This window comes from Catenibacillus scindens (genome assembly GCF_014202115.1).
Lineage (GTDB): Bacteria > Bacillota > Clostridia > Lachnospirales > Lachnospiraceae > Catenibacillus > Catenibacillus scindens.
This window is the reverse complement of sequence record NZ_JACHFW010000007.1, coordinates 1-57671: the sequence shown is the minus strand read 5'-3', so window position 1 is coordinate 57671 and position 57671 is coordinate 1. Positions and strand designations below refer to the sequence as shown.

Sequence of the window (57671 nt, the reverse complement as noted above, 5' to 3'; positions counted from 1 at the left end):
TTGAAAAAGATCCGGTGATCACAGGACTGTTTGAAGGGCTTGGAAAAACTTTGGTGTCCGCTGCCGCGGCGAAAAATATTGTGCGCCGCTGCGCTAACGGTATCCGCAAAGAGCGGGACGTAAAAATTCCTGTGGCTGACGGCGGGTATGTGCTGGCAGATGTTTACCGCCCATTGAAAGATGGAAAATATCCGGTAGTGATGTGTATGGGCGTGTTCGGCAAGGAGTTTATTAACGGTTTCGTGGAAAATGAGGCAGAGGAGGTATATCGTCAGGAAGTAGAAGACCGTTTTTATGATGACTATGCTAATGTGGAAACAAAACATATGCTTCAGGAAGTTTTCTTCGGACGTATGGGGCCGTGTTTCGGCTCCGCCATGCCGGTGCCAAACACTGATCCGGAGGAAAAAGCGGACGCGCCTGCGGGACCGCCGCCATGCCTTGTTCCGGTGTCCGAAGCTTTTGAGCAGCCCTGCGCCATGGACTGGGTACCCTACGGCTATGTGGTCATCAATATTGAAGAGCGGGGGACCGGAAAAAATACGAACGTAGATCTGTTCCGCCAGTTCGGGGCTTCCAACGCTAAAGATTACTGTGATGCCATTGAGTGGGCGGCCAACCAGCCGTGGTCTACAGGAAAAATCGGTCTTTTTGGCGCTTCCTACTATGCCATGACTCAGTATCTTGCCGCCCAGAGAAAGCCTGAGGGTCTGACGGCTATGATTCCCATTATGGGGGACTATGATTCTTACAGGGATTATATTTACAGCGGCGGCGGCCTTTTTAACCGGGCTGACAATATGGATCCCTGCCGTGAACCACAGCCCTATAATTTTATGAAGAAAGCCATGGATGAGCCTTTTTGGAATGAGGAAACTTACGGGCCTGAAGGGGAGTATATGTCAAGCTGTGATATCAGCGCTATTGATCTGCCTATTTTCCCCTGTGTGGAGCCGGACGCCAGTCTTCACGCCAAAGGCAGCTCAGAGGCGTATATTAATTCCCCTTCAAAAAATAAAAAGCTGATGATCCTCAATGGCTGCGGCATTCATTTCTGGATGTATCAGCCTCAGTATTTGAATAAATTCCGCGCTTTTTTTGATTACTGGCTGAAAGGGACGGACAATGGCATTATGGACGAGCCGGCGGTGGATCTTCAGATGCGCACCGGAGAAGGCTCTTACTACTGGCGACATGAGTCCGACTGGCCGGTACCCGGAACAAAGTATGTACGCTTTTATCTTAATGCCGCCGGGAATGCCGCCGGACTGTCCCAGACAACTCCGGAAAATGAGTCGTCAGTGACATATAACGGGGATGTTTACCATAAGGTGTCCGGACGTGTACCTGGAGCTACATTTATCAGCGCGCCTCTGGAAGAGGATATGGAGCTGGCCGGATATATTAAAGCCGGACTGTTTGTGGCTTCCACCACCACAGATATGGAGATCCATATGAAAATCCGTGTTCTTGATGAAAATGACCGGGAAGTGATCTATCCGGCCCGGACAAGTATGGAGCGTGGGCTGCCTCTGGGCTTTGGCGCTTTAAAGGTTTCCCACCGTCAGCAGGATGAAAAGCGAACCCGGTATGAACTTCCTGTTTACAAACATACAAAAGAAGCCTGGGCACCGTTGACGCCTGGGGAAGTGGTGTACTGCGAGATCGGCTCATTCCCGACAACGGGAGTGATCCGTAAGGGATGGAAGATCCGCCTGGATATTGACCCGGCGGGAAGCCGCTGGGTGGATTACAATGAAGCGGGCTATCGCCGGGGCGCCCTCAATACGATTTATACCGGCGGTGAAAGGGCCTCTTTTGTACAGCTTCCGGTGCTTCCCTCGGAAAAATGACTTTGCTGACAGATTGCAGGAGGGTGCGGCGGGGAGGCGGGGCTGACGCGGCCAAAAGACAGTGTTCCCGGACGGACATTTCAGATTTTGAAACAACATTACTTTTTTAGAAGTTTTTGCAGAAAATATAGAAAAACTACTATAAAAATTAGTGCGATTGTGCTAAAATAATATCTAACAGCCCCGCAGGGATATTTTTTGTGGAGGCGGTGCGTGCCGGTTTATGGCATATCATAACGGATTGGAAGGAGAAAAAATCATGTTTGCAAGACATATGTTTAATCCGGAAGGATTTAAAAACACTGTAGTGGACGGAAAAACAGTGGGCTTTCAGTTTGACTTTAAAATTCAGTACTATCGCGGTGTAACTTTATCAATTATCCGCAATATCGAAGTTTGGGTTGATGGCGAAGGCTTCAACCGGGAAGATATCCGCTTTACACTGGAAGGGGATACATTCACTCTTGAAGAGATGCGTACAGTTATTGATTACCGCTGGAAATTCGGACAGTGGGCCACAGTTACCGTATTAAAAGACGGCGGCCTCTCCAAAGGACCTCATCATATTAAGTGTACTCAGACTATCGCACCATCATATATGCCGCATATCCTTGTAAACTCCGGCGAATATGATTTTGTCATTGAATAAAGAGTAAGGAGGATTTTATAATGGATTACAAAATTGGACGCAGCGTATCATTATACAGCTATCAGGAAGAATATTATCTTGGAAAGATGAATCTGGAAGATTGCATCCGCGAGGTTTCTAAGACAGGAGCTACAGGTATTGAGCTTCTCGCCGAGCAGATGGTTGATGATTTTCCGGTGATCACTCCGGAATTTAAAGATCAGTGGTTTGGCTGGATGGATAAATACGGTACAGAGCCTACATGCTACGATGCTTTCCTTGAGAACCATATTTATGACAACCGTACGCTCACATTAAAAGAGCAGGTTAAGATGATGGAGCGTGACATTAAGATCGCCGGCGAACTTGGCTTTAAAACACTCCGTACACTGGTTTCCACACCTATGGATGTTATTGAGGGAAGCCTTGGATGTGCTGAAGATAACAATGTTAAGATCTGTATCGAGGTTCACTCTCCTTTCTCTCTCAACTCCGGATGGGCTGACGGCTATATGAATATGATCTTAAAGACTGGCACAAAGTACTTCGGATTTATGCCGGACTGGGGTATTTTTGCCAAGAGAATCCCTGATGTTGCCAGAGATCAGGCCCGCCGTATGGGCGCTCATGAAGAGTGCATCAAACTTGTGGATGATGAGTTTGAAAAACGTTGCCAGAGAGGTTTTGTAAAGATTAAATATGACCTTGACCTTGGGAAAGCCAACATGGAATTTATGAAAGCCAACGGCTTCTTCGATATGATGGACAAGATCGAGAAGATGAACGGCAACGCGGCAGATAAGGCATACGCCGGTGATTCTTTTACATATACATGGAATGATCCTCAGGATATTATTGATAATATTCAGTACATTTATCATACCCATGCCAAATGCTATAATACCCATGAAGATTACACAGAAACTTCCATTCCGATTAAAGAAGTTATTGAAGCCTATAAGAAAGCTGGGTATCATGGCTTTGTCAGCACAGAGTATGAAGGCAACCGTCTCATCAATGATGCTTTTGATGTTGACAGCGTAGAGCAGGTTCGCAGACATCAGGAAGCATTAAGAAGAGCAATCGAAGGCTGATCTTAAACGTAAGGTCAGAGGTATATCAGGTGCGCATATGACGGCCGGTGCCGTTGTGTGCGCGCCTTTTTTTATATCACAGGGAACTGCGTTCCATGTGAATGACAAAGGATGGGGGCAGCCCGCTTTCCCTTCCCGGTCAGTTTCAAAAGGAGTGTAAAGTTATGGAGAAAGATTTTAAAGGGTTAAGCCAGAAAATCTTTGATCAGTTTAAACGTCCGGAGATTCAGGAGCAATATGGTGTTCCCAGCCATGAACCCGGAGATATCCGGACATGTATGGTTCCCATGAAGGACGGTATCAGCCTGAATACAACAGTGATGCTCCCCAAAAACAAGGGGGAGGAAAACCAGTGGCCGGCCATACTGATACGAAATCCTTATATTGCCCTGGCGGATAGCAGTCTGTACCGTTTTTACAATCTGTACGGTTACGCTGTTGTTTATCAGGAGGTGCGGGGAAAAGGAAAGAGTGAAGGGGACTTTATGGCCTGGGACAATGAGCGCAGCGATGGAATCGACACTGTAAGATGGATACAGAGCCAGCCATGGTATAACGGGGAGTTGTATCTTGTGGGCAGCAGCTATACGGCATTTGTCCACATGACCATGCTTGAAGATATTATGCCAGACGTTAAGGCCGCTGTACTTAGGGTATTTACGCCAGATTTTCGGAGCGCCCTTTATGAAAACGGCGTGTGGCATCTGGATATGATCACACCGTGGATCATTAACACAGAATATGATTTTAAAGAAGACCGTCTCTTTGTTGATAAATATTCCCAGGCATTAGATATCCGCCCCTTTGAGCAGGCCATTGACCAGGTGATGGGCAAAAGTTATCCGTGGCATCAGCAGATGATCGCCAGTGATGATCCAGATTCAGGATTCTGGTCCGACAGTCTGTGGGGGCGCCTGCGCTCTCTCCCTGAAAAAATAAATATTCCCGTCCTTCTCATTGATGGATGGTATGATCCTTTCTGTCCCGGACTGTTGGATATGTGGGAAAAAATTCCGGAGAATAGCCGTAAAGACTGTGCCATGATTATCGGACCCTGGGTTCATGACTGTGTGATTCAGGAAGGCTGCGAGTTTTCCATGCCCCACGGGGAGATTCTTGGAGAGGATGGCTCCCTTGGATTTCTGGACTGGTTAAATCATGTGCGTTTCGGACGCAGGCCCAATTTAAGTGTATTGGGAAAGATACGCTACTATATTATGGGAAAGGATGCCTGGGAATCTGTGGAAAGTTTTGAAGTGGATAAAGTTTTTGGATCCCGCCAGTCGGAGTGCAGGCCGCTGAGGTTTTATCTTTCTGAAAACCGGCTGACAGAAACGCCGCCGTCTCCGGGGAAGCTTTCTTATGACTATGATCCGGACCGGCCGGGATCTTTTTGGGGCGGGGAATATTACAACAATTTTATGCCCGGCGGTATTATGCACCAGCCCAAACCCTTTAAGCGTAAAAGCGTGCTGAATTTTATCAGTGAATCTTTTGAGAAAGATACAGAAATCTCAGGCTATATGGAACTTTATCTGAAGGTCGCTTCTGATTGCGAGGACACGGTATTTATTGCTCGCATTGATAAGGTGGATGAGGACGGCAAAGCCTGGAATATACGGGAGTGCGCCTCATTAATGAGCCGCGGACAAGCCCAAAAAGCGTCCTCTGCTGAAGAAAAAAATATGTGGCGTCTCCATCTGCGCTTCTGGCCTGGACCGTGGATAATCCGGGCGGGAGAGCGGCTTCGGCTGGATATTACATCGTCCAATTATCCTGCCTATCTGCCTTTCGGAAACACAAAGGAGACCTGGTCAAAGCAGGCCGATCTAAAAAAAGCTCATAATACTGTTTTTGTGGGGCCGGACACTTACCTGGTAATTCAGAGCCTTTCATGAGCGTCAGCTTTGCTTGATTGTTCATCTTCCGGGCCTGGCGGTTTATTCCTGCGGGCAACGAGCCAAGCGGACATGCTTGCATGTCCATTTGGCGACTGCCGCGAGGGTCAAATACCCCGCAGCTCTGCTGCGCTGCAAGTTTGATGCCCCGTAGCTTGCTGCGGGGTATTTGACTTTCTGATGCCAGGTTTATCAGGAATAAAACAGGCCCGGTTGTGACAAAAATATTTGGAGGAAGGTGAGTGGATGTTTGGACATAAGAGTGTTTATGAAGAACATTTTAAGGATCTTGAGAACCAGCTTGTGATTAATCTTGAGAATAATTATAAAGATCTGGCCTGGGACGCGGTGAAAAATCTAAGAAAGTATGTGGATAGCTTGAAAAATTATCAGGTGTCCGGTGGAAAAAGTATTCAGGATTTTATATCCGAGCCGGTGAAAAAAGCGCCGAAAGCGGGAGAGATCGAAAAGATGGAAAGTAAACTCAATGCCTATGAAAAGAGTATGGAAGGGTATCATCATTAAAAATAATCAGGAACCCCGGCGTGTCAGCATCGGGACTCCTTCTTCTTTGGACGCTAACTCCTTCCATGCTCTGTCAGCTTGCTGTGTGGCAGTTTACTGTGCATATGCATATATACAGATTGTTATTTGCATATATAGATGATATAATAAATGTAACAATACTGTAAGGGAGAGTTACATAATGAAACACCATATTTTATGCGGATTCATTGCTGCGGCAGTTCTTGTGACAGGTATACCGGCCTACGCCTCGCAGACGGCAGATGAAACAGTAGTCCAGACAGAGGCTCAGGAAGAGATTAAAGAGAATACCCAGGAAGGGATGGTGCGAGGCTTTGTCCGGCGTCTTTATGAGATTGTCCTTGGAAGGCCGGCAGATGAAAAAGGATTAGAGGAATGGACGGCCAACCTTTTAAACGGAACAGAGCAGGGAGCCAAAGTCGCTCAGGGATTTATTGACAGCCCGGAGTTTAAAGCAAAAAATTTAAGTGATACAGAGTATCTGCAGGTGCTTTACCGAACATGCCTTAACCGTGAGGGTGACGTCCCAGGTATGGCCCAATGGCAGGCAGTTCTTGACAGTGGCATGTCCAGACTGTGGGTGTTTAAAGGATTTGTAGAATCCGATGAGTTTACTCAGATCTGTCAGTCTTATGGTATTGAGAGGGGTAATGCCCAGTTGACTGCACCTATGGATATGAATGAGAATGTCACAAAATTTGTGGTGCGCTGTTATCGCCTCTGCCTTGGCCGTGACGCGGATACCGACGGCCTGAACGCCTGGTGCAGCCAGCTTCTTGGCGGTGCAAATACGGCCAAAGAAGCGGCCTATGGTTTTGTATTTTCCACAGAATTTCAACATTCCGGTATTTCCGATGAAGAGTTTGTCAAAGTGATGTACGAGCTGTTCTTAGATCGCCAGTGGGATGACGAGGGGTTAGATAACTGGGTTAATATTTTGCAGAATAATTCCAGATATTATGTGTTTAATGGCTTTGCTGATTCTGCGGAATTTGATCAGCTTTGCCAAAGCTATGGCCTTCAGGCCCGGACTTTTGCAGAAAAAGAACTGGACAGCTATGTGATGCAGGTCCTTGGACAGATCACCAATGAATCCATGACCCAGGAGCAAAAACTGAGAGCCTGCTATGACTGGCTTATGCAGCAGTGTTCCTACAAAGCGGTATTTGGAAGTGTTCCCGACGGCTACACATTTGAGCAGTGGTATGCCATTAATATGTTTAAGGAGCGCAGAGGGAATTGTTATTCCTATGCCAGCGCCCTTCTTGCCATGGCAAAGCGGATCGGATATGAAGACGCGGTCATGATCAAAGGGTATTTCCAAGGTCCTACAGGCAAAGTGACTAATACCTGGTCGCCTCACGCATGGGTGGAGATCGGCGGATTAAAATATGATCCCCAACAGGCAGCCGAGCATGGCTATGATTGCTTTGGCAATCCTAATTCTCCGGTTCCGTACAAGTATCCGGATGCGTAAATCAGTTTGCGCGTTTTGCGGTTTGCAGGAAATTATTGATTATTCATTTCTTGAAAACCCGTGTCGCAAATTTACAACAAAGGTAAAAAATGGGGGTATTCTATGCCGAAACATCGTAACTATTCACTTGCAAATACAACGTGGATAGCTTATAATCAGTGTAGAAGGTAACGGAAATATTGGTCTATCCCCGATTACCCCAGACGAAAACACAGGGCAAGATGATTTGCAAGTTACACGGCTATCCCCTATTTGCGGTAGAGGATAGCCCTTTTTCTATCTATATACCTATATACGGTCTTTGCGATTATCTATGTAGCTCAGGGCGGCAAATATCACCAAGAGCAGTGTCAAAACTTCTGACAAGTCCATAGCGACCTCCTTTCCGGTGACGAAAAGGAAAACGAGGATATCCCTATACTGTCTACACTGATTATGAGAATTATAGTATAATGTGATTAACCGCGTCATGATTGCTTGTGAAAACAGTGGTTATATTATTGCGGACGATTTTCCTGAGGGTTAGGAAAATCGTAAGTGCCGGTGTAACGAGTAAGCCGGTTAAGGATTTTAGGAAATACATATAAGGAGAGATAGGAACATGATTAAAATACTATTCGTCTGCCTGGGCAATATATGCCGTTCACCCATGGCTGAATTTGTAATGAAAGATCTGGTTCACAAGAAAGGGCTGGACGACTGTTTTTATATTGCATCTGCGGCGACAAGCACGGAGGAATACGGCAATCCGGTTCATCCTGGAACCCGAAATAAGCTGCGCCGGTATGGCATTTCTACAGAGGGAAAGTATGCGGTGACTATGAGGCGGGGAGATTATGACAAATATGACTATATCATCGCCATGGAGCAGTATAATATCCGTGGTATTATGCGCATTATCGGCAGCGATCCGGATCACAAAGTCCATCTCCTCCTGGATTACACAGATCGGCCGGGAGACATTGCCGATCCATGGTATACCGGAAATTTTGATAAGACTTACGATGATATTCTGGAAGGCTGCCAGGGGCTTCTTCAGGTATTGTGCCGGGATGTTTTGGGATAGAATCACTGAAGTTCCTCAAAAATTTTGAGAAAATTACGGGCAATCCGGGAGAGGGGGCGGTTTGTGTTTGGGCAGACCGCAGCCATCCGCGTCACCATCTCCTCACATAATATCGGATGAACTTCCAGTTTCGCGCTGTCCGCCAGGCGGCTGATATTTTCAGGGACAAGAGCAATGCCAAGACCTGCGCCGGCCCACTGGAGGGAAGTCCTGGCGTCATCATTTCGGCAAAGGATGGATGGCCTCATGCCGATATTGGCAAAAGCCTGCATAATAATATTTTCAAATCTGCGATAGTAGATCAGAGGTTTCCCTAGGAGTGAAGTCAGCCCAACACCCCAGTCGGACCCCATAGATGGAGACGAAGGTTCGGCGGATCTCTGAGACGTCCTGGGGCGGGTGGGGATATCTTTAAAAAACTCAGAGTACCCTGCGGCCATGAGCGGTTCTTCCGGGCCATAAATGCAGGTAAGACCGTCTGTATTAAAGGGGGTGCGGATAATGGCGCACTCCACAAGGCCATTCTTTAATTTTTCTATAACTTCGTATGTATTTCCCTCGTATAAATCAATGGAAATCAAAGGATACTGTCTGGTAAAGGCGTCCATAAGCCGGGTCATTAATATGCCGCTGGAAGAGATACAGCCGATCTTTAAAGTGCCCGACTGGCCGCCGTGAAAAGAGCGGACTTCCTCCGTGGTGTTGTCAATCATAGATAAAATATCTTTGGCGCGGTAATACAAGACCTGTCCGGCGCCGGTAAGCTCTATGCCGTGAGCAGTCCGGGCAAAAAGGGGGATGCCAAGATATTCTTCAAGCTGAGCGAGCTGTCTGCTTAAAGGGGGCTGGGAAAGGCCCAGTTTGTGGGCCGCGGAGGATATACTTCCGGTTTCCGCGATCACTGTGAAATAATAAAGCTGTTTAAAATTCATAATTTCTTCCTCCCGGTTGAACTGGATATGTTGACTATCTTATATAAAAATGGTATAATTCAACGTAAAGTTATTTAAAAAATATATAGCCATGTCTATTGTACATGAAAACGAGGAGAATTGCAAATGGGAAAATTACTGCATTATTTAAAGGGATATGCCAAGGAAAGTATTCTAGGTCCGCTGTTTAAGCTTCTTGAAGCCTCCTTTGAGCTTCTGATCCCCATTGTTATGGCCCACATTATTGATGAGGGCATCCGAAATAGGGACATGACCTATATTTTGCAGATGGGAGCAATTATTATCGCTCTGGGAGTTATAGGTCTTGTCTGCTCTATCACAGCTCAGTATTTTGCGGCGAAGGCGGCTGTTGGTTTTGCTACAGCCCTGCGGTACGATCTGTTCCGCCATATTCAGTCTTTGTCCTACTCAGAGATGGATACTATCGGGACGTCCACGCTGATCACCCGCATGACCAGTGACATTAACCAGGTTCAGTCCGGGCTTAATCTTGTCCTCCGGCTGTTTTTGCGTTCTCCTTTTATTGTCTTTGGGTCTATGATCATGGCCTTTACCATTAATGTCCGGGCGGCCCTTGTCTTTGTTGTCACTATCCCCCTTCTGTCTGTTGTTGTCTTCGGCGTTATGATCATCAGTATGCCCCTGTACCGCAATGTGCAGAACCGTCTGGACAAGGTTCTCCTCCACACCAGGGAAAATCTGGCGGGAGCCAGGGTGATCCGGGCTTTTAACAAAGAGGTGGAGGAGAAAAAAGATTTTGAGCAGGCCAATGATTTCCTTGTCAAAGGCCAGATTTTTGTGGGAAAGATTTCTGCTCTGATGAACCCGCTGACCTATGTGATCATTAACGGCGCCCTCGCCGTTCTGATATGGACCGGGGCGTGGCAGGTGGAGGACGGAATCATCAGCCAGGGGCAGGTGGTGGCATTAGTCAGCTATATGTCACAGATTCTCGTGGAATTGGTGAAGCTGGCAAATCTGATCATTAATATTACCCGTTCCCTCGCCTGCGCCAATCGTATCCAGGCTGTCTTTGAGACAAAACCGGGGATGGCGCCCGGCGCCGGGGCTGCGGAAGACGCCCATACCGACGATATGGTTGTTTTTGACGACGTCTCTTTTACCTATGATAAAGCCTCAGAGCCTTCACTGAGCCATGTGAGTTTTACAGTGAAGCGCGGACAGACCATCGGCATTATCGGTGGCACCGGCAGCGGAAAGACATCCCTTGTGAATCTTATCCCGCGTTTTTACGACGCCACACAGGGAAAGATCTTTGTGGAGGGAAATGACATTTCCAGCTATACGTTCCGACAGCTTAGAGATGAGATCGGCGTTGTTCCCCAAAAGGCGGTGCTGTTTAAGGGAACTATTGCCGAGAATCTCCGATGGGGGCGGAAAGAGGCTACCAGAGAGGAGATGCTTGAAGCACTTGAAGCGGCTCAGGCCCTGGAATTTGTTGAGAAGAAGGACAAGGGGCTGGACAGCGTGATCCTTCAGGATGGCTCAAACCTTTCGGGAGGTCAGCGGCAGCGTCTCACCATTGCCAGAGCCTTGATCCGAAAGCCTAAGATCCTTATTTTAGATGACAGCGCGTCGGCTCTGGATTACGCCACAGACGCGAAGCTGCGCAAAGCCATAAAGAATTTGGACAAAAAGATGACCGTATTTATCGTGTCCCAGAGGACAGCCAGTATATGGCACGCGGATCAGATCATTGTCCTTGATGACGGTCAGGTGGCCGGCATTGGCACCCATGATGAACTTCTCAAACACTGTGACGTTTATCAGGAGATTTATTATTCTCAGTTTCCTAAGGAAGAAAATCCGGTAAAGGGGGAAGTCGCTCATGCATAAGAGGTTCAGACATAAAGGTACGATTATAAAAGTCCTTCAGTTTTTAAAAAAATATTGGATACTGGAACTTCTCTCTTTGCTATTTGCCCTCATCTCTGTCATCCTCACTTTGTATCTGCCTATTCTCACAGGAGACGCGGTGGATCTTATTGTGGATAAGGGACTTGTGGATTTTCAGGGCATCTTAAGGATCCTTATAAAGATGGGTATTGTTATAGTCCTGACAGCTCTGGCTCAATGGCTGATGAATACATGCAACAACCGGATCACTTACAGCGTTGTGCGGGATATCCGCCGTCAAGCTTTTGATAAACTGACCACCCTACCTCTGAAATATGTGGATTCCCACCCTCACGGCGATATTATCAGTCGTATTGTGGCCGACGTGGATCAGTTTTCCGATGGCCTTCTCATGGGCTTTACCCAGTTTTTTTCTGGTATAATGACCATTCTTGGCACACTGGTTTTTATGGTGAGCATTAATTATAAAATTGCCTTAGTAGTTCTTCTTATCACGCCGGTTAGCCTGTTTGTAGCCGCCTTTATTTCAAAGCGCAGCTATGCCATGTTTAAGCTCCAGTCAGAGACCCGGGGAGAACTGACGGCCCACATTGACGAGATGATCGGCAATCAGAAAGTTGTCCAAGCCTTTGGACATGAGGAGGAAGCGGCAGACAAGTTTCAGGAGATCAATAAGCGTCTCCAGAGCAGCAGCCTTAAAGCGACTTTCTTTTCCTCCATTACCAACCCGGCAACCCGGTTTGTCAACGGACTTGTCTATGCCGGCGTGGGTATTACCGGGGCTCTCTCAGCCATCAATGGCGGCATTAGCGTAGGGCAGCTTTCCGCTTTTTTGAATTATGCCAATCAGTACACAAAGCCGTTCAATGAGATTTCGGGAGTGATCACAGAACTGCAAAATGCCCTGACCTGTGCGGCGCGGGTTTTTGCACTCATCGAGGAGGAGACTCAGACGCCAGATAAGGACGATGCGGCTGTTCTTGAAAAGGCAAAGGGAAAGGTAACTTTAGATCATGTATATTTTTCCTATCGCCCGGATGTAAAGCTTATCGAAAATCTCAACCTGAATGTAAAACCGGGACAAAGGATTGCTATTGTAGGGCCTACCGGCTGCGGAAAGAGTACAGTGATCAATCTGCTTATGCGTTTTTATGATGTGGATCAGGGAAGTATCTCTGTGGATGATATTGACCTTAGGGACATGACCCGCAGAAGCCTTCGGGAAAATTATGGTATGGTGCTTCAGGAGACATGGCTGAAAAATGGCACGATCCGGGAAAATATTCTCTATGGCAGACCTGAGGCCACAGAGGAGGAGATGCTGAGAGCCTCGAAAGAATCCTACGCCCACAGTTTTATTAAACGTCTGCCTGAAGGGTATGACACTGTGATTACTGAGGATGGAGGCAACCTTTCCCAGGGACAGAAGCAGCTTTTATGTATTGCCAGGGTAATGTTGTGTATGCCGCCTATGCTTATATTAGACGAGGCAACATCCTCCATTGATACCCGCACCGAGATTCGTATTCAGAAAGCTTTTGCCAAGATGATGGAAGGGCGCACCAGCTTTATTGTAGCCCACCGTCTATCAACAATTAAAGAAGCGGACTTGATTTTAGTGATGAAAGATGGCAAAATTATAGAACAGGGAACACATCAGTCCCTTCTGGAAAAAGACGGTTTTTATGCTCAGTTGTATAACAGCCAGTTTGCGGTTATGTAACTTTTTGGAACGCTTTTATGAAAAGCAGCAGTTCGTATTTAACGCGGATGATACGAGTGTACTGTTTGCGGCGCGGATCGTGAGCAGTGATGTCAGGAGGAGTAATGGAGAGGACTTTTTTTAGAAAATCCAAAGAATCCCTGCCTGTTCTTGCCATTTGTTATGATTTTGATAAAACATTATCTCCGGATGACATGCAGGCCCAGGGATATATTCAGGACGTCGGCTATGATGTGGAGCATTTCTGGGAAGAAGCCAATGAGCTGGCTTTTGAAAATGGAATGGATCAGAATCTGGCCTATATGTACAAAATGGTAGAAGAAGCCGAAGGTAATATTATTGTCAAGAGGGAAGCGCTGGAAGCTTACGGCGCCAAGGTAGCCCTGTTCCCTGGGGTGGACACATGGTTTGACCGGATTCGCCAGTACGGCGAAGAGAAAAAAGTGATCGTCGAGCATTATATTATTTCTTCTGGTCTGAAAGAAATGATTGAAGGAACAGAAATTGCCAGAAAAGGTGTGTTTGAGAAAATATACGCCAGTTCCTTTTATTTTAATCAGAAGGGTGTGGCGAAATGGCCGGCCCAGGCGGTCAACTACACAAATAAGACTCAGTTTTTATTCCGCATTGAAAAAGGGGTGCTGGATGTCAACGATCCGGGGGTGAACGAATATTTTCCGCCGGATAAGATCCGGGTGCCTTTTAGAAATATTGTATATATTGGGGACAGCGACACAGATATCCCCTGTATGAAGCTGGTCAATACATATGGCGGCCATTCTATCGGCGTCTATAACCCGGCCCACATGAATAAGGAGAAAGTGTACCGTATGCTTAGGGAGAAGCGGATTAAATATTTTGCCCCCGCGGATTATACGCCGGGATCTCCCATAGAGACATTGATTTTTTCTATTATTGATAAGACAGCGGCTTACGAGGCGCTGGAGGGCTGGCATGTGAGCAATCAGAAGGAAGCTAATGACAATAATAAAAACGAAGACTGCCGGAGCATAAATTAAGCTCCGGCAGTGGATTCAGCCAAAGATTTTTATCCAGAAAGATTTCTTTTCGGTGACAATAAGCCGTTCTTTAAACTTTTCGTCAAGATTTTTTTTCTTTTCTTTATCGGGAAGGGCGTTAAGCTTGTCTACATAGTCTGAATAATGGTCGCACACATCCCTGATAGGGCCTGTTTCCATTAAATGTCCGCCCTCGATCCACAAACCTGTTTTGCAAAACTCCCGAACCTGGGGCAGAGAGTGAGAAATAAAAAGGATCGTTTTATCTTTCTCGTCCCTGAGCTTTTTCATCCGGTTAAGGCATTTTTTTGCAAAGCCTTTATCACCTACAGAAAGGGCCTCGTCGATAATAAAAATGTCCGGGTCAAGAGCCAGAGATATAGAAAAACCAAGGCGGGATTTCATACCGCTGGAGTATTTTTTTACCGGTTGATAGAGAAAGTCCCCAAGTTCCGCAAACTCAACAACACCGTCAATGATCTCCCTGATTTTTTTCGGCTTAAAGCCCATGAGAGCCCCTTTGAGATGAATATTTTCAAGGCCGGTAAGCTGATTGTTCAGCCCCGTGTTAATGGAGATCAGCTCCTGCTCACCATGGATGGCAAGCTGTCCGCTGTCAATATCGGAGATCCCGGCCAGGATCACGGACAGCGTAGATTTACCTGAGCCGTTAGTGCCAAGTATTCCCACCACATCGCCTTTGGCAATTTTCAGCGTGATATCTTTCAGGGCGTAGAAACTTTCGCTGCTTTTGGAATCCCCATCCTTTTTCTTTAGTTTGTATATTTTGGAAACATGTTCCATTTCAACAGCGTATGGACTGGAATCATATAATGTTTTTTCCATAAAATACCTTTCTTCTGCAAAATACAAAGCATGGCTGAGTATCGTAACAGTTCAGCCCGCGCCATTCGCAATCCCGCCTATTCCTGATGGCTGAACTGTTATATCATATCAATAAATTTGCGCTTGAATTTATACATGAGGGCACAGCCCACAATAAAAAGGAGTGCGACACAGCACCAGAAATACAGTGTCAGGGCCGGGTGCTGCCAGAAGGGCCGGCTGTAAAAAATACTGTCCCGGTAGCCGGTGATGATATAATATACCGGATTGAGCTTCATGCATACATTGAGAAATCCATGAAGGGGAAAGGTATCGGGAAACTGGCACTCCCAGATGACCGGCGAAAAGTACATCAGCATACGCATGAGGGAAGTGACAAGTTTGCGCACGTCCCGCCATAGCATGGTCAGCACCGATAAGATCAGGGATACGGACTCCACAAAAGCAAAGGCGCAGAGGGCGTAGTAGATCAGGCCCAGCCAGTACAGGTTTGGGAAAAATCCGCAGATCATAATGGTGACAAAGGCAATAAGAAGCATACACAGATGGTTAAAAAATTCTTTGGCGCAAATGGTCGCCGGAAGGATGCTGACGGGAAATTTCATTTTTGTGATCACACTGGTCTTGGAAAATATGGCGCTGCATCCGCTCTGGATGCAGGGTTGGATAAACCACCAGGCAGCGTAGCCGACGACAAGCCAGGGAAGGTAGTTGATATTGCCGATGGGTTTCCGATTCCAGGCAATGCCGAAGATGAGCCAGTAAGTCAGCACCTGTATGGCCGGTGAGGCAAAGTTCCAGAACAGACCAAATTTGGAATCCCGCATATCCGCCAGCAGCTCATATTTGGCGATGGAGTAAATCCGGTAGAGATTGTGTATATTTTCGCCAAATACATACTTTAAACTGGTAAACATGGTCAACCTCCCAGAGCGGCGTTCTCGCTTTCGAGATAATCTACAGTGCGCATAAGCCCTTCTTTCAGAGTATAGATCGGCTTCCAGCCCAGCGCTTTCAGCTTATCACTGTTAAGGATACCTAAAGTGAAAGGGGCACAGCCGGTATTTTTCTGATCTTTTGGAATATCAAAAACAAGCTTTAATCCCCGATCGGGGTAAGCGTCGGCCAGAGTCTGGGCGAGCTGGCGGATAGAAACCGTGGCGTCCTCGCTGGATATATTGTATACTACGTCCTCGCTGTTCAGCAGAATATAAAAGAGGGCGCAGACGGCGTCAGCTACATAAGTGTAAGTCCGGATGGGAAGCCCTTCGCTTTTTAAAACAATGTCTTCACTGCGGACAACATTGCGGAGAAAGTCTGCCTGAACCCGGCCATCGTTAATGGACATCCCCGGACCGAAAGTGTGGGCCAGGCGGGCGATCTTCACATTAAGGCCGTACTGTTGCTTAAAGCACATACACATAGTTTCTGCGGCTTTTTTGCCTTCCGGGTAGCAGGAGCGTGGGTTTAAGGGATCCACAAAGCCGTAGGTATCTTCTGTAAAAAGCTCCTGATGATCATAGGGCTGACCGTAAATCTCCCGGGAGGAAATAAAAAGATAACCTTTGGCACCGCTTTTTTGAGCCGCTTCCAATGTATAAAAAGTGCCAAGGGTATTGGCGGCCACAGTACCTACCGGGTCATCCCTCATGATCAGAGGACTTGCCGGGCTGGCGGTGTGGATGACGAAGTCAAAAGTCTCCTGGGAGGCAATGGGCCTGGTGACACTCTGGCATAAAATCTGGACTTTATCACGGATTTCGCTGGAAAGCTTTTCGGGATGGCGCACCAGGGCGGTGATCTTTATATGATAGTCCCTCTCTTCGTTGAGCGCCAGCAAAACGTTGGTCATATAACTTCCAAGCATACCGCTGGCGCCTGTGATAAGGACGTGGGCGTCTTTAAATTTTTCCCAGTGAAGATTTTCTTTGAGGATATTGGCAAAATCTTCCTTTAAAATAGCGTTCATTGTATCCCTCCTACTTTTTTCATATTACTGTTTTTTCAGGGTGGCGGCGATTTCTTTGCTGCTTAAACCGAAAGCATCCCGGGTTTCCTGGTACTGGATCATGGCCCGGAAAATGTACAGATCTTCCGGTGTTGTCACCTTGATATTGCCCCTGGGGCCTGGAACAATGGCAATCTTATAGCCCATGCTTTGCATCAGTGTGCAGCTATCAATGATCCCTGTGTATTCCGGATCCCTGGCCCGGATTTTTTCGTGGGCGTCAAGAATATCGCCAAGATAGAAAGCCTGAGGCGCCTGGGCGGTATAGACTGCTTCCCTCTGTAAGACTTTGCCTACATAGTCGCCGCCACGGCTGAGTATAGGTGTCTCGATCATAGGCGTACAGGTGATAGCTGTTCCATTTTCTTTCACACAGGTGATCACGTCATCAATGAGGCCGCCGTTAATACATGGACGTACTCCATCGTGGATCAGTACCACGGCGTCTCTTTCATTATTTTCAGAAGCCGCTTTTAAGGCATGATAGATAGACTCTTGGCCGCATCGTCCTCCGGGGACGATGTCCTTTACCTTTTTGATCCAGAATTTATTCAGCATCCGTTTCAGTTTGCGGATATATTCTTCTTTACATGCAATATAGATTTCGTCAATCTGGGGATGTTCCTCAAAATTTTCAAGAGTATGGATAATAATAGGCATGCCATTGACTTCCAGAAATTGTTTTGGAACTCCAGCCCCCATGCGGGCGCCGCTGCCTCCGGCAAATATAATTGCTATATTTTTACTCATGAGTTTCACTCCCATCTAATAAAATTTGGTTAATAATTCTGTCTGAGGCGTGTCCGTCATAGTTTCCAAAATGTTCCCGGGCAAATGTGAGAGTTTTGTCTATTTCATAATCTTTTGTTTCCAGAGCTGTCATAAGCTGGTCAAAAGTATCGCATACTTTTCCGGGAGCGTTATCTTTTACAGACCGGTGTACACCGCGGGTTAGCTCATAAAATGCTCTGTCATAAGTGTAAAACAGAACAGGGCGTTTTAAAAGGGCAAATTCATAATAATTGGATGAATAATCGGTGATCAGCAGATCTGTTATATAAAATAATTCGTTAATGTCCGGGTAATCTGAAAAATCGCAGATTCTTGTCCGGAAGATTTTGGGGATATCCGGGCGTTCAGTGATAAAGGGGTGCATTTTTATAAGGAAAATATACTCATCTCCGCAAAAATCATAAATTCGGGAAAAATCCAGCCGGCTGTAATCATACCAGGCATCTTTTTGTCCGGCACCCCGGAACGTGGGGGCAAAAAGAATGATTTTTTTCCCTCTCAGATCCGGCCATTTTTTATAAAATTCCGACGTAAAAGCGTCAATTTTCTCCTGGTCAAGAAAATGGTCCAGGCGTGCCATACCTAAGGGAAGGATGGCATCTTTTTCAATGCCGAAAACTTCTTCATAGACTGGTACAAGTTCTGGGGCTCCGGTGAGGGCAAAAGTGTAGGCTTTGTGGCAGGAGCCGGAGGGAAAAGGGGAGCCTTCCCGGCCAAAACGGCTGTAACCCACAGATTTGAATCCTTCGCCGGCGTGCCATACCTGGATCAGTTTTGTCTTTTTATACAGTTTAAAAAAGCCAAAAACCGGAGCGTAGTCATCAATAAATATAAAGTCGCTGGCGGCGATGGAGCCGACGGTTTTGATCCAGCTTAAAGCGCTCTTTTGATGTCCTACAGATTTGCGGCAGGCGCAGGAAATCTTAAAGCGTCTTTTCAGACCGCGTTCAATCATCCGGTCGTGGATATATTTTAAATTTCCCCAAAGATAGTCTTTCGTCTCAGTCATAAACAGAACTCTGTCTCCGTGTTTTGGGATAAGCCGTGAAAAGGCGAAGTAATAGCAGCGGATCATTACAATGACCAGCCACAGATAAAACCGCCGAAACTTTCCCTTTAATGTCACGGCCTCCTGGACATACTTCCGTTTCCGCCACTTGGGGTTGACGCGGACAAAAAAGCTGGACAGAACAAGTTCCAGCCGGTTAGGACAGACTTCCTGGACGCTGAAAGACACATTGTAGGCATATTTGTTTTTTCCATATTTAAAGATCCTAGCCCACTCGTCCTGGCAGCGGGCCTCTTCACAGTCGATGGACACTGGGAAGATCTGTCCGCCATTTAGGGCGCACAGACGCCACTGGCCATTGTCGAGAAAACTGCGGCCGTTTGCGGCCGCCATATTCAGACAAAAGCTCCACTCCCGGAGCTTTTGTTCCTGTGGAGAAAGGGGAATCTGTCCTTTCTCCACGGAAACTCTTTTTGGATTTTCAGGATCCAGAGACATTAAAACAAAGGCGGTTTCTGATGGGATATCTGTCTCTGAATGGATCTTAAATTTCAGAAAGATTCTTTCCCACGTAATGCCGCTGACAGTAAAAGGACATGAATTCGTCCATTTCATGGCTATTCTCCTTTGGGGGACATACTGGGCCGCAGCTTGTCCCTGTCGATCATTTTCTGATAATTGTAAATTTCCTTGTAAATGCGCTCACAGTTATGATGATCATTGTGGGCAAAAAAGTCATCAGCTCTGAGGCGGTACATTTCTTTCATCTCGCAGCCGGAAGCCATGTATTCACATAAAGTATCCACAAGCTGATCTAAGCGGCGACATATTTCTCCAAAACCCATAGTGTCATAGAAAAATACGCCGTCCTCATAGTGGGGAGGCAGATCTTCCGGATGAAAGTAAACGACAGGTTTGCGCATATAGGCAAAGTCAAACTGGACACCGGAGTAATCAGTGACCATAAGGCTGGATTGGGTCAGTATCTCCTCATAGCTTAAATCCCCTACAGAGGGGATGACCTCCAGCTCCGGATTCGGTGTAAAATCTTCCACCTGGGAACTGATAATGGGGTGGAGGAGATACTTGATTTTGTAGCCATACTTTCGTGCCGTCTCGATCAGCTTTTCGTTGTTAATCAGTGTATTGTATATATGAAAATAAGTGGTGTGTTTAAATTCCGGATTATATCCCCGCTGCTCTCCTTCGCTGGTAGTCACCGGCAGGGCGTTGTACATACGCCAGGTAGGGGAGATGAGGATCTGCTTCTTATCTTGGTTCACCAGGCCGTCGTAGCGGCCGATGCCTGTCAGCTTCAGCATATCAAAGCCCTGATAGCCGTAGGCGTGGCGGGAAAGATTTTCGTATTCGTATTTACTGCCTAGAAAATACATCATCGTATTGTCAATGATCCGCCTCTGGGCGATGGCGCATTTCTGGACAGACAGGCCGTGCTGGAGGCACATAGAGCCAAAATTGCACAGGCCGCGGATATATTTGGAAGTCTCCTTTGTGTACCCGTTAAATGGGAACAGATGGGAGTTGGTGATGAGTAAAATATCCGCGTTGACAAATACAAGTTTATGAAAAAGGGATCCGTTGACCAGCGGCCGGAAGCCGTCCCGGCGAAGTTTCTTATAATCGCTTGTATTTTTATTAATAAGATAATATTTTGTGATGCCGTCATCTTGCTTCCCACTGTAACGGTATAAATATTCAGCACTGTCGCCGCCTTTGTAGAGCTTGTCCAGCATAAGCCAGATCCGCTTTTTACGAAAATAAGGCCGGGTCAGCCAGTAAAGCATACGGAACTTCCAGGGGGACTTATCTTTTTTATGAAAAAGCTGGAGCTGAAGCTGGAGTTCCCTCTTTAAGACATTAAAGGTGGTGGCCCGCTTTATGGAGATTCCATTATTGGCGTGATGGCATAGATATTTGTTAAAACGCCAGTAGGAATATCTTGGAGATTTACTCAGCTTTGCCCAGTGATTGGCAAAAGTCATTTTCATAGGGAACTTTTCACCCTTAAATTTGGCATAAAAAGTAATTCTTTGAAGCTTTTTCCCCGAATCGAGATGAAATTTCAGGAAAAAAGGCAGCCGGCGGTATCCGGGAACTCCAAAATACTTAGTTTGGGAATAGGCGGTGGTATCAGTGATGGGATAGTCCTGGCCATTAAAAGTGGCAAAAAAACGGATATCTCCATATTGGAAAATGCTGATAAGAGAACCGTCAATCCACAGATCGCCGTCAATATAGTTCATAATATTTATGGAAATCCGGTGGGCGCTTAACTGGGAGATCAGATGATCACCAAAACGCATCTCAAGATCCCGGCCTCCGATCTCCATGACTTTAGGATCGTCGCTGTTTACAGGAATGTAATCATAGCGGACATTTTCAACGCCATATTTAATCCTAAGATACATGCATCGGATCTCCGGGTTAGTGGTCACATAGGGCAGCCGGCTCTGGTTGAGAAGCTGCTCATCATCAATGTTTTGAAAAAGCCGGGTCACAAGGGACAGATATGTATCCAGACGATCACTAAGGAGAATTTTCTTATCCCGGTTATCCTGATTGGACATAAAACGGCAATTCATATAGAACATACAGTAATTTTGCAGGAAAATCGGAATAGATCCGTACATTTTCCGGGCGTCATCAAGGAGAGGAAAAATAAACTGCTCCATGGAAGTCTCATACCAGGCGTCAAAATGGGCGTTTTGATGATACAAAACCTCATTGGCTCTGGGGGCGTAATAATAATATTTTGCTCCCGGAACGGCATAGTAAGATTTATATTTCAGCAGAAAGCGGAGGATGAAATCCGCCTCCTCTTCCATAGTAAGGCTGTCTTTAAAACCAACACTTTTCGCGGCTTCTGTTTTTATAATACACCCATCCATGGTGATCAAAATTCCGTCCGGCCTGGAAAATACGTCCCGCACATAAGTATAGCGAACCGGAAGGAGGTTTGCGGAATCTGGCTCAGGCTGCGGCTCATCCCCGGAAGATGGGGTGAAATCCTGGTCCAACGGTTCTATTTTCATTTTTCGGATATACTTTTTGCTGAGGATATGTTCGACACTTTTGGGGGAGACGACAGGATTGCGGCAGTAAGCCTTGCCGACACAGATGGATATATCGGCGGCGGGAGATGTTTCATCATCGGTAAAATGCGGGGCTTCAAAACCGGCGATGGCTTTTTCTATAAAGGCCGGAGCGAGTGTATCCCTTTCTTCCATAAACAGCACATAGGGGGTGTGTATTTTAGACAGAGCATAATTGTATAGCTGTGACCGGGTCACAGAGCCTTCCGGTGAGAGGATTTCATAAGGCGGAAGTTTCTCACTGTCTGTTCCGATACATAGATCTTTTGAATGGGTCAGGTAATAAATTTTATAGCTGCTGTACGTCTGGGCCAGGATACTCCTCAGTGTATCCTCCAGTCCGGTATGCTCTGTGTTTTCCAGTATAATAATTGTTAAAACTGTTTCTTCCATATAAATAGAAATACCTCACTTGTTATGCCTCATAAAGATGTATCGCTGCTGGTCACCATGTGACCGGCAGCGATCTATCCGCAAATGGGAATCAGGCGTTTTTATAAAAAAGAAAGAATATAACGGGCAATGTCTTGCCCAGCATGACCGCTGTAACATATGTATTTGTCTGAAAAGGCTTTCAGACGGTCCCAGTCATATATGCCGCTGTGGATGGCATCCATAAGAACCTGGGGATCGCTGCTGGATGGTCCGGGGATTTCTTTGTAATAGTCAATGGCCAGTCCCCGCTCTTGCAAGTAGCGGCTCATGTCGAAATTATAAAAATAAACCGGAAGGCCGATAAAGGCAGCTTCATAAACAATGCAGGAATAATCGCTGATCACTGCGTCCGCTACAAAAAGCATATCAAAGGATGAAAAATTCGGCGCACATAAAATTCCCGGACCGCTTATGGAAATCTTTGAAAGCGGATGGGGCATGAATACAAGAATATCTTTGGTTTCGTCGAGAAACAGGGTCAGATTTTCAATGGCAGCCCGCATCTTTTCCTCATCTTTCCGGAATGTTGGACAGTATAAAATGACGCGGCGCCCTTCCAGTTCCGGAAATTTTTTATAAATTTCACTGCGCTTTTTCTTTTTGTATTTTGCGCTGCGCAGCAGGTCTGTCCGCGGAAGAGGCATGATTCTCACAATACTGTCATCACAGTTAAAACCTCTGGCAAGGTCATGGCTGTAAGCCGGGGAGCTGGCCAGGACACAGGTGTAATTTTCGTGCATATGGAGCAGGCGGGCAGTCTTTGAGGGAACGCCCTCAGGCGTGTCAAGAGCAGTGTAGCCAAACTTTTTCATGCTGCCCATGGAGTGCCATATCTGTATGATCTGCAGATTTTTCCGGTGCTTTAATAAGGAAACAACGATACAATAGGTGTCCAGCACAACCACTTTGCTTGTGGCAATATGATACATCTGCTTCAACATATGAAAACCATATTTGATCAGATCAATATATTTGGCGTTGAGCCTTTTTTCCAATGTATGACAGAGGGTGACGATCTTTATCTGTGGCGCCTGTTTTAAAAGATGGCGCCGGATCAGAGTAAAATCCAGGGATGGCCGGTTGGCCTGGCGGGAAATCATCACCACTTTGTCTTCTACCGGACATAATTTCATAAAAAAATAGATGATGCCCAGAAAAACCTGAGCGCACGCAACAAGTATTTTCATAGTTTTTACCAATGGCGAGCTTCACCATACATCCCGATAAAGCCCGGCCCATAAAGGAAGGCAGAGAATGCCGTCTTTGTTTACTGCAACAAAAAAGCAGCAGGAACCTGATAAAACCAGCCCTGTGGCTGAATATAAAAATCGTAACAGTTCAGCCACGCCTACGCTGCGCTGACCTGCGGCTTATGCCGCTCCTTTGCTCATTATCGGGCGGTCACTTCATCAGGAATGGGCGGCTGATCCTTATGCAAGCATAAATCATCCTGCCCATCCCTGATGGCTGAACTGTTACAAAAAATTCCGCGTGCCCCTACTACTATGAGGCTTATTTTATCACGTAATCGAAAACTATACAATCCTATATCTTAAAAAAATTTTACAAAAACATGATGAAAATTTTGTGAAATTTAAGTGATAAAAATCTGGAATTTTCCGGAAAAACCCATAAATAACAGGTTTTCTGGAAAAAAATCCCGGTATATATAAGAATGGAATTGTTACAATTTATGTAATATTTTTATGGTAATTTACAGAAAATCAGTTATAATAGTACTGTATGCGATTTGAACACTACTAAATGCCTTGAAAAAAGGCATATTTGGAAAGGGGAAAGTAATGTTAGGCTCAGATATCGGAATTGATTTGGGAACTGCCAGCATTCTTGTATATATACGTGGAAAAGGAGTTGTTTTAAGCGAACCGTCGGTGGTCGCTTATGATAAAGATACTAATCAGATCAAAGCCATCGGCGAGGAGGCACGGCTGATGATCGGAAGGACGCCGGGCAATATCGCGGCAGTCCGGCCGCTGCGCCAGGGCGTGATCTCTGATTACACAGTTACGGAAAAAATGTTAAAATATTTTATTCATAAAGCCATGGGCCGGAAAAATCTCCGGCGGCCCAGAGTGAGCGTGTGTATCCCCAGCGGGGCCACGGAGGTTGAAAAGCGCGCCGTTATCGACGCGACTATGGAAGCCGGGGCGAGAGACGTTATTATTATTGAGGAACCTATTGCCGCCGCTCTCGGCGCGGGAATTGACATTTCAAAGCCCAGCGGCAACATGATCATAGACATTGGCGGCGGGACGACAGACATCGCCGTGATTTCTCTGGGCGATACAGTAGTAAGTACATCTATTAAAGTCGCCGGCGACGATTTTGACGACGCCCTGATCCGCTATATGCGCAGAAAGCACAATATGCTCATCGGTGAGCGGACTGCGGAAGATATCAAAATGTCCATCGGCTCTGTCTATGAGCGGCCGGAACCGGTGATGGCCCAGGTTCGGGGGCGGAATCTCCTCACCGGGATGCCGAAAGTGATTCAGCTTTCTTCCGAGGAAACCCAGGAAGCCTTCACCGAGGCAGCTTCGGCCATTGTTGCCGGTGTTCACCAGGTACTGGAACAGACCCCGCCGGAATTATCGGCGGATATTGCCCAGAGAGGCATCTTGCTCACCGGCGGCGGCAGTCAGATTTACGGCATGGAAGAACTTCTGGAAGAGTCCACCGGCATCCGCACCACCACAGTGGATGACCCGCTCTCGGTTGTAGCCATCGGTACCGGGCGATACGCGGAGTTTATTGAGGGCATGGGCGAGTTGGCCGCAGCTCACAGCGCTGTGCGTATGTGAAGATAAGCTTCGGTGCCCATGCATGGTATAAGGAGGTGACTGCATGGAGGAGCTTCAGGGACTGGTGGAACATATAGTATATCACAACGACGGCAACGGATATACTGTGCTGAATTTAATGTGTCAAGGCAGTGAAGTTGTGTGCGTTGGTACCATGCCAGTCATCAGTGAAGGTGAATATATTAAAGCCCAGGGCAGCTATGTGGAGCATATGACTTACGGTCAGCAGTTTAAGATCGACACGTTTTCCGTGGAAATACCGGAGGACGCTTATTCTGTGGAGCGCTATCTGGCGTCCGGGGCGATTAAAGGTGTGGGGCCTAAAATGGCCCACAAAATAGTCTCTAAGTTTAAAGAGGACACATTCCGCATTATCGAGGAGGAGCCGGAGCGCCTGGCCGAAATCAAAGGAATCAGCGAGCGCAAGGCTCAGGAGATTTTTGAACAGTTTCATGATAAGCAGGATATGCGCCAGGCGACAATGTTTCTTGCGAAATTCGGCATTTCTTCCACTTACGCCATAAAAATATATAATGAATACGGCAGCCGTCTCTATGATATTATCCGGGAAAATCCCTATCGGCTGGCAGAAGACATTACCGGTATCGGATTTAAACTGGCCGACGAGATCGCTCACAGGGCGGGAATCGGGCAAAATTCCGACTACCGTATCCGCAGCGGCATTATTTACGCTCTGGCCCAGGGGACTCTGTCCGGCCATACTTACCTGCCTAAAGATATTCTTGTTGCCAGGACGTCGGAGCTTCTGGACATTGATCCGTCTCTCATCGACAAGCATCTCATGGATCTGAGTATTGACAAAAAGATCATGGTCCGGGAAATGGACGGGGAAGTGGTGGTCTACGCTTCCTCCTATTATTATCTGGAGCTGAATGTGGCCCGGATGCTGAAAAATCTTAATATGACCTATGACGTGGAGGATCTCTCTCTGCCGGAAGTGATTCGCCGTATTGAGATGCAAGAGGGGATTGCCCTTGATGATATGCAGAGAATGGCGGTTATGGAGGCGGTGCGCCATGGCGTTCTTGTCATTACCGGAGGACCGGGAACGGGAAAAACAACCACCATCAACGCCATGATCAAATATTTTGAATATGAAAATCTTGAGATCCGCCTGGCGGCCCCTACCGGCCGGGCGGCAAAACGAATGACCGAAGCCACCGGCTATGAGGCGTCCACGATCCACCGGCTTCTTGAATTGTCCGGAGCGCCGGAAGACCAGGCGTTGGCCCGGTTTGAGCGCAACGAGCAAAATCCTTTGGAGGCCGATGTGATCATTATCGACGAAATGTCTATGGTTGACATAAACCTTATGAACTCCCTGCTCAAAGCTGTCATGCCGGGAACCCGGCTGATCCTTGTGGGGGACGTGAATCAGCTCCCTTCTGTTGGGCCGGGAAACGTGTTGAAAGATATTATCAATTCCCACTGCTTTAACGTTGTGCGGCTGACAAAGATTTTCCGCCAGGCACTGGAGAGCGCCATCGTCACCAATGCCCATAAGATCAACGACGGCATTCCCATTGACCTGGCGCATAAAACAAGAGATTTTTTTTGTATGAAACGTTATGACACTCCGTCCATTATCGGCGTGATGATTGCCCTGATCCGGGATAAGCTGCCTCCCAATGTGGGTGCGGCGCCCTATGAGATTCAGGTGCTGACCCCTATGCGCAAGGGAGAGCTTGGCGTCGAGCGTCTCAATGTGATCCTGCAGCAGTATCTCAATCCTCCTTCCTCGGACAAGAGGGAGAGGGAACATCGCCAGGGCCTTTTCAGAGAAGGGGACAAGGTGATGCAGATAAAAAATAATTATCAGATTGAGTGGGAAGTTACAGATAAATACAATATCCCTGTAGATAAAGGGGTGGGCGTTTTTAACGGTGACACCGGTATTATAAAAGAAATCAATACTTTTGCGGAATTACTTACTGTAGAGTTTGATGAGGGCCGCAAAGTCAGCTATCCTTTCAGCCAGTTAGATGAGCTGGAGTTAGCCTATGCGGTTACCATACATAAATCTCAGGGCAGTGAGTACCCGGCAGTGATCCTGCCGCTGCTTTCCGGACCGAGAATGCTTTTTAACAGAAATCTTCTCTATACTGCGGTGACCCGCGCCAAAAGGTGTGTGGTCATTGTGGGAAGCGAAGAGACGGTGGAAAGGATGATCGGCAACGTCAGTGAACAAAAACGTTATACCGGACTGTGTCAGAGAATTGGGGAAGTTATGGGAATGAAACAACCGGCACAGCCATCTTAGCCGGAGTATCTGTAAAACCTGTGCCGCTTTGGCTTGTCCCGGCGGTACACACAGGAAATGGAGGAAATGACATGAGAACACGAAAAACCTTGAGCAAAAAGACTGCGGCGGCAATGCTGGCAATGCTGTTGACTGCGGGGATGGTTACGCCTTCTTATGCCCAGGAAATACCATTAGAGCAAAATAGCGCCCAGACACAGGAAACCATAGAAAACCAGACTCAGATCCAGAGTGAGACACAGACTGAAAGTCAGACTATAGTTGAGAGCGAGACTTCGGGCGAGAGCGAAACGCAAATTGAGAGCGAGACTTTAGTTGAGAACGAGACACAGATTGAAAGCGAAACTCAGACTGAAAGCGAAACTCAGACTGAAAGCGAGACACAAATTGAGAGCGAAACACAGTCTGAGAGTGAGACTTCAGTTGAGAACGAGACACAGATTGAAAGCGAAACTCAGCTTCAGTCCGGGAGTGAAACCCAGAATGAGGTGGCTGAAAATCAGATTGTCAACGATGACCCGGAAGCGGACCGCAGTTATCGTCAGAACGCCGTATATGATTCTATGATTATGCCGTTTTCTGCGGTACAGGATCAGGAGGTCACAGCCTACGGCATTGATGTATCACAGTGGAATGGAGATATTGACTGGGAAAAAGTAGCCGCTGACGGCGTAGACTTTGCCATAATCCGTGTGGCGTACAGAGGCTATGGCACCGGAAAGATTGTTATGGATGAAAAAGCTATTGAGAATCTTGAGGGGGCCACAGAGGCGGGCATAGGCGTTGGCGCTTATTTCTTCTCCACAGCTCTCACAGAGGAGGAGGCTGTTGAGGAAGCTCAGTACCTTATTAATGTCCTTAAAGATTATAATATTACATATCCGGTGGCCTACGACTGTGAAGGCTATGAGGATGAGGATTACCGCAACCATGAATTAACTAAAACCCAGCGTACCGATAATGCCATTGCCTTTTTAAAAACTATCAGTGACGCCGGATATAATGCTACAATGTATGGCAGCCAGTTCTATCTCCAGGACGATTGGGATGAGGATTATGACAGCGAGTGGACATGGGAAACCAGCCGGATTAACAGCCTGTATAATACGTGGGTAGCCCAGTATTTTTATTATCAGGAGGTGGGGCAGGAGTATCCTTCCTATGAATCTATTGAAGGCCGCAATACAACCTATGACGGTGATTATATGATGTGGCAGTTTACATCTCAGGGGGTGATTGATGGTATCAGCGGATATACAGACCTGAACCTCTATTACGGAGAAGTGCCCTCCGATGAGGAGGAAGAGCTGACCGGTGTGCCAGGCTTTGTGAGCCGCCTTTATACCATAGTCCTTGATAGAAAATATGATGCCGCCGGTCTGCAGGAATGGGTGGATGTGCTAGTCAGCGGCGAGACCACCGGCGCCGAGGTTGTGCGGGACTTTATTTTAAGCCCGGAATTTACCGACAAAAATGTGAGCGATGAAGAATATATTGAAATTTTGTATAATACCTGCATGGACCGTAAATCCGACGCCGCAGGTAAGGCGGCCTGGCTGGAACGGCTGAATCAGGGATTTTCAAGACTTTACGTTTTGAGAGGCTTTATCGAGTCCGATGAATTTACAGGTATCTGTGAAGATTTCGGCATTGTCCGGGGCAACATCCCGTTAAGCGAAAACCGGGATCAGAATGACGGCGTGACCAGGTATGTAAGCCGGTGTTATGAAATCTTCTTGGACAGAAAGCCGGATGTGGAAGGCCTTAATGACTGGACAGGACTGATCCTGGCGGATAGAAGCTACGCCGCCCAGCTTCCCGACGGATTTATCGGCTCTGATGAGTTTGTCAATAAAAATCTGTCCAATGAGGAATTTGTAAGGATCTGCTACCGGGCGATTTTGGACCGGAATCCGGATCAGGATGGACTGAATGCCTGGGTAAGGCGTCTTGAGGCCGGGGATTCCCGCAGAGAAGTTCTGGCCGGGTTTACAGACTCTGATGAGTTTAAAGAACTCCTCGCCGATTATGGGCTGTAGGCTTTGTTACTGTCCGTTTCGTGAACAGTCACCGGACTTTTGGCAATTCAGACAGATAAAATATGGAAAATTGTAGAAAATAGTAATAAATAACCGATAAAAGTGTGTTATAATGTATCATAACATAACTATTCAGCCCTGCGGCAGGATAGTTATGATGCACTACAGACAGGGTTTGGAGAGGCAACGTGAAGAAAGTTATATGGACATTTAGAAAATCAGTAATATTTTTGATAAAAATGGTGTTATACCTGGCATTGCTGGGCAGCTTTTTCTTCATTATGGGTATTGAAGACTGGCAGCTTTTGCGGCCTTCCCGTACGGCGGCGATCACCCTTGTGACTTTCTGCCTTTCCGGACTGGGACTGACCGCAGCCTACGGGACTTTTGACATTGGTCAGAGGAAGAGCAAGCCGATCATCGCCTCTCTGGGGCTGGCTGTTGTTCTCACAGATCTTGTGACCTATATTGTCCTGGCCATCATGAACACTAATGATGCCAATAACCGTCAGTTCCGCTTTGAGAACATCGGTCTGCTGCTCATCGTCATTGTAGTGCAGATATGGCTTGTGATTATTTTTACTTACGCGGGCAATTACATCTACTTTCGCATGTACGCGCCGGAGCGGTGCTGCATTGTCACAGAGTCTGTCCAGAGCCTCAATGAGATTGCCAAAGCAGTGTCCCGTTTTAAGAAGCAGTACCGTATTTGTTATGCCAGGGATTATCGGTCAGAAAAGCTTTATGAGACTATCCTGAAATGTGACACCGTCTTTATCTATAACGTACCTGTGCGGGAACGGACGGAGATCATGGAATATTGTTACCGGAATTTGAGAAATGTCTATATCAGCCCTGAAATTTCTGATATTGTTGAGATTAACTCCAAACATGTGATCCTCGACGATATTTCGCTGATCAGCGCTCCTGTCAAGGAGCTGTCTTTTGAACAGAAGGTGGTCAAAAGGCTGATGGATATTGTGCTGTCTTTGGTGGCTCTGATTATCTCCAGTCCGATCCTGCTGTTGTGTGCTGTCAGTATAAAATTATGCGACGGCGGAAAAATAATATTTAAGCAGCGCCGGGCCACAAAGGATGGAAAGGTTTTCCAGGTTTATAAGTTCCGCACCATGCGGGAAAATGTGAAAAATTTTTCCGTTGTATCCGATGATGACCGGATCACTCCGGTGGGAAAGATCATGCGCAAATATCGTCTGGATGAACTGCCTCAGTTTGTCAACATCTTGAAAGGTGAGATGAGCATGGTAGGGCCACGGCCGGAGATGCTTGAAAATGTTTATCTGTATACTAAAGAATATCCGGAGTTTTCCTATCGTCTCCGGGTTAAGGCTGGACTCACCGGCTATGCTCAGATTGCGGGCAAGTATAACACATCGCCAAAGTATAAACTTGTATTGGATCTGATGTATATTGAAAAATATAGTCTTGTAAAAGATCTGAAACTGCTGCTTCAGACATTGATCGTTGTATTTAAGCCAGACAGTACGGAAGCTTTCAAAGACAAGGAGAAAGTGATTCTGTCCGGTCTGGATAAGGAATCCAATGATTGGTGGGGGGAATAAATGGAAGAGAAGATTACAGGGAGCATTGTCACCTATAATAATGAAAAAACCATACTGGAATGTGTAGAATCTATTCTGGATCACACAAAAAATTGTGATTTCCAGCTTTATATTTATGATAACCGGTCGACAGATCAGACCGTGCCGCTTCTGCGTCGGCATTTTCCTCAGGTAAAGATCATTGAGGGAAAGGAAAATATCGGCTTTGGCCAGGGCCATAACCAGATCATACGCCGGGTACATTCGGATTTTCACGCTGTGATCAATCCGGATATTTTTTTCAAAAGCAACGTGATCCTCCAGATGGTTCGCTATATGGAGGAACATCCGGAAGTAGTGCAACTGACGCCTATGATCCGCAACCTGGACGGGACCATACAGTATCTGCCAAAACGGGACCCGAATTTTAAGTTTGTCGTTTTAAGCAAGCTGCCTTTTTTGAAACATTACCGCAGGATCTACACTATGGAAGATACAGTTATGATCCGTCCTGCAAAAGTCATGTCCTGCACTGGATGCTTTTCTGTGATCCGGACGTCTGTGCTGAAAAAAGTCCACGGCTATGACCGGCGGTTTTTTATGTATTTTGAGGACGCGGACTTATCCCGGAGGCTCCGGGCTTACGGGGATCTTGTCTATCATCCGGGAATGCACGTCTACCACACCTGGAAAAGAGATAATACAAAAAGCATGAAGGGCGTCTGCATTTTTTTGCGGTCCATGGTGAAATATTACAGAAAGTGGCGATAAACCATGATTGACATACTTTTAGCCGCTTATAATGGCGAAAAATATATTGAGGAACAGATAGCTTCCATAGAGGCTCAGACTTGCGCAGAGTGGAATCTGTGGATCTGTGATGACTGTTCCACAGACGAGACGGCCGCCCTGGCTGCTGCGGCTGCCAGCCGGTTTAATAAAAGCCATCCGGATTCGGACCGGCGAAAGATTACAGTCAGTGTCAATAAAAAAGCCTGCGGCGGCGCCGCCCAAAACTTTATGCATATGCTGTCTCTGGCCTCCTCGGATTATGTGATGTTCTGTGACCAGGATGATTACTGGAAGCCGGATAAAGTTGAAAAAACATTAAAACGGATGAAGGCTATGGAAAAGAAATACGGCGCCCATACGCCTCTTCTTGTCTACACCGATCTTACGGTGGCGGATGAGATCCTTAACACCATCGCGCCGTCTTTTATTCAATATATGAATGTTCCGCCCAAAGTAACATTGCCAAGGCTACTGCTGCAAAACAGCGTGACAGGCTGTACAGTAATGATGAATCGGGCTTTATATACTCTGGTGCGCCAGGTTAAAATGGCAAAAGGGATCGCCATGCATGATCATTTCGCGGCTCTCACAGCCAGTGTTTTCGGAAAAATCGGATTTTTACCGGAGGCTACCATTTTGTACCGGCAGCACGGAGACAACACTGTCGGGGCGGCCGACGCCCGAAGCCTTTCCTATCTATGGAAGCGGTACCGCCAGGGGAAAAAACAGTTCCGCAAAGAGATGCAAGGTTATATGGCTCAGGCAGACTGTTTTTACCAATTATTTCACAGCCGGATCAAAGATCCGAAGATTCAGAAGCTGATCTTTGACTACGGCCACCTTTATGAGAAAAATAAGTTTTACAGAATAAACTTTTATATAAAAAATCATGTCATCAAATATGGCTGGTTAAGAGCCGTGATGCAGATGATCTGGGGATAACCGGATCAGAAGATGGAGTCGAAAATGAGTACTATTACATCCAATATGCTCAGGCAGGCTGAGAAGATCAAACCTGCCCTGAAAAAAGTTTTGCCGCAAAAATTTCTTACATCTGCAAAATCCCGAATGCTGGAACAGTCTTACAAAAGTCTTGTGCGTCAGGGGCGGCGTCCCTTCGCGCCGGGGAAAAAGCCTTACGGGATCAATGTGATTGGTCTTGTACAGGCCCAGATGGGGCTGGGACAGAGCTGCAGACTGCTGGCCGATGTTCTTGAAGCCAGCCAAATCCCTTACGCCCTTTACAATTTTAGGCTGCCGGCCTCGTTAATGAGTGCCCAGGAGCATGGATATGATTCGAGGATCCGGGAAGATTTGCCCTATGGGATCAATCTGATCCACATTAATCCCGATGAAATGCTCCTGATGTATGACCGTCTGCCCAAAGATTGTTGGGATGACAGCTACAATATCGCTTTCTGGCTGTGGGAGCTGGAAGAAATTCCCAAAAGCTGGGAAAAGTATTTCCCCATGCTTGATGAAATATGGACCCCGTCAGAATTTATCAGCGGTAATCTTCGAAAAGTTACCGACCTGCCAGTAAAGACCATGCCGTATTGTGTGACTGCCAAAACCGATGAAAAATATGACCGGGATTATTTTCATCTGCCCAAAGACCGTTTTCTTTTCTTGGCGATGTACGATTCCAACAGTACTATGGAGAGGAAAAATCCTATGGGTGCGGTTAACAGCTTTAAAAAAGCCTTTCCCCCAGGGGATTACCGGGTAGGCCTGGTGATCAAAGTTAACAATGCCAGAGAGGAAGACTTGAAAATATTAAAAGAAGGGCTTAGAGACTACGATAATGTTTACTATATCACAAAAACTCTGGAAAAAGATCAGGTCAATACACTGATCAGAGACTGCGATGTTTTCGTGTCCCTCCACCGGGCCGAAGGTTTTGGCCTGGTCATGGCAGAGGCCATGCTCGTGGGAACGCCCTGCATTGCCACCAATTGGTCCTCCAACACCGAGTTTATGAATGATGATGTGGCCTGTATGGTGGATTACTCATTTACAACGCTTAAAGAAGATTATCCTCCATATAAAAAGGGGGCGGTCTGGGCGGATCCGGATGTGGACCAGGCTGCCGGTTATATGAAGAAACTGCTTGAAGATAAAAAGTACTATAACGGCCTGGCACAGCGGGCAAAGTCCTATATTTCCAGAAAACTTGGCATGGATCAGGCTTTAGAAAAAGTTAAACGGCGCATGGCGCAAATTTACGAAAAGGATTGAATCTATGAAACATTTAAAAGAACTTTATGATTATCGTGAAATGATATACAGCCTTGTGCGGCAGGATCTGCGGGGGCGCTACAAAGGCTCTGTTCTGGGATTTTTGTGGACTTTTATCAATCCCCTGCTCCAGCTTGCCGTATACACCTTTGTATTTTCCATTGTTATGCCAAATAACATTGAAAAGTTTTACCTTTATCTTTTTGTCGGCCTTGTGCCATGGCTCTTTTTCAGCGGTTCTATGACGGGAGGCGCAGCCTGCATTATGGCCCAGAAGGATATGGTGAAAAAGATTTACTTTCCGAGAGAAGTTATGCCTATTTCCTATGTGACCAGCGGTTTTGTCAATATGCTGTTCAGCTTTATCGTCATCTTTGTAGTTATCCTGTTTTCAGGTATCGGCGTCAATCCACTGGCATGGCTGTGCCTTCCCATTGTCATGATTGTAGAGTACATTATGGCTTTAGGCGGCGCCATGGTCACGTCCGCCCTGACAGTTTACTTTCGGGATCTGGAATATATTCTTGGCATCGTCACCATGGCATGGATGTACCTGACCCCGGTGGTGTATTCTATCGACATGGTTCCCGAACGGCTGCGCCCGCTGCTGAACTTTAACCCTATGACCCCAGTGATCAATGCCTACCGGGAAATCCTCTATTACAAACAGTTCCCTGAGCTTAGAAATCTGGCCTGGGCCTTTGTCCTCGGCCTTATCGTTCTGGCTATCGGAATACTTGTATTTAATAAGCTGCAGAAAGGTTTCGCGGAGGAGTTGTGATCATGGATAAAGGGAATGCGATTGAAGTTAAAGATGTCAAAAAGAAATTCAGAGTATATTTTGATAAAGGCAACCAGTTAAAAGAGCGTCTGCTGTTCCGCAGCAGGAACCGCTATGAGGACCGGTGGGTATTAAACGGCATCAGCTTTAATGTAAAAAAAGGGGAAGCAGTGGGATTAATCGGCCACAACGGCTGCGGAAAAAGTACTACATTAAAACTTTTAACCCGGATCATGTACCCTACAGAAGGGACCATTGAGCTTTCCGGGCGGGTGTCCAGCCTTATCGAGCTGGGCGCCGGATTTCATCCGGATATGAGCGGCCGGGAAAATATTTATACAAACGCTTCTATTTTCGGCCTGACTAAAAAAGAAATTGACGAACGCATGGACGACATTGTGGAATTTTCCGAAATGGAACAGTTTCTCGATAATCCGGTACGCACTTACTCCTCAGGTATGTATATGCGTCTGGCCTTTTCTGTGGCCATTAACGTCAATGCGGATATTCTTCTCATTGATGAGATCCTGGCGGTGGGGGATATTAACTTTCAGGCCAAATGTTTTAATAAGCTTAAAGAGATCAAGGCTCAGGGAACGACCATTGTCATTGTTTCCCACTCCCTGGGACAGATCGAGCAGATCTGTGACAGGACCATCTGGATCGACGGCGGAAAAATCAAGGCCGACGGAAAACCCAGAGACGTCCACCCAGAATATATGGACTTTATGGGACAGAAACGCCAGGTCATTGCTGAAAAAGAAAATGCCCGCAAAGAAGAAAAGAGCGGAAAAAAAGCCGGCGAGCGTGGAGAGGATGCAGAGAGCGGAGAATCCGGTGAGGATAAAAAGCGGTGGGGCAACGGCCATGCCCGGATCAATAAGGTGCGACTTTTGGACGAGCAGGGCAAGAGCCAGAGCGCTTTTGCCACAGGCAGCCCTATAACCATTGAGATGGATTACAGCGTCCGCCAGAAAGTGGAAGACGCAGTGTTTGGCATCGGCATTTTCAATCAGAACGGACAGCAGGTTTACGGCACTAACACCCGCATTGATCAGATGGATGAATTTGCCCTTGAAAAAGACGGAACCATGAGCGTACATCTGGATCAGGTGAATCTCCTGCCGGGGATATATCTTCTGGATATTGCCATTGAATCCCAGGTAGGTGTCCCGGTAGACTATTTCCGGGAGGCGTACACCTTTGAAATGTACTCCCAGATCGGGGATGTGGGGATTGTCCGCCTGAACCATCAGTGGAAGATATAGAGGGAGGAGAAGGAAAATGTTTGGAAAGTCCAATCAGCAGAGGGAAGAGGAGCAGGAGCAAAGAATAGCCGCGCTGGAAAAACAGTGTGGAGATCTCAAAGAACAAAATACCGCCATGAAAGGGCGGGTGGATCATCTCTATGATCTTCTGAAAACCTACGAAGATGTTCTTATTAATATAAGAAACAACAATGCCCAGATCGCCGCGCTGGAACAGAGCGCGGAAACCACAGCTTTTAAAGTGAAAAAGCTGGAAAAAAGATGGGCTGCTGTGGAGGCTTCGATTCAGGAGTCTTCACCGTCCTCACAGACGTTACAGTATTCACAGTTTGCGGGAGAACCTGATCAGGTACGAGATTTTGCGCAGGTATATGGTGCAGATTCCGAAGCTTCAGACGGCGGTGACGCCTACACATCTATTGACTATTTTGATTTTGAAAACCATTTCCGGGGCGACCGAAATCTGATTAAGGAGCGCCAGAAGAAGTATCTGCCTTACTTTAAAGGCTGTGTAAGCGTTGTGGATATCGGCTGCGGCAGGGGAGAATTTCTCCAGCTTTTAAAGGAAAGCGGGATCAACGCTACAGGAGTGGATACTTACGATGAATTTGTAGAATATTGCCGGGAACAGAATCTTGAGGCTGTGTGCGATGACGGTAATCATTATCTGGCGGCGGTAGATCACACCGACGGCATCTTTGTCGGACAGGTGGTGGAGCATATGACCACAGAGCAAATTGTGGAACTGTGCAATCTGGCCTGGGAAAAACTGGAGGAAGGACACTATGTCATTATGGAGACGCCCAACCCCACATCTCTGGCCATTTACACCCACGCTTTCTATATGGATCCATCCCATGTAAAGCCGGTCCATCCAAAGACGATGGAATATTTCCTTAAAAAAGCCGGCTTTAAAGATGTTCAGATCATATATACGCCGGACAGCCGTCTTGACGAGGCAATTCCGGCCCTGGAAGGGGACGGCATCAAAAACCTGGAGGCGTTTAATCAGGCCATGCACACCGTGTCAGAGACACTTTTTGGCAGCCAGGATTATGCCATTATCGCAAAAAAGTAAAAAGACGATTCCTATATAAAAGTAACAGTTCATCCCGCGCCATTCCTGATGGCTGAACTGTTACAACAAAAAGTATCGAGGGACAAAGGAGGAACCCCTGACATGTCAGAACCGATGAAGAAAATTAATGTTGAAGAAATCATGAAGGAGATCCGCGAGGAGATTGCCCAGAAAGGATATACTGAGGACAGCGTAGATTATGCCAATATTGCCGGGGACGCCAAGGCGATCCTGGGGGTAAAAACGGATTTTTCAGCTTACGAGCTGGGCCATGCGGTCAACGGCGCCGCAGGGCAGCATAAGATCGAATATTACCGCATGATCCCAAAAGGCGGCCTTAAAAGTTTTATTGAGCGCTCTATCCGTAAAATTCTCCGTTTTATGCTGATTCCTATGGTGGACCAGCAAAACCAGTTTAACTATCAGATGGTTGTATGTATGCGCCAGATGGAAGGGTTCATTGAGGAGCATAATCACCAGATGGAGCAGAAAGACCGCCAGATCGACGCTCTTGAGGAGAAGATCTTCTATCTGACAAAAAGGTGTGAAGCTCTGGAAAAACAGTGCGGCAGTAAGGAGGCGTAACCGTGAAAGTAATACAGCTCCTTCCCACCCTGGCCTTTGGCGACGCTGTAGGCAACGACACACTGGCTTTGATGCAGGTTATTGAGGAGATGGGATATGAGACAGGCATTTACGCCGAAACCATTGACGAGCGGATTAAAAACAAAAATGTGAAGCTGGCCTACAAAGTGCCCTATATGGCGCCGGAAGATATTCTCATTTATCATATGTCCATCGGCTCCCAGCTCACTTATGAAATTGAAAATTTCAACTGCCGCAAGATCATGATCTACCACAATGTAACCCCGCCTGAATTTCTGGCGCCCTATAATCCTTTTACGGCGGGAGCCTGCGAGGAAGGTCTAAAACAGGTAAAATATCTTTCAGATAAGTTTGATTACTGTCTGGCAGACTCGGAGTTTAACCGTCAGGATCTGATCCGGATGGGATACACCTGTCCCATTGACGTGCTTCCAATTTTGATTCCTTTTGACGATTATAAGAAAATGCCCTCCAAGCGGATGCTGCGCCGATTTGACGATGATTTTGTCAACATTCTTTTTACCGGCCGAATCGCGCCTAACAAAAAACAGGAAGATGTGATTAAATGTTTTTATTACTATAAAAAATATTTTAATCCCAAAAGCCGCCTGATCCTGGCCGGATCTTACTATGGCATGGAAAACTACTACCACAGCCTGAAAGCATTTATCGAGAGACTGGGCGCGGAGGACGTTTATTTTACCGGACAGATTAAGTTTAACGAGATACTGGCATGTTATACAGCGGCGGATGTATTTTTATGCATGAGCGAACATGAAGGCTTTTGTGTACCGTTGGCTGAAGCCATGGCATTCCAGATTCCTATTGTGGCCTATGACAGTTCTGCCATCGGCTGGACCCTTGGCGGCAGCGGTATCCTTCTAAAAGATAAAAATCCGCTGGTAGCTGCGGGGATGATCCATCAGGTCATGACACGGCCGGGATTGAAAGAGGACATTGTATCTAATGAAAATATCCGCCTCGGCGATTTTTCCCATGACGTGATCCGGGATCAGTTTGTTCAATATTTGAATGGATTTACAGGGGAGAGAAAATGAGAAGGATTGGGTTAATTAACCAGCGGTACGGCCTGGAGGTCAACGGCGGATCAGAATATTATACCCGCCTTATCGCTGAGAAGCTAAGTAAAAATTTTGAGGTGGAAGTTCTCACAACTACCGCTATCGGCTATGATACGTGGGAAAATTACTACAGCGAAGGCACTGAAGTCATTGAAGGCGTCCTGGTGCGCCGGTTTAAGGTGGACCGGACAAGGGATGTGGCTTCTTTCAACAAGATGACTGATGAGATTTCACTGAATCCCGGACGGACGCCAAAGCAGGAGCAGGACTGGGTGGAGGCCCAGGGCCCGGTGTGCAAAGGCCTTCTCGATTATATTCAGAAACATGAAAAGGAGTACGACCTTTTTATCTTTGTCACCTACCTTTACTACTTAACTGTGCGCGGCTTGCCCCAGATGGCCCAAAAAGCTGTGCTTATACCGACAGCCCATGATGAGCCTTACATTTATTTCAGTATTTACCGGGATATTTTTTTAAAGCCCCAGGGGATCATCTACCTGACCGACGAGGAAAAGGATTTTGTGGAAAAGACTTTCCATAATGAAAACATTCCCCACATTGTTGAGGCCACTGGCGTGGATGTACCTGCGGGGGTGGACGAGCTTGCCTTCCGGAAAAAGTTCCATATCTGGGACAAATACCTGATTTATGTGGGACGCATTGACGCCACAAAAGGCTGCGACAAGCTCTTTGACTATTTTATCGCTTACAAAGTCCGCCATCCAAAGAGTTCATTAAAGCTGGTGCTTATGGGCAAGCGTATGATCGACATTCCCGATCATCCGGATATTATTTCCCTGGGCTTTGTCAGCGACGAGGTAAAATATAACGGCATTGCCGGAGCCAGCGCCCTTGTTCTGCCGTCCCAGTATGAAAGTCTGTCCATATCGGTGTTAGAGGCCATGTCCCTTCACATTCCGGTGATCGTCAACGGCAAATGTCAGGTTCTTAAAGGTCATTGCCACAAAAGCGATGGCGGCCTGTACTATGACGGCTACTGTGAATTTGAGGGTATTTTGCGCTGGATGCTTGATCATCCCCGCCAGTGGGAAGAAATGGGACGCAATGCTCGTGTCTATATTGATAAATATTATCAGTGGGATGTGATTATTGATCACATGACAGGCTTTTTAAATGGTATTATAGATAAGGCCGGAGGTGAAACTGCATGAAAAAACTTGGGTTTGTTATACCCTGGTATGGCGAGAAAATTCCCGGCGGCGCGGAGATGGAGCTTCGAAGCCTTGTCCATCATCTTCTGGACGCGGGGGTGGACTGTGAAGTCCTGACCACCTGTGTCAAAGAATTTACTGCGGACTGGAATGAGAATTTCCACCGTCCGGGACTGACCGAAGAGACAGGGGTGCCGGTGCGCCGTTTTAAAGTGCGCAAAAGGGACGCGGCAGCCTTTGACGGCGTGAATATTAAGTTGATGAACGGCTCCATGCTGACAAAGGACGAGGAGCAGATTTTTATCCATGAGATGGTCAACAGCGACGATCTTTACACTTACATGAGAGAGCATCAGGAGGAGTACGCCCTTTTTATTTTTATCCCTTATATGTTTGGCCCTACATGGTACGGCAGCCAGATCTGTCCGGAAAAATCTGTACTTATCCCGTGTTTTCATGACGAAGCTTATATCTATATGAAAATTTTCCGGGAAGCCTACTCTAAAGTTGCCGGTATTGTTTACAACGCCCAGCCGGAGTATGATCTGATGCAGCCTATTTACAATCTGAAAAATGTCCATCAGAAAGTTATCGGTGTCGGCATGAACACAAACATAACTTACAGCCGGGAACGCTTCCTTGAAAAATACAAGATTACCAGCCCATTTATTGTCTATGCGGGGCGTAAAGATGAGGGCAAAAATATCAATACCCTGATCCGCTATTTTGCCCGGTATAAAGAACGGATGAACAATGACATGCAGCTTGTCCTCATCGGCGGCGGGAAAGTGAAAATCCCCGACGCTGTCAAAAAGGACGTACACGACCTTGGCTTTGTGGACATTCAGGACAAATATGACATTACCGCCTCGGCAACTCTCATGTGCCAGCCCTCTAAAAACGAGAGTTTTTCCATTGTCATTATGGAAAGCTGGCTGTGCCATCGCCCGGTTCTTGTCCACGAAGCCTGCCAAGTGACACGGCATTTCGCCCAGGACAGCAATGGCGGCCTGTATTTTGGCTCCTATCCGGAGTTTGAAGCCTGTGTCAACTACATTTTAGGACATCCCGATGAAGCCCGGCAGATGGGAGACAACGGTTGCCGCTACGTGAAAGAGAACTTTGACTGGGATGTGGTCATCAGAAAATATAAAGACTTTTTTGAAGAAATCCTGGGTTAAGACGGAGGATACTTATGAATAACCGTAAAGACTCAATCTATGACAGCATAACAAAAGAACAGCTCTGGCTCATCTTTGGCATCAGCGGCTTTATTGGCCTGTTGATCTATATGGTCTGCTATGGCCCCTCCCTCCTGGATGTGACTAACGATGGATGGCTTTTGTCCGGCGGCGATCTCATGCAGCACTATGTGGGCTGGAAAGCCTTTCGTTCTTCCCCCTGGCATTTTCCCATCGGGATGACCGACGGCCTTCTCTACCCGGATCAGACGTGTGTGGTTTTTACCGATTCCATCCCTCTGTTTGCCATCTTTTTTAAACTGCTTTCGCCCCTTCTCCCCGAAACTTTCCAGTATTTTGGCATCTGGGGCGCCCTAACATTCATCCTTATGGGCGGCGTCTCCGGGGTTATCCTGCGGAAGTTTACAAAAAATCCGGCGCTGTGCGTCATCGGTTCCGTCTTTTTTAGTTTTTCACCCTATGTGATCCAGCGCATGTATTCCCACACCGCCCTGGCGGCCAACTGGATCATCCTTCTGGCCATCGCCATCTGGGTCTACAAGCCATGGTTTAACACTTTCAAGCGAAAAACCATTGCCTGGACTCTTCTTATTGTGTGTGGTTCGTTGATCCATATTTACTATATTCCCATGATCATGATCTTTATGATCTTTTCATGTGTCCAGGATTTTCTGGATGAGCCTGTTCCCCGCCGCCTGCGTTCTGGAAAACAGGGATGGCTGTGGGACATCCCCATGGGTGTGATCGCTGTGGCTGTAGATCTTGTGATTCTCTACAGTGTGGGCGTTTTTTCCGCCACCGCTTCCATGGAAGACGGCGGTCTTGGGGCCTACAGTTCAAACTTAAATGTTTTTATTAATCCTTTAGGCAAAGGTATTTTTCTTCCAAGTCTGCCACATAATCCCGGACAGGATGAAGGATACGGTTATCTTGGACTTGGAATACTTATATTGCTGGGATTATCCGCCATACTTTGGGCGGGGACATTTATCCTTTTTGTTCTCCGCTCTATCAAAAGCAGAAATGATCTGGGGCAAAAAGATTCCCGCAGCAATGGCGGCCATCTCGCCGGCAATCCATCTGCGGGGAATGCCTTCGCTGTAAAAAGATTGCTGTCAGCCCTGGGCGGCCTGATCCGGGAACATTCTTTTGTGATCGCTATGTTTTTGGCGTGGCTTGCCGCCTTTATCCTGGCGCTCAGCCCGGTGATCACATATGGAAAAGAGACGCTCAGGATCATTGATTATCCGGATATTATTTTGAAGGTGCTGAATATTTTCCGGTCAACGGGCCGTTTTGTCTGGTGCTGCTGCTATATCTTCATGTTTTTTGCGGTTATCACTATTGTCAACCGCCTTAGGTGGTTTGTTATAGCCGCGCCCATACTGCTGGTGACATCCGTGATCCAGGTGGCGGATCTTGGGACTTATGCCCTTGTCCGGGGTGATATGGCCTCTTCGGCCTACCGGGAACCGATCATAGAGTCTGAGCGGTGGGAAGAACTGGCCCAGGGAAAAGAACACATAACCTATGTGCCTTTTTCAATTATAAAAACAACCTACGATGATGATGCACTCTACGAATTTGCCAATTTTGCCGTTGACCACGATATGACTGTGAACTTTTATATGGCCGCCCGTGTCTACATTCCCGATAGGAACGAGCGGGACGGCGAAGTGCGCCAGGCCCTTGCCGCCGGAGAAGGGGATACGGCGACGCTCTACATCCTGGACAGCCGCAAGACTGGGGAGGAGTATGGCATGACCACGGAAGTAGTGGATGGGATCGTTGTGGGGTATTATGAGTAAAGGAGAGGTTTATAGTTGTGAAGATTCATAAAAACAAGATCTGGGAGTCTGTACTGATGTATAGTGGCGCAGTTCTTATATTGATTCTGGTCTTATGGAATATTAAAGATTTAAAGATCATCCACGTCCTTAATGACGAATACGGATACTGGGCCTCTGCCGCTTTTTTCGCCGGGAAAGACTGGAGTGAAGTGACTGCGAACAGCAACTATTATTCCTATGGATATAGTTTGCTGCTGTCAATATTCATGCGTTTATTTGACTCACCGGAAATGATGGTCAAAGGCGCGGTTGTCTTAAATGGGATATTTTTAGCCGCGGCCTATTTTCTGACCGTTTACTGCGGAAAGAAACTTTTTCCCAGGGAGAAGAATTATTGGATTTATATAATGGCCTTTGTCATAACGTCATATTCCAATAATATTGTCCAGTCCCAGATCTGCTGGCCGGAAAATCTCCTTTATCTGCTTTTCTGGGTCATTGTCGCTTTATTTATTACTTTATATGAAAAAACATCTGCCTGGAAAATTGTTTTGCTGGCCTTGTGCAATGTCTATATGTATATGGTTCATCAGAGAAGCCTGGCTGTTGTCGCTGCCAGTGTGATCTTCATAATCGTACTGGCCGTGGTGAAGAAAATCCAGCTAAGACATATTCTTCTCTTTGCCGGAATTTTCATCTGTCTCTTTGGTGTTCATTCGGTCATAAAACAGATGGTCATAAGCGGATTATTTCAGAATAGCGCTCTGATAGCGATCAACGATTATTCTGGCCAGTTAGACAAACTGAAAGATATTTTTACATCTCTGGATGGTTTTGCCCGGGCGGTCGCCGGATTCTTCGGCAAGGTTTTCTATGTGGGTGCGGCAACTTTGGGCGTAGGAGCCCTTGGTCTTTATCAGTGTGTTAAAGGCGGGATTATACTTGCAGGAAAAAGAAAAGAAGAACAGGGCCTGACCAATACTATAGGATTGTTTGTCGGGCTTTCAGCTATTTTCGCTCTGGGAATCAATACTATTTTTATGGTAAATGGGACCCGAATTGATTGTGTAATTTACGGACGGTATACAGACTATGTGATTGGGCCGGTATTATTGATGGGCTTTTTGTATATTTTTTCAAAGCGAGCGAAAATTGCGGAGATGGCCGGGGGTTTTGCCGGGGTTCTCATCTGCGGCGTGATTGCGGCGGTTCGCATATCCTTTTTGCCTGGGAACCAATTTAATATTATTACCAATATCGGCGTATCTCTGTTTTACAGGGACGGTCAGGACGGCGTTTTATCTACGGTAAGATTGCTGATTTTTTTGACTGTAGTATTTGTCGGTATATTGTTCATTGTGTGGATCGGGCAAAAAAAGGTTCTATCTTTGAAAAGATGGGTTATGGCGGGCTGTCTGGTATTTTGGATATCAACGATCCTGCCTATGTTTCAATTGCTTACATCGACCCATGAAAGTTTGTATGGCGTTTCATCACTGACAAGAGTTATTCAAAATTACAGTGATGGCGAAGTCACTATTGACTATGTGACAGACAAAAACTCCTGGGACAGCCGGGAAATTGAATATATCCAGTTTTTACTACCAGATGCAAAGATTCATTATGAGAGTGTAGAGAATCTCCAGAATAAGACCAATGGAGAAAACTGGATCATATTTAATACAGAGGACATTTTTTCATTGTCAGAAAATATGAGTATTGTCAGCCAATGGGGAAATTTACTTCTGTGTGTTTCCTCTGACAGCAGTATTTCAGAGCGGCTGGAACAGGCAGGATGTGTGACTGAAAGTCTCGATGGCGGCTATAACCTGCTGAACAGCGGACGCATGGCTTCACAGAACCGGGATATGGCCAGGGAGGATCAGTGGATCAGTAACGGAGAAGAAGGCTATCTCATTTATGGCCCATATATGACGCTGGGAGCCGGCTCCTATGTATTAGAGGTTGAACTTTCGGCGATTCCTGGCGAGAACAGCGGTGACGAGGCGGTTAATTTTAGCGTGGATGTCAGCCGCCAGGGAAGTGAAATTGCTAGAAAAGACGGTGAAATCCAGAGTGGAGAAAACATAAATATTCAAATCCCATTTGATCTGGGGGAAAAAACGGAAAATATGGAATTTAGAGTCCATATTTCCAGCAGAAATTTTGTAGAAATTGCTGAATTAGTATTAAGAAAATTGTAATCTTATATTAATTGGTGTATAATAATTTATTATGTGCATATGAGGATGGTATTAGTATGAAAATCGCAGTTGCAGGCACAGGCTATGTCGGTCTTGTGACCGGTGTATGCCTGGCGTCTAAAGGTAACCAGGTTTGGTGTGTTGATGTTGATGAAACTAAGGTAGAATTAATGAAACAGGGGATTTCTCCTATTTATGAGCCGGGGCTCAGCGAGCTGATGAAAGAGCATATGGATGCTCTGACGTTTACCACAGACTATCGGTCAGCATATAAAGACGCGGATGTGATCTTTATAGGCGTGGGGACTCCGGAGAAAAAGGACGGGTCCGCCAATCTGGCTTACGTCTATACTGTTGCCGGACAGATTGCCGAAAGCATTGAAAAAGACTGTATTGTAGTCGTGAAATCCACGGTGCCTATTGGAACCAATGACAAGATTGAAAACTTTTTGCGGGCAAAAGTACGACGGGACGTCAATGTATTTGTGGCCTCGAATCCAGAGTTTCTCGCTCAGGGGACGGCGGTGCGTGATACCTTACACGCTTCAAGGATTGTGATTGGTGTTGAAAATCCAGAGGCGGGGGAGGTTCTTAAAAAAGTTTATGAAAACTTTGACGCCCCCAAAATGGTGGTCAATCGCCGCAGCGCAGAGATGATCAAATATGCTTCCAACGATTTTTTAGCTTTAAAAATTTCATATATTAACGAAATTGCCAATTTATGTGAAACTGTCGGCGCCAATATTGAAGATGTATCGGCGGGGATGGGCATGGACCCAAGGATTGGCAACCGTTTCCTCAACGCTGGAATCGGATATGGCGGCTCCTGCTTCCCTAAAGATACCAAGGCATTGAGCTGGCTGGCGGCCTTTAACGACAAAGAGATCAAGACGATCAAGGCGGCCATAGAGGTTAATGATAGCCAGAAATTTAAGCTGATCAAAAAAGCTAAAAAGTATTATGACAGTTTTGAAGGACTGACAGTGGCTGTCCTGGGATTGACATTTAAGCCGGGAACAGATGATCTGAGGGAAGCCCCTTCGTTAGTTAATATTCCGATTTTGCTGGAAGATGGAGCAAAAGTTAAGGCGTGGGATCCGGTGGGTGTGGCCAACTATAAAAAATACTATCCAACGGAGATTGAATATTGCAAAACCATAGATAAAGCTCTGGAAGACGCGGACATCTGTTTTATTTTTACAGAGTGGCCGGATGTCAAGAATATGGATGTAGCTTTATTTGAAAAGAAAATGAAATGTCCCATTGTTCTTGATGGACGAAATTGCTACCCACTGGACGCGTTTAAAGACGTTCACATCATTTACGATTCCATTGGCCGTCCTGTAGTGGATTATTTATACCTGGATAGATAAAAAACGGAGGAAGTAAGGAAGATGAAACTGATCATTCAGATCCCCTGCTATAATGAGGCGGAGACATTAAAAATTGCGCTGGATGCGCTGCCAAAACATATTGATGGTATTGATGTTATTGAGTATTTGATTATTAATGACGGAAGTTCTGATAATACAGTAGAAGTAGCAAAAGAGTGGGGCGTTAATTACGTTGTTAATTTTAGAAATAATAAAGGATTAGCCCGTGGCTTTATGGCCGGATTGGACGCCTGCCTTCGCAATGGTGCCGATATTATTGTCAATACAGATGCGGATAATCAATATTGCGGAGAAGATATTGAAAAATTAATACAGCCGATTTTACGCGGTGAAGCAGGAATGGTTGTTGGAGAGCGTCCTATTGATGAAACTGAGCATTTCTCACCTCTCAAGAAAAAACTTCAACACCTGGGAAGCTGGGTTGTCCGTAAAGCATCAAATACAGATATCCCTGACGCTCCAAGTGGTTTCCGTGCTTATAGCCGCAGCACAGCTATGCGTTTAAATGTTATTAATGAGTACACCTATACATTGGAAACTATTGTTCAGGCTGGAAGAAATAAAATGGCTGTGACCTCGGTTCCAATCAGAACAAATCCTGAATTGAGAAAATCCAGGCTTTTCCACAGTATGTTTGGATATGTAAAGAAATCTATGCTCACTATTGGTCGAGCCTATATGATGTATCGGCCGTTGGCAGTCTTTTCAGCTATTGCTGCCGTTTTTGGCGCTGCTGGCACAGGCCTGGGAATCCGTTATCTAATTAAGAGAGCAAAAGGTAGAGGACAAGGAAGCGTTCAGTCTTTAATACTGTCAAGTATGTTAATTATTATCGCAGTATTGTGTGGTGTTATTGGACTTCTTGCAGATGTTATTGCTGGAAATAGAAAACTTTTACAGGAAATTCAGTTTGAGTTAAGAAAGATGGATTATGGCCTTGGACATGAGGCTCAGAAAAAAATGGATCAAAAAATTATTGAGGAAGAAGAATAATGTATGAAAAAGAAACGGTTATTAGTACTGGCCTCTACATTTCCAAGGTGGGAAGGTGATACAGAGCCACGATTCATACTAGATTTATCAAAAGAATTGAAAAAATATTTTGATGTTACAGTAATGGTACCTGCTGCTCCAGGAGCAAAGAGAAAAGAGCTACTAGAAGGGGTAAAGGTTTTACGTTATCATTATTTTCCTATACATCGATGGGAAACCCTATGTTATCCAGGAGCTATAGTACCTAGAATTAAAGAAAAAAAGATTAGAGTTTTATTGGTTCCTTTTTTATTTGCTGCGCTATTTCTTAAATTAAAACAGATAGAATCAAAATTTGATTTTGTACATGCGCATTGGATAATTCCTCAAGGAATAATTCAATCATTTTTGAAAAAACCTTACATTGTTACTGGACATGGTGGTGATGTAACATCCTTAAATAAAGGCGTTATCAAAATGTTAAAAATTAGATGCTTAAAGAAGGCTAAAGTAGTAACAGTCGTTTCTAAAGCATTAAAAAAAGAGGTAAGAACTCTCTATCCAGAGAAAAAAATACATGTTATTTCTATGGGATGTGATACCTCCCGATTTAATAAAAAAAATCGGGTTTATAATTATTTTCAACAGGATGATTTGCCAGTTGTACTGTTTGTAGGTAGACTTGTTGAAGTGAAGGGAGTCACATATTTAATAGAAGCTATGAAAAATATTAATGCTAAGTTAATAATTGTAGGAGATGGTCCGTTAAGGGAACGTTTAATGATACAGTCTGCCTCACAAAAGGATAAAATTCGTTTTCTTGGATCCAAAACGCATAGTGAATTAATTAAAATATATGCTTCGGCTGATATATTTGTGGCCCCTAGTATAACAACAACGAATGGAGATAAAGAGGGGCTTGGGTTAGTAATTTTAGAAGCAATGGCTTCAGGACTCCCAGTTGTGGCTAGTAATTCCGGTGGTATTCCAGAAATTGTTACTGATAAAGTTAATGGCTTTTTAACTGAAGAAAAAAATACTGAGCAATTAGCTGAAAAAATTAATATTTTACTAAAGAACCCAGAATTACGGAAATCTATGGCTGATAATGGGATTAAGACTGCTGAAAGTAGAAGTTATAAGGTTTTAGCAGAAAGATATTTTAACTTAATAAATAAAAGTATGTCTTAAAAATGCAGATTTTTGCTATGCTTAATTTCGTAGAAGGTATGTAATTGAGCATAGCATTTAAATTCTTTTCCCCATTAGTTAAAGTGACTAACGATTCAAAAATTTTAGCAGAAAGGCAGGATAAGAAATGAGAATTGCATTAAATTATATTTATTTGGAAAAATCTCATTCGGGCGGAAAAGATCAAGTGGGTTTGAATTTATTAAAAGGATTTTATGATAATAATATAATTTCCCAAATGTGTGTAATATGTTTTGAGTATTCGGTAAAAACAATCGAATCAATTGCCCCAGGAATAAAGATTATTCCGATTAAGTATAAATGTCATTCAACAAAAGAGATGCATAGAATGGCATATTTAACATGGGTAAACACTGTGATTATTCCTAAGATAGTTAAGAAATATTCAATTGATAAAATTTTTCACTTAGGGTGTAATAATGGCTTAGTAAAATTGAAATGTACATCTATCTCGATCCCATTCGATATTAAGGCTGTTGCGCATAGAGTATTGGCACATGTTAAGATACCTTTCTATAAATACATTATTCATAAGATTATGTATTATATAGATTTTAAAAATGCAGATACTATAGTTGCAATGAGTGATGTCGATAAAGCCGAAATAGCACAATATTATCCTAAATTTGCTAATAAAATAAGAAGAATTTATTGTCCAATAAAAATAGAATTAAAAAACATAAAACATCAATCTAAAACCACAAAAAATATTGTTGCATTAAATTTACAATTTCATCATAAAAATATAATTACTTTAATTAAAGCGTTTGAGTTAATAAAAGATAAATGTGACTATAATTTACTTTTAATAGGAAAAGTGCCTCAACGCGTTAGTTATTTAAAGGATTATGTTAAGAATAATCATTTAGAGCAACGAATCAAATTTACCGGTTTTATTTCTGAAGATGCAAAAAATAAGTTATTTCAAACAAGTGCTTTGTATGTAAATCCTACTCTTTATGAGGGATTTGGCATGACGGCTGTTGAAGCTATTATCTTGAAGATACCAACATTAGTATCCAGAATTGCAACCAATTATGAAATTACACAAGGCTTGTGCGATTATTATGAACCAGCGGAGGATGAACACGCATTGGCGGAGATGCTGCTGAAATGTTTGAAAAAAAACTATGACAATCAAGACTTGGATAAAAAAAGTAAATTGCTGCTCGATAAATATGATTATAGACGGATTGCTAATGAGTATTATAAGTTATTCGTTTCTTGAAATTGTTAAAAACTAAGCGCTTCATGTTTGTATGGGAGAAGATTATTATAAATGGGAATAAGTAGAAATGAGTCATCTATTCTTAAGGGTATTGCCATTTGTATGGTAATATTTGCTCATATATTAGTCATTTATTTTTCTGCAAATGAGTATTTAGGTAATATCCTAGGTACTGGAGGTGTATGTATCTTCTTGATACTATCAGGTTATGGGGTTTGTAAATCATTTTTAGAAAAAGAAATAACATCAACTCATTGGAATAATAAAATAGATAAGGTTTTTATCCCATATTGGATAGTAACACTAGTGTGCTGACTTGATGATATTTAACTAAATATTCTGGTAATCACAGCTGTTCTGATGTATAATCAAAAAAAACGGCGGTGATTCCTATGGCAAGACCAAAAAAATACAACATCCATCTTACAGAAACAGAATTGAACAATTTGAAATCTGTTATCCGTAATAAAAAAACTTCCAAAACTATCCGCTGCAGATGCCAGATCATTCTCGATCTGGACGAAGCACACGGAAAAGTTTTAACCCATGAACAAAGTGCCAGATCCAATGGTGTCTGCATGGCAACTGTCACCAACACTGTAACAAAATATATTAATGGCGGCATTGATGCTGTTACTGAATTTAAGCGGAACATAAATTCAGATAATGCCCGGCGTAAGGTTGACGGACGTACGGAAGCCCGGCTGATCGAACTTGCCTGCGACCCTGTCCCAGAGGGGCACTCTCGGTGGACCATCCGTCTGCTTGAAGAAGAATCCAAAGTAATTCTGGAAACCCCTGTCGGCAGGGAAGCAATCCGCAAAGCTTTAAAAAAAACAAACTTCGACCTCACAAAAACGACTACTGGTGCATTCCAGCAAAAGAAGACCCAGAATTCATAGCCTGCATGGAGGATATCCTTGATGTGTATGAACTCCCCTATGATGAGAAGCATCCAGTTGTGTGTATGGATGAGAAGCCGTACCAGCTTTTGGGAGAAATCAGGGAGCCTTTACCAATGATTCCCGGAAGCGACCAGAAAACCGATTCGGAATATGTCCGCAAGGGCACCGTCAGCATTTTTGCTTTTGTAGAGCCGCTCGGAGGCGTTCACCATGTGAGTGTACGTGAACACCGTACAGCCACAGACTGGGCAGAGGAGATCAGATATCTTGTAGACAACATGTACCCCGATGCTGAAAAGATCATCCTTGTGATGGATAACCTTAATACCCATAAACCGTCATCTCTGTACAAACGGTATCCGGCGGAAGAAGCAAGGCGTATCATAAAAAAACTGGAGATACATTACACGCCAAAGCATGGCAGCTGGCTGGATATTGCTGAAATAGAGCTTAATGTAATGACCAGGCAATGCCTTAACCGCCGCATCGCTGAAATAGAACAGTTACGCAGCGAACTGTCCGCATGGGAAACGGAACGGAATACAGTGGCAGCAAAGGTTAACTGGCATTTTAGAACAAGTGATGCCAGAACAAAACTCAGTTCGCTGTATCCCACATTTACTACTGCCTCTTAATGAGGTGGCAGTATTGCTAAAAATCAGCAGGTCAGTACACTAGTTTTTTTATTATATATAATAAAAAAATATCAATTACATTATTATTAAAAAATTTATTATTTATAGATTATGATCGAAGTATCGATGGCACAATGTGGTATATGAGTTTTTTAGTTATTTGGTATATATTATTTTATATATTATTTTATATATTATTTAAATTAAAAATAGCTCTTTTTATGAAACTTATATTTTTAATTGTAATATCTTTTGCCTTTTATGGAAATTCATCGTTTTTTTCATCGTGTACGTGACAATTTCAGCAAAATTTTCTTCCTTTTCCGATAGGAGTATTTTATGCTGTAATGGAGAAAAAAATAAATGATACACTAAGATATAGATTGCCTAAAAGGATAATTTTAATGTTTTGCATACTTATAGGTGGAATTTATAGCTGTTGTCCTTATACACATGTAAGATTTCAAATGCAAGGAATACTGTTATTTATTTTATGTGTTTTAATTTTAAAATTAGATATAAAAAGTAAAGTATTCTTGAAGTTTTTTTCTGGACTAGGTGGGATATCTTATATACTATATCTTATAAAAGGGAAATTATTAATTATTTTGCCTAAGTATAATTATCCTTTATTTAATACAGTTGCATACATTTGTATAATGATTCTTTGTATAGTTATTTATAGAAAGATAAGTTTGTTATTAGACAATGATAGAAATCGAAAAACCCTTTTGGGTTGAAAAAGAACTGCAATGATAAAAAACTCGAATTTATATTTTTAAAAAAAGGGACTTAATTATGGAATGAACTGCGATTTTCTATAATAAATTTACGAAAATAATATTAGACATCTACTAGTAGGCACATAGAAAATTATATACTATCTTTTGTGGGAGGTAGAGGGATGAAAAATAAATTGGCTTCTAACATGATATATTTATTATTATACCAATGTTTAGTGATATTCTACCCTATATTAACAACACCGATAGTTTCCAGGGCTCTGGGGTCAGAAGTCTTAGGAATATATTCTTATACGTATTCCATTGCATATTATTTTTCTCTTATTGCATTATTAGGATTGCAAACATATGGGGCTAGAATTATTGCTATGGCCAGGGATGATAGTGAAGGCATGACAAAGTTGTTTTGGCAACTTTACACCATTCAATTTGTTTGGTCGATGGTAACATTAGGGATTTATTTGATTTTTGCTATACTATTTGAGAAAGATAATTTATTACCGGCATTAGCTCAATCTACCATTATACTAAATTCTCTTTTTGATATTACGTGGTATTTTACTGGTATAGAAAAATTTAAAACGATGGTTCTGAGAAATACTTTTATTAAAGTAGTTTCTTTAATTGGGATATTTTTTCTGGTAAATGATAAATCCGATCTTAACTTGTATATTATCTTATTAAATGGAACTATGGCACTCGGACAATTATCAATTTGGCCTAGTGCATTTAAAAGTGTTGGACACCCTAGGTTTCTATTTTCTGGAATAAAAAGACATATATTTCCTGTAGTAAGATTATTCATTCCAATTATGTCATTGAATGCATATGTGCTAATTGATAAGGCTATGCTTGGCATTTTGGGAACAATGGCAGAAGTAGGATATTATGAAAATGCCGATAAATTAATTAAATTACCAATAGGATTAGCTATGGCGGTAAATTCGGTTATGCTACCTAATATTACATATATGATTAGTCATGGAGAAAAGAAAAAGAGCATTAACTATTTTTATAATGCATTACGAATTGTTCTTATGTTTGCTATGCCAGCCACTTTAGGTTTAGCTAGTGCGGCAGAACAATTGGTACCATGGTATTTGGGTGAGGACTTTTATGAGTGTATTAACTATATAAGATTACTTTCACCTGTAATTATGTTTATGATAATTAGTAATCTTTTGCGTTATTTATATTATATACCAAATCAAAGAGATAAAGACTATACAATAGGGGTTGTCATATCAACGGTTATTAATTTTGTTATAAATCTATTTACTATAAAAATAATAGGTGGATATGGTGTTATTCTAGGTACACTGGTTGGTGAGTTTGTAGGTATGATATATTTATTAGTGGGGATTCGCAGGACACTTCCTTTTAAAAAATTAGGTGTTTTATTACTCAAAACTCTTTGCGCAAGTTTAATAATGTCAATATTTGTTATTGCAATTGGAGATAAAATGGAGAGTAGTATTATAACTAATTTATTACAAGCAGCTGTTGGTATATTAGTTTATGCAATTATTATTTTTTTCTTGTTCTTTAAGGATATTTTAGCATTGTTGAAAAGTATAAAAAATCGTAAAGGAGAAAAACATGATTTATAAATTAATATGTTTATTATTTATGTTTATATTGTTTTTTTTACTATATTTCATTATCTCAATTTTATTAAAAAAAACGTCAAAAAGAGAGTTGATTGCATGGGGACTCATATTTGATTTTATCATAGTAATTTCAAATACTTTTACACTTGCGTTGTTTGGCCTTTATAATTTAAGAAATATGTCAATTGTATTTTTTGTTGAGAGCATATTATTATTGTGTATTATTATTGTTAATAAATATAAAATTGACTTTAAATTTTCTGTATTAGATATTTTTAAAGGGATAAATAAAGTTATGCTAATAGCCCTGATTTTTGTGGCGATTATTTATTTCTTCTTTCCAACTAAATATTTATGGGCGCGTCGTGATCCTGCATTATATGTTATTAATGGGGTTAATATTGCCAAAACAGGGTCTATGGATTTAAATATAGACGAATATCTGAATTTAAATTATGACGAAATTAAGGGTTTTGTAGATCTTGAGTATAGAGGCATATATTCTGATTATGAATATGGGGATTCAGATCAGCCTGGAAAATTGACCTCCCAATTTTTACAATATTTTTCTTCGGCATTAGCATTTGGCTATTCTTTTGGCGGCCTATCAGCTTTATTTAGGGTTAATGCTATAATAGGTGTTTTGTGTTTTATCATAGTATACTATTTTGTGAAAAAAATTTGGGGGAAAAATACAGCAACAATTGCAGCAATATTACTTGCACTTAATCCAGCACAAATATGGTGTGCTAGGATACCACAAACAGAATTATTATATCAATTATTTTTTATACTAGGAATATACATCATATCTTTGAATTGGCACAGAAAAAATTTACCTTCTGGTGTTCTTGGAGGAGCAATTTTAGGATTTATAGGGTTGAATAGAATTGATGCATATATATTAGGATTGGGAATTTTGCTGGTATGTGCTTATTTTGTTTTCTTTGAACAAAAAATGGCTAAATATTGCATATTTGTTGTAATAGGTTATCTATTTGCAATGAGTGTTTCGCTAATATATTCTTATACGAAATCTTATTATTATATTGTAGAACATTGGGATGCCGGAGTATTAAATTTATTAATTTACGCAAACATAGCATGTCTTATATTAATTATTATTGGTAATATTCTAAGGCTATTCATGAAAAAGCAAAAAGATACTTTTAATATTTTAAAAAAAATATCGCAAAAGAAGGAATTTAGACTATATATTATTGGTTTTTTATTTATAGTGTTTTTATTTATATATTTTATAAGACCAGATTTTCAGACTGGATTAGATGCCGATTTCGATTTTAATCAAAGGGCTCTAGTAGAATTTTGTTGGTACGTTTCATTTTTGGCATTTTTACTTGCTTTTGTAGGCTTATGGAAAATAATGAAATCATATTCGCGCTGTTGTATGTTATCCATGTTTTTGGCGTGCGGCTTGGCTTCTGTAGTCGTGTATATATATAGACCAGCAATTGCACCAGATCATATTTGGGCATCGAGAAGGTGGGTTTCGGTGTGTTTCCCATTCATAATCATTTTAGCATCTGTTGGAATTAAAAATATTTATTGTGTTTTAAAAAACAGAATTAAAACAGCACGACTTTTTTGTTCGTTACTTGCTTGCAGTCTTTTATGTTTTTGCTTATATCAAAGTAGAGTTTTTCTTTTTCAGCCAATGTTAAATGAACTGCCACAGCAGTATAATTTATTGTCGAACCAATTGGATTCCGATACAATTTATTTTGCTGAAATGAGCCATTATGCATCGATACTTAAATTTGTTTATGAAAAACAAGTATATGTTTTGAAAGATAAAAATGAGTTAGAGGTTCAAGATAGTATATGGGAATACATTAATGAGACTCAACAGCCCATATATTATATAGGTAGTGATGGAGATTTTGGCGATAAATTGCAAGCAACGCTTCTTTATTCGGGAGAGATTAGGGGCACATATATTAATCAGACAGTAGGAGAATATTTTACAGAACTTACTACTACGGGCTCAACAGTAAATGTATATATGATTACTGCTAAAAATGTATAAGTCTATAAAATTTATAAATATTCAGGAGGATAGGTTGAAAGAAAAAGTGAAAAAAAGGCAACACAATACCAGAGCACCAGTAAACTGCCGCTTTCAAAGGGAAACTTATAGATGGAAATATATCAGGCTGTTGCAATCGGAGGAATTATTGTAAAGCCTCTTTTTTCCAGACATTTGATGGCATTTTTATCATACTGCTCCTGAAATCTCTGGTACATTTCTTCAGGAATAGCGGAATAGTCCGTATCGGCAGGATTGAAAGCCTCCTGTTTTGAAAACATATGGAAAAGGCAAGTCAGCATCATGCGTGCAATGGCGATGATTGCCCGTTTGTGTCCACGGCGTTTTTTGATACGGTCATATTTGTATTTGAAATAGGGGTTTTGCTTATCTTTGATGGCAGCATTTGCACATTGGACTAACAAAGGTTTTAAGTAGACCCCAGCTCTTGAGATATGGACACTCTTCTTCTTATCGGCACTTTCATTATTTTGAGGAGTCAGTCCCGCCCAGGAGCATAAACGCTTTGAGGATTTGAATACCGCCATATCCACTCCGATCTCAGCGATGATATAAGTTGCGGATTTTTCTGTGATTCCCGGAATAGTGGTAGCCAAATCGATGAATTTGTGGTAAGGTTTAGCTAGGTCTGAAATCGCATCATCAAGGGTGCGTACGCATTCATTGATCTGATCAAAGTGTTTGCGGCAGACCTTAATCTTGAGCGATTGGTCACCACGCAGTTCATAACCGAGGATAGATCTTACCACATCATCGGCTTTATCCTTAGCTTTTTTTAGAAGCAGGGATTTACAGTATTCCGGATCAAAAGTCTCGCAGGTGAGGGTATAATCAACAATGGCGGTTGCTGATTTTCCAAAGGTATCTGTGAGGACAGAGGCAAGGGCGATGTTGGAAACAGTAAGGGCATTCTGGAAACGGTTTTTCTCACTGCTTCGGTGGCCAATCAGCTTCTGCCGGTATCGGAACAACTCTCTCAAAGCTCTGATTTCCCTGCATGGGATATAGCTGGAAGGAACGATGTCGAATTTAAAAAGGTCAGCGATCCATTCCGAATCTTTATCATCGTTTTTTGACCTTTGATTGCCCGGACATACTTGGGGTTAGCAACGATGACATGACAGGAATCTTCCAGGATATTAAATATAGGAATCCAGTATTTGCCGGTGGATTCCATGCTGACTTCAGTACAGCGATGGTCAAGGAGCCATTTTTTCAAAGCCCTGAGGTCGGAATTGAAGGTGGCGAAACGTTTTTTCTTATAAGTTGTAACGCCACGGAAGTCTGTGAAAGCGATGGTAGCGACCACAAATTTTTTGTGGACATCCATGCCACAGCAGACAAAATGCTTGATCGATAAACGAGCCAAAAGTAACACCTCCTAAAGAAAAGCAGACATTGACTGGCTGTCCAGCAAAGAAAGACCAAAGGAATTGCTTTGACAATGATTAGGTTGCGGGTTCAGAGCCCCACTCATTTGTGCTTGAAAAGACAGCCGGCACATGTTATTATGCGGACTTAATTCCAAAAGGGAGGAATCGATTCTACTTCCTCTATAATGGTCTCATAAATTAAGACACTTTTTCGGACAATTTTTAATGAATCTGATATACTAAAATCAATACGAAAGAGAGGATTCATTACTATGT

43 protein-coding genes and 1 pseudogene (1 of these 44 running past the window's edge) are annotated in these 57671 nt (G+C 44.1%); 35 read left to right on the top strand and 9 right to left on the bottom strand.

The window, feature by feature from the left end:
- From HNP82_RS09790 to HNP82_RS09760, 7 genes are all read left to right on the top strand, one after another.
- A protein-coding gene (locus HNP82_RS09790; protein ID WP_183773842.1) for a CocE/NonD family hydrolase crosses the window boundary here: on the top strand, window positions 1-1853 show its 3' portion. It extends 340 nt beyond the left edge of the window; 1853 of the gene's 2193 nt are visible here — the last part of the coding sequence; its start codon lies beyond the left edge, outside the window; its stop codon occupies window positions 1851-1853.
- Window positions 1854-2112: 259 nt separating this feature from the next.
- Complete coding sequence (locus HNP82_RS09785) at window positions 2113-2502, top strand: C-glycoside deglycosidase beta subunit domain-containing protein (protein WP_183773840.1); 390 nt, start codon at window positions 2113-2115, stop codon at window positions 2500-2502.
- 20 nt (window positions 2503-2522) lie between these two features.
- The gene (locus HNP82_RS09780; protein ID WP_183773838.1) at window positions 2523-3575 is read left to right on the top strand and encodes a sugar phosphate isomerase/epimerase family protein; all 1053 of its coding nucleotides are present in this window, start codon (window positions 2523-2525) and stop codon (window positions 3573-3575) included.
- Window positions 3576-3739: 164 nt separating this feature from the next.
- Window positions 3740-5473 carry a CocE/NonD family hydrolase gene (locus HNP82_RS09775; protein ID WP_183773836.1) on the top strand — a complete coding sequence of 578 codons (1734 nt, stop codon included), beginning with the start codon at window positions 3740-3742 and terminating at the stop codon, window positions 5471-5473.
- 246 nt (window positions 5474-5719) lie between these two features.
- Window positions 5720-5998 carry a hypothetical protein gene (locus tag HNP82_RS09770; protein ID WP_183773834.1) on the top strand — a complete coding sequence of 93 codons (279 nt, stop codon included), beginning with the start codon at window positions 5720-5722 and terminating at the stop codon, window positions 5996-5998.
- A gap of 181 nt (window positions 5999-6179) precedes the next feature.
- Window positions 6180-7496, top strand: a complete 1317-nt coding sequence (locus HNP82_RS09765) for a DUF4214 domain-containing protein (RefSeq protein ID WP_183773832.1) — start codon at window positions 6180-6182, stop codon at window positions 7494-7496.
- Window positions 7497-8097: 601 nt separating this feature from the next.
- Window positions 8098-8562 carry a low molecular weight protein-tyrosine-phosphatase gene (locus HNP82_RS09760; protein ID WP_183773830.1) on the top strand — a complete coding sequence of 155 codons (465 nt, stop codon included), beginning with the start codon at window positions 8098-8100 and terminating at the stop codon, window positions 8560-8562.
- A 2-nt stretch (window positions 8563-8564) separates the two neighbouring features.
- Here the strand turns inward: HNP82_RS09760 and HNP82_RS09755 are convergent, their stop codons facing one another.
- Complete coding sequence (locus tag HNP82_RS09755) at window positions 8565-9494, bottom strand: LysR family transcriptional regulator (protein WP_183773828.1); 930 nt, start codon at window positions 9492-9494, stop codon at window positions 8565-8567.
- Window positions 9495-9620: 126 nt separating this feature from the next.
- Here HNP82_RS09755 and HNP82_RS09750 point away from each other — a divergent pair, with 126 nt between their 5' ends.
- The 3 genes from HNP82_RS09750 (at window position 9621) to HNP82_RS09740 (ending at window position 14135) form a co-directional block, all read left to right on the top strand.
- A complete protein-coding gene (locus HNP82_RS09750) occupies window positions 9621-11372 on the top strand; it encodes an ABC transporter ATP-binding protein (RefSeq protein WP_183773826.1) in 1752 nt (583 codons plus the stop codon).
- Window positions 11365-13116 (top strand): ABC transporter ATP-binding protein, encoded by a 1752-nt coding sequence (locus HNP82_RS09745; protein ID WP_183773824.1) that lies wholly within the window; start codon window positions 11365-11367, stop codon window positions 13114-13116. Before HNP82_RS09750 ends, HNP82_RS09745 begins: the two co-directional genes overlap by 8 nt.
- Window positions 13117-13220: 104 nt before the next feature.
- A complete protein-coding gene (locus HNP82_RS09740; RefSeq protein WP_183773822.1) occupies window positions 13221-14135 on the top strand; it encodes an HAD family hydrolase in 915 nt (304 codons plus the stop codon).
- Between the two features lie 15 nt (window positions 14136-14150).
- Here HNP82_RS09740 and HNP82_RS09735 read toward each other — a convergent pair whose 3' ends face one another.
- The 7 genes from HNP82_RS09735 to HNP82_RS09705 form a co-directional block, all read right to left on the bottom strand.
- Window positions 14151-14981 carry an ABC transporter ATP-binding protein gene (locus HNP82_RS09735; RefSeq protein ID WP_183773820.1) on the bottom strand — a complete coding sequence of 277 codons (831 nt, stop codon included), beginning with the start codon at window positions 14979-14981 and terminating at the stop codon, window positions 14151-14153.
- 98 nt (window positions 14982-15079) lie between these two features.
- Window positions 15080-15898, bottom strand: a complete 819-nt coding sequence (locus tag HNP82_RS09730) for an ABC transporter permease (protein WP_183773812.1) — start codon at window positions 15896-15898, stop codon at window positions 15080-15082.
- A gap of 2 nt (window positions 15899-15900) precedes the next feature.
- A complete protein-coding gene (locus HNP82_RS09725) occupies window positions 15901-16950 on the bottom strand; it encodes an NAD-dependent epimerase/dehydratase family protein (RefSeq protein ID WP_183773810.1) in 1050 nt (349 codons plus the stop codon).
- 24 nt (window positions 16951-16974) lie between these two features.
- Window positions 16975-17739 carry an IspD/TarI family cytidylyltransferase gene (locus tag HNP82_RS09720; RefSeq protein WP_183773808.1) on the bottom strand — a complete coding sequence of 255 codons (765 nt, stop codon included), beginning with the start codon at window positions 17737-17739 and terminating at the stop codon, window positions 16975-16977.
- Window positions 17732-19405, bottom strand: a complete 1674-nt coding sequence (locus tag HNP82_RS09715) for a CDP-glycerol glycerophosphotransferase family protein (protein WP_183773806.1) — start codon at window positions 19403-19405, stop codon at window positions 17732-17734. Before HNP82_RS09715 ends, HNP82_RS09720 begins: the two co-directional genes overlap by 8 nt.
- 2 nt (window positions 19406-19407) lie before the next feature.
- Window positions 19408-22296 (bottom strand): CDP-glycerol glycerophosphotransferase family protein, encoded by a 2889-nt coding sequence (locus HNP82_RS09710; protein WP_183773804.1) that lies wholly within the window; start codon window positions 22294-22296, stop codon window positions 19408-19410.
- A gap of 101 nt (window positions 22297-22397) precedes the next feature.
- On the bottom strand, window positions 22398-23525 hold the full coding sequence (locus HNP82_RS09705) for a CDP-glycerol glycerophosphotransferase family protein (protein ID WP_183773803.1): 1128 nt from the start codon (window positions 23523-23525) through the stop codon (window positions 22398-22400).
- A gap of 615 nt (window positions 23526-24140) precedes the next feature.
- Between HNP82_RS09705 and mreB the strand changes: the two genes are divergently transcribed.
- From mreB to HNP82_RS09580, 25 genes are all read left to right on the top strand, one after another.
- Window positions 24141-25160 (top strand): rod shape-determining protein, encoded by a 1020-nt coding sequence (mreB, locus tag HNP82_RS09700; RefSeq protein WP_183773802.1) that lies wholly within the window; start codon window positions 24141-24143, stop codon window positions 25158-25160.
- Between the two features lie 43 nt (window positions 25161-25203).
- A complete protein-coding gene (gene recD2, locus HNP82_RS09695; protein WP_183773801.1) occupies window positions 25204-27441 on the top strand; it encodes an SF1B family DNA helicase RecD2 in 2238 nt (745 codons plus the stop codon).
- Between the two features lie 71 nt (window positions 27442-27512).
- Window positions 27513-29480, top strand: coding sequence for a DUF4214 domain-containing protein (locus tag HNP82_RS09690; protein ID WP_183773800.1), 1968 nt, complete (start codon window positions 27513-27515; stop codon window positions 29478-29480).
- 188 nt (window positions 29481-29668) lie between these two features.
- Window positions 29669-31063, top strand: coding sequence for an exopolysaccharide biosynthesis polyprenyl glycosylphosphotransferase (locus HNP82_RS09685; RefSeq protein WP_207720598.1), 1395 nt, complete (start codon window positions 29669-29671; stop codon window positions 31061-31063).
- Window positions 31064-31813, top strand: coding sequence for a glycosyltransferase family 2 protein (locus HNP82_RS09680; protein ID WP_183773799.1), 750 nt, complete (start codon window positions 31064-31066; stop codon window positions 31811-31813).
- 3 nt (window positions 31814-31816) lie between these two features.
- Window positions 31817-32776 carry a glycosyltransferase family 2 protein gene (locus tag HNP82_RS09675; RefSeq protein ID WP_183773797.1) on the top strand — a complete coding sequence of 320 codons (960 nt, stop codon included), beginning with the start codon at window positions 31817-31819 and terminating at the stop codon, window positions 32774-32776.
- A gap of 24 nt (window positions 32777-32800) precedes the next feature.
- On the top strand, window positions 32801-34072 hold the full coding sequence (locus tag HNP82_RS09670; RefSeq protein ID WP_183773795.1) for a glycosyltransferase: 1272 nt from the start codon (window positions 32801-32803) through the stop codon (window positions 34070-34072).
- A 4-nt stretch (window positions 34073-34076) separates the two neighbouring features.
- Window positions 34077-34853: an ABC transporter permease gene (locus HNP82_RS09665; protein ID WP_183773793.1), complete on the top strand. Its 777-nt coding sequence runs from the start codon at window positions 34077-34079 to the stop codon at window positions 34851-34853.
- A 2-nt stretch (window positions 34854-34855) separates the two neighbouring features.
- Window positions 34856-36121: an ABC transporter ATP-binding protein gene (locus HNP82_RS09660; protein ID WP_183773791.1), complete on the top strand. Its 1266-nt coding sequence runs from the start codon at window positions 34856-34858 to the stop codon at window positions 36119-36121.
- A gap of 16 nt (window positions 36122-36137) precedes the next feature.
- Window positions 36138-37199, top strand: a complete 1062-nt coding sequence (locus HNP82_RS09655; RefSeq protein ID WP_183773789.1) for a class I SAM-dependent methyltransferase — start codon at window positions 36138-36140, stop codon at window positions 37197-37199.
- A 102-nt stretch (window positions 37200-37301) separates the two neighbouring features.
- On the top strand, window positions 37302-37784 hold the full coding sequence (locus HNP82_RS09650; protein WP_183773787.1) for a hypothetical protein: 483 nt from the start codon (window positions 37302-37304) through the stop codon (window positions 37782-37784).
- 2 nt (window positions 37785-37786) lie between these two features.
- A complete protein-coding gene (locus HNP82_RS09645; RefSeq protein ID WP_183773785.1) occupies window positions 37787-38863 on the top strand; it encodes a glycosyltransferase in 1077 nt (358 codons plus the stop codon).
- Window positions 38860-40059 carry a glycosyltransferase family 4 protein gene (locus tag HNP82_RS09640; RefSeq protein WP_183773783.1) on the top strand — a complete coding sequence of 400 codons (1200 nt, stop codon included), beginning with the start codon at window positions 38860-38862 and terminating at the stop codon, window positions 40057-40059. Before HNP82_RS09645 ends, HNP82_RS09640 begins: the two co-directional genes overlap by 4 nt.
- A complete protein-coding gene (locus HNP82_RS09635; protein ID WP_183773781.1) occupies window positions 40056-41240 on the top strand; it encodes a glycosyltransferase family 4 protein in 1185 nt (394 codons plus the stop codon). The genes HNP82_RS09640 and HNP82_RS09635 overlap by 4 nt, the downstream gene beginning before the upstream one ends.
- A 14-nt stretch (window positions 41241-41254) precedes the next feature.
- On the top strand, window positions 41255-43069 hold the full coding sequence (locus HNP82_RS09630; RefSeq protein ID WP_183773779.1) for a DUF6311 domain-containing protein: 1815 nt from the start codon (window positions 41255-41257) through the stop codon (window positions 43067-43069).
- 17 nt (window positions 43070-43086) lie between these two features.
- Window positions 43087-45255 carry a hypothetical protein gene (locus HNP82_RS09625; RefSeq protein WP_183773778.1) on the top strand — a complete coding sequence of 723 codons (2169 nt, stop codon included), beginning with the start codon at window positions 43087-43089 and terminating at the stop codon, window positions 45253-45255.
- 56 nt (window positions 45256-45311) lie between these two features.
- A complete protein-coding gene (locus HNP82_RS09620; RefSeq protein ID WP_183773776.1) occupies window positions 45312-46628 on the top strand; it encodes a UDP-glucose dehydrogenase family protein in 1317 nt (438 codons plus the stop codon).
- 21 nt (window positions 46629-46649) lie between these two features.
- Window positions 46650-47642, top strand: a complete 993-nt coding sequence (locus HNP82_RS09615) for a glycosyltransferase family 2 protein (protein ID WP_183773774.1) — start codon at window positions 46650-46652, stop codon at window positions 47640-47642.
- 3 nt (window positions 47643-47645) lie between these two features.
- Window positions 47646-48812 carry a glycosyltransferase family 4 protein gene (locus HNP82_RS09610; RefSeq protein ID WP_183773772.1) on the top strand — a complete coding sequence of 389 codons (1167 nt, stop codon included), beginning with the start codon at window positions 47646-47648 and terminating at the stop codon, window positions 48810-48812.
- 127 nt (window positions 48813-48939) lie between these two features.
- Window positions 48940-50061 (top strand): glycosyltransferase, encoded by a 1122-nt coding sequence (locus tag HNP82_RS09605; RefSeq protein ID WP_183773770.1) that lies wholly within the window; start codon window positions 48940-48942, stop codon window positions 50059-50061.
- 51 nt (window positions 50062-50112) lie between these two features.
- Complete coding sequence (locus HNP82_RS09600; protein WP_183773768.1) at window positions 50113-50376, top strand: acyltransferase family protein; 264 nt, start codon at window positions 50113-50115, stop codon at window positions 50374-50376.
- Between the two features lie 77 nt (window positions 50377-50453).
- A complete protein-coding gene (locus tag HNP82_RS09595) occupies window positions 50454-50963 on the top strand; it encodes a helix-turn-helix domain-containing protein (protein WP_207720597.1) in 510 nt (169 codons plus the stop codon).
- Window positions 50933-51601, top strand: coding sequence for an IS630 family transposase (locus HNP82_RS09590; RefSeq protein WP_242974689.1), 669 nt, complete (start codon window positions 50933-50935; stop codon window positions 51599-51601). Before HNP82_RS09595 ends, HNP82_RS09590 begins: the two co-directional genes overlap by 31 nt.
- A gap of 904 nt (window positions 51602-52505) precedes the next feature.
- Window positions 52506-53954 (top strand): oligosaccharide flippase family protein, encoded by a 1449-nt coding sequence (locus HNP82_RS09585; protein WP_183773766.1) that lies wholly within the window; start codon window positions 52506-52508, stop codon window positions 53952-53954.
- Window positions 53944-56001: a glycosyltransferase family 39 protein gene (locus tag HNP82_RS09580; protein ID WP_183773764.1), complete on the top strand. Its 2058-nt coding sequence runs from the start codon at window positions 53944-53946 to the stop codon at window positions 55999-56001. Before HNP82_RS09585 ends, HNP82_RS09580 begins: the two co-directional genes overlap by 11 nt.
- A gap of 122 nt (window positions 56002-56123) precedes the next feature.
- On the opposite strand, the pseudogene HNP82_RS09575 reads toward HNP82_RS09580, so the two are convergent.
- Window positions 56124-57352 (bottom strand): annotated as a pseudogene (locus HNP82_RS09575) (IS110 family RNA-guided transposase).
- Between the last annotated feature and the right edge of the window lie 319 nt (window positions 57353-57671).

What these genes read in the sequence shown, in the direction of transcription:
- HNP82_RS09670 (WP_183773795.1), top strand. Translation starts at nt 32,801, where the DNA reads ATGAGTACTATTACATCCAATATGCTCAGGCAGGCTGAGAAGATCAAA.
- HNP82_RS09760 (WP_183773830.1), top strand. Translation starts at nt 8,098, where the DNA reads ATGATTAAAATACTATTCGTCTGCCTGGGCAATATATGCCGTTCACCC.
- HNP82_RS09730 (WP_183773812.1), bottom strand. Translation starts at nt 15,898, where the DNA reads ATGTTTACCAGTTTAAAGTATGTATTTGGCGAAAATATACACAATCTC.
- HNP82_RS09600 (WP_183773768.1), top strand. Translation starts at nt 50,113, where the DNA reads ATGGGAATAAGTAGAAATGAGTCATCTATTCTTAAGGGTATTGCCATT.
- HNP82_RS09635 (WP_183773781.1), top strand. Translation starts at nt 40,056, where the DNA reads ATGAAAAAACTTGGGTTTGTTATACCCTGGTATGGCGAGAAAATTCCC.
- HNP82_RS09775 (WP_183773836.1), top strand. Translation starts at nt 3,740, where the DNA reads ATGGAGAAAGATTTTAAAGGGTTAAGCCAGAAAATCTTTGATCAGTTT.
- HNP82_RS09705 (WP_183773803.1), bottom strand. Translation starts at nt 23,525, where the DNA reads ATGAAAATACTTGTTGCGTGCGCTCAGGTTTTTCTGGGCATCATCTAT.
- HNP82_RS09620 (WP_183773776.1), top strand. Translation starts at nt 45,312, where the DNA reads ATGAAAATCGCAGTTGCAGGCACAGGCTATGTCGGTCTTGTGACCGGT.
- HNP82_RS09585 (WP_183773766.1), top strand. Translation starts at nt 52,506, where the DNA reads ATGAAAAATAAATTGGCTTCTAACATGATATATTTATTATTATACCAA.
- HNP82_RS09780 (WP_183773838.1), top strand. Translation starts at nt 2,523, where the DNA reads ATGGATTACAAAATTGGACGCAGCGTATCATTATACAGCTATCAGGAA.
- HNP82_RS09640 (WP_183773783.1), top strand. Translation starts at nt 38,860, where the DNA reads ATGAGAAGGATTGGGTTAATTAACCAGCGGTACGGCCTGGAGGTCAAC.
- HNP82_RS09680 (WP_183773799.1), top strand. Translation starts at nt 31,064, where the DNA reads ATGGAAGAGAAGATTACAGGGAGCATTGTCACCTATAATAATGAAAAA.
- HNP82_RS09655 (WP_183773789.1), top strand. Translation starts at nt 36,138, where the DNA reads ATGTTTGGAAAGTCCAATCAGCAGAGGGAAGAGGAGCAGGAGCAAAGA.
- HNP82_RS09605 (WP_183773770.1), top strand. Translation starts at nt 48,940, where the DNA reads ATGAGAATTGCATTAAATTATATTTATTTGGAAAAATCTCATTCGGGC.
- recD2 (WP_183773801.1), top strand. Translation starts at nt 25,204, where the DNA reads ATGGAGGAGCTTCAGGGACTGGTGGAACATATAGTATATCACAACGAC.
- HNP82_RS09595 (WP_207720597.1), top strand. Translation starts at nt 50,454, where the DNA reads ATGGCAAGACCAAAAAAATACAACATCCATCTTACAGAAACAGAATTG.
- HNP82_RS09715 (WP_183773806.1), bottom strand. Translation starts at nt 19,405, where the DNA reads ATGAAATGGACGAATTCATGTCCTTTTACTGTCAGCGGCATTACGTGG.
- HNP82_RS09735 (WP_183773820.1), bottom strand. Translation starts at nt 14,981, where the DNA reads ATGGAAAAAACATTATATGATTCCAGTCCATACGCTGTTGAAATGGAA.
- HNP82_RS09765 (WP_183773832.1), top strand. Translation starts at nt 6,180, where the DNA reads ATGAAACACCATATTTTATGCGGATTCATTGCTGCGGCAGTTCTTGTG.
- HNP82_RS09755 (WP_183773828.1), bottom strand. Translation starts at nt 9,494, where the DNA reads ATGAATTTTAAACAGCTTTATTATTTCACAGTGATCGCGGAAACCGGA.
- HNP82_RS09660 (WP_183773791.1), top strand. Translation starts at nt 34,856, where the DNA reads ATGGATAAAGGGAATGCGATTGAAGTTAAAGATGTCAAAAAGAAATTC.
- HNP82_RS09580 (WP_183773764.1), top strand. Translation starts at nt 53,944, where the DNA reads ATGATTTATAAATTAATATGTTTATTATTTATGTTTATATTGTTTTTT.
- mreB (WP_183773802.1), top strand. Translation starts at nt 24,141, where the DNA reads ATGTTAGGCTCAGATATCGGAATTGATTTGGGAACTGCCAGCATTCTT.
- HNP82_RS09690 (WP_183773800.1), top strand. Translation starts at nt 27,513, where the DNA reads ATGAGAACACGAAAAACCTTGAGCAAAAAGACTGCGGCGGCAATGCTG.
- HNP82_RS09720 (WP_183773808.1), bottom strand. Translation starts at nt 17,739, where the DNA reads ATGAGTAAAAATATAGCAATTATATTTGCCGGAGGCAGCGGCGCCCGC.
- HNP82_RS09770 (WP_183773834.1), top strand. Translation starts at nt 5,720, where the DNA reads ATGTTTGGACATAAGAGTGTTTATGAAGAACATTTTAAGGATCTTGAG.
- HNP82_RS09785 (WP_183773840.1), top strand. Translation starts at nt 2,113, where the DNA reads ATGTTTGCAAGACATATGTTTAATCCGGAAGGATTTAAAAACACTGTA.
- HNP82_RS09750 (WP_183773826.1), top strand. Translation starts at nt 9,621, where the DNA reads ATGGGAAAATTACTGCATTATTTAAAGGGATATGCCAAGGAAAGTATT.
- HNP82_RS09650 (WP_183773787.1), top strand. Translation starts at nt 37,302, where the DNA reads ATGTCAGAACCGATGAAGAAAATTAATGTTGAAGAAATCATGAAGGAG.
- HNP82_RS09725 (WP_183773810.1), bottom strand. Translation starts at nt 16,950, where the DNA reads ATGAACGCTATTTTAAAGGAAGATTTTGCCAATATCCTCAAAGAAAAT.
- HNP82_RS09630 (WP_183773779.1), top strand. Translation starts at nt 41,255, where the DNA reads ATGAATAACCGTAAAGACTCAATCTATGACAGCATAACAAAAGAACAG.
- HNP82_RS09615 (WP_183773774.1), top strand. Translation starts at nt 46,650, where the DNA reads ATGAAACTGATCATTCAGATCCCCTGCTATAATGAGGCGGAGACATTA.
- HNP82_RS09710 (WP_183773804.1), bottom strand. Translation starts at nt 22,296, where the DNA reads ATGGAAGAAACAGTTTTAACAATTATTATACTGGAAAACACAGAGCAT.
- HNP82_RS09740 (WP_183773822.1), top strand. Translation starts at nt 13,221, where the DNA reads ATGGAGAGGACTTTTTTTAGAAAATCCAAAGAATCCCTGCCTGTTCTT.
- HNP82_RS09610 (WP_183773772.1), top strand. Translation starts at nt 47,646, where the DNA reads ATGAAAAAGAAACGGTTATTAGTACTGGCCTCTACATTTCCAAGGTGG.
- HNP82_RS09665 (WP_183773793.1), top strand. Translation starts at nt 34,077, where the DNA reads ATGAAACATTTAAAAGAACTTTATGATTATCGTGAAATGATATACAGC.
- HNP82_RS09675 (WP_183773797.1), top strand. Translation starts at nt 31,817, where the DNA reads ATGATTGACATACTTTTAGCCGCTTATAATGGCGAAAAATATATTGAG.
- HNP82_RS09745 (WP_183773824.1), top strand. Translation starts at nt 11,365, where the DNA reads ATGCATAAGAGGTTCAGACATAAAGGTACGATTATAAAAGTCCTTCAG.